Genomic DNA, 57,671 nt, shown 5'->3' with positions numbered 1-57,671 from the left:
CAATGAATTTAATATGTTTTCTTCATTTTGTAATATAACTTTTTTAAGCTTTTTTAATTGAGCGATTCTAAAGCCTATATCTTTTGTTATGTTTTTATTAAAAAATTCTCTTTGGCTTTTTATTATATTTATCATATTAATACCTCTTATCCCTAGTTAAATGTATATATATTATATTAACATATGTATATTTAATCAACTTAATCCTAATTTATACAACAAAGGATAACTAAAATAGATTTAATAATCTATTAGCTATCCTTTTTGTATAAATATATTGGATTATTTAAGATATTATTAGTAATTATAAATTATAAAGTTTTTATTAAGTTTAGTAAATAGTTATTTAATAGATTTTGCAATTTTTATTAAATCATTTCGTGAAATTTCACCCATGCCTGATAGAAAGTAAATAACATTTTTGTATTCCCAATCAATAGATCTATTATCAGATATTACAGCATTTACACCATTGATTTTAATTTTTTCTATTTTACCATCTGTTCCACCTTCGCATTTTGTTTCTTCACAAGCAAAACGTTGTTGCATATAAATAGATTTTCCTTTACTATTAGTAAAACATAAATCAATAGATTTGCTATTATTAACACCTTTAGCATCTTTATAAAACGTTGCTTTATCAAATTTATAATCTTTTGGTAAATAAGAAGGAAGAATAACATTAAAGCAAGTGTATTTATTTAATTTAGTAGGATCTTTAACTATTAACATTGTATCTTTTTCTATTTTTTCTTGTTCAGCTACAGTTATTATTTTATTATTTGAAATACTATCAATTTCTTCACCTTTAGCTGTATATAGTTTACCAGAAAAGTCTTTTGTAAATATTTCTATTGGTTTTCCGTCTTTATCAAAAATTTTACCTTTTAATTCTTTAGGTACAGAAAGTTTTTCTATTTTAGGAGATTCTGTTTGTATAATGCTTACATGCCCTAAAGATATTGTTTTTATTACTTTATCTGCTAAATTACGAGCATGTGCTGGTTGAATTAAAGAAATGCTAATTATACCTATTCCTATAAGAGATGCTATTTTAGCAGTAAATTTCATTTTATTTGATTTTTTCATAATATTTCCACCTCTATATTCATTTATATTTTTTAAAGTTTTATCAAAAACTTTTTCTTTATTACTATTTTTACTAAAATCTTCATTTGCTAAAGTTTTACTAAAATTTAAAAGTTCATTATATTCTTTGGAATTTGATTCAGTAGGTTCTTGTATACCATTAAAATAAGCATCTATATCTATAGAAAATTTATCTTCAATACTTTTTTTATTCATAGTTAATCCTCTCTTTCCATTTCTATTTTTAACTTTTTCATTGTACGATAAAGTATTACCCCTACATTACTTTCAGTAATATCTAATATTTTTGCAATTTCCTTGTTTTTAAGGGTAGCACCAAATTTAAGTGATACAATATTTCTTTCTCTTTCATTTAAAATATTTAATGCTTTTGATAATTTATTATTAGTTTCTGATAGCATTACTACATCTTCTGGATTTTTTTCTTTTGAAATTAAATTTTTAAAACTATCAATAGAAAAAAATTTGTGCTTTTTTGATTTTCTTATATAATCATTTATTACATTTCTAGCTATGGCAAATAACCATACTTCAAAGGGAGATTTGTCTCTAGAATATGTGTTTATTTTAATCATTACTTTTTCAAAAACTTGACTTGTTAAATCTTCAGTTGTATAAGTGCAATTAATTCTATAATATATATAGTTATAAACTCTTTTGTAATAAGTTTTAAAAATATAAGTAAAATCTTTTTCTTTAGTTTCTTTTTTATCTAAGGGGTTAATCAAAGCAAACTGTTCCATATTTTAAATCCTCCTTTCTATAACTTTTTACTTAGCTAAGCAGTTCTATATGTTAATACGTAAAACTTTGTATTTCATTACATGTATTTTAAAATTATTTTTAATATACAAAAAAAGTATCTTCTCTAAATTAGAAGATACTTTTTTATTTAATTAATTACTTCAAACAATGCATATATTCTTCTACGTTCTCTGATTTTATTAAAAATCCTTGTCCCTTAGAACAAAATATTGAAGTAGATGTATAATCTATATCTGAATTTTTATCATAATTTATTTTTTTAATAACTTCTTCTTCATTATGACAAATATCGTATCCATCAAAAATAAAATTAATTTTCCCAGTACCTTTTGTTAACGAAATAAATTCCATGGAATAATTCATAAAAGTAGATACAGGGCCCCTGCCTATTATAATAGCTTTATTACAATTTGTTTGTGGAGGTTCAAAAGAACCATTTAATTTTTGTATATCAGATAAAACTCTTCCCATATAATCTATATCTACTTTTATTTTAAAACGATAATAAGGTTCTAATAATATATTTTTTGTATTTTCTAGTCCTTGTCTTAATGCTCTAAATGTGGCTTCTCTGAAGTCTCCTCCAGTAGTATGTTTATTATGAGCTCTTCCAGTTAACAAAGTAATCTTTAAATCCGTTATAGGTGAGCCTGTTAGTATTCCACGATGTTCTCTTTCATAAATATGTGTGCGAACTAAATTTTGATTGCCTATAGTTAAGTCATCTGTATGACACACATTATCAAATATAATTCCTGTATTTCTTTTTGTTGGTTCTAACTTAATATGTACTTCCGCATAATGACCTAAAGGTTCAAAATGACCATATCCAATGGATTCTGTAGAAATAGTTTCTTTATAAAGAATTTCACAAGGTCCAAAATCTATGGATAAATAAAAACGTTCTTCTACTAATTCTTTTAAAACTTCTAATTGAATAATTCCCATAATATGAACTTGTATTTCTTGAAGATTTTCATCCCAAATTATATTTAAAGCAGGGTCTTCTGCTTCTAATATTTTAAAATAGCTTAAAATATCTTTTGCATTTATACTTTTATCAAATATAACTTTTGATTTTAATGTTGGAACCATTTCATAATTAGATTTTTTTCTTAAAGTTCCAACTCCATCTCCTATAGATGCATTTTTTAATCCTGTTACTGCAAAAATTTCTCCAGCAGAAACTTTGTCTACAGATTTAAATTTAATTCCATTATAAATTCTTATTTCATTAATTTTTTCATAAAAGTTATCTTTATAAGAACATAAACATAAATTTTCTTTAACTTTTAAAGTTCCACTTAATGCTTTTATGTAAGTTATTCTATTTCCTTTTTCATTATGATGAATTTTACATACTTGTCCACTAAATTCTTTTTTGTCATTATAATCTGTATAAGTTAAAATATCTAATTTTTTCAAAAAACTATCTATATTAATATCTTGTAGAGCTGATCCACTAATACATGGGAAAATTTTATTTTCCTTAATCATTTTTTTCATGGAATTTAGCCATAAATCTTTTTCATAGTTTTCGTCTATGTATTTTTCAAAAAGCTCATCATCTTTTTCTGCAATAAACTCAATAAGTTCATCTTTCATATTTTGTCCATCAAAAGATTCTGTAATAAAACAAAGGTCTTTAGTTAAATTTAATCTAATTTCATCTAAAACATTTTCTACATTTGCACCAACTCTATCTATTTTATTAATAAAGAAAAATGTTGGTATGTTGTGCTTTCTAAGTAGATGCCATACTGTTTCTGTATGACCTTGAACCCCTTCAACCCCGCTTATTATAATAATAGCATAATCCATAACTTCAATAGCTCTTTCCATTTCAGAAGAAAAGTCTATATGTCCTGGAGTATCTATTAAATAATAGTTTGAAGAATTATATTCAAAAAATCCTTGATCTGAAAATACTGTAATACCTCTTTCTTTTTCTATACTATGGCTATCTAAAAAAGCACTTTTATGATCTACTCTACCTCTATTTTTAATACTTTTTGTATGATATAATATTTGCTCAGCAAATGTAGTTTTACCAGCATCTACGTGAGCTAATATTCCAATTGTCTTATTCATATAGTCTGCACCTCTGTGAAATAAATTTTTTTCTACTAAAATCTTATCACAAAGTAATTATAGTTGTAATATAAATTTATTTAAGTTGCCATTTACAAAAAATATGCAGTAAGTTTTCATGAATTTCAGCATAGACTTCTCCATTCATTTAATAAGTAGTTCTTCGCCACTTATACCTGGAAGCATTAAATCCAGTAAAATCATATCTAATTCATATTTTTGGATATATAAAAGAGCTTCTGTACCAGAGTAAGCTGCTATAGTTTTATATCCAGAGTTACTTAACATATCACATAATAATTTATTTATATTTGTATCATCTTCAATTACTAATATATCTATAATATTATCCATTAAATTACCTTCTTTGCATTTAATATTATAATTTTATAATACATCATTTTTGTGTTGAAGGTCTAATTAGATTTTAATATAAAAATATATATAGCAGTTCTAGTTTATTTTTATTTATGGTATGGTTCACCGTTTATAATTCTATATCCTCTGTATATTTGTTCAAGAAGTATAACTCTCATTAACTGATGAGGAAAGGTCATTTTAGAAAAGCATAATTTAAAATTTGCTCTAGATAACACATCAGGGGATAATCCTAAGGAACCTCCTATTACAAAAGCTAAATTGCTATTTCCTTTAAGACTAGAATCTTTTATAAAATCAGAAAGTTCTTCTGAAGATAAAGTTTTTCCTTTTAAGTCTAGAGCTATTACAAACATATTATCTTTTATATGTTTTAAAATTTTCATGCCTTCTTTAATTTTTATTTGTTTTTCTTCGTTTAAAGAACATTTATCAGGAGTTTTTTCATCTTGTAGTTCTAATATGGTTAATTTACAATATTTACTTAAACGTTTTGAATATTCAGCTATAGCTTCTTTTAGATATTTTTCTTTTAATTTTCCTACGCAAATTATATGTATATTCATTTCTTTCTCCTTTAAAATACAAAAGCACATTTTATTTAAAATGTGCTTTAATGTAGATTAGTTTTTACCACAACAATTTTTGTATTTTTTACCGCTTCCACAAGGGCAAGGGGCATTTCTACCTGTTTTATTAGTATTTACTACTGTTTTAGATGAAACCCATTCTTTATGAATTTCTTTTCTTTTTTCACTAGAAAAAATTGCATCCCATTGAGGAAGTTTATAAAGATAATCTGCTTTTGAATCCAGCATATTATAGTATAGTTTTTCATAATTTATTTTTAATTCTATGTTAGTAGTTTCTTCTAGTTCTTCTAAGTTTATTTGAGTTTCAAGACTTTCGTTTATTCCATCTAAAAAACCTATAAAAAATACAATAGAGGTATTCAATTGTTCTGATAAATCTTTAATAGAACCTTGTAGCACATTAGTATGATTTGCTAGTATGCTACTATAAATGTTTTTTTCTATAGAGCCATATTTTTTCCAAAAAGCTGCTTGTCCTTTTGTTTTAACATACTCTACCACCATGTCTGTCCAATCTGTATATAAACTCATATTTTATTCTCCTTATAAATTAATATTTTTAATTATAAATCTAAAAGTTCTGAAGGTCCCATTTGCTTTGTGATTTTAAGCACAAATGAAGCATCATCATCGCAATAATTACATTTACCGGAGGATACTTTTTCTATATAAGGAAAAGTATCATGTTCCTTTAAAAAATCATCAAAAGCTTTATTTTTATGCTTTTCACAGCAATATTTGTTATTTAACATTTTCAACATCTTCCTTTCCAATAGGTTTTGACCAATTGAAATTACCTCCTAAAGATTTTATGTTTTTATTTTCTACTAATACGCTAATCTTTTTTATGGATGGAAGCTGAGTTAGAGAATATACAATACTTTTTAAACTTGATTTTTCTTTTTCAGGTGTCATAGAAATTTGAGCTTCTTTACTTAGATTAATATAAGCTATTCCATCTTTAATAGAAAAACTAATAAGACGCGTTTCCTTAGGTAAAATAGGTTTTAGTTTGCTATTAACAGAAGGTCCATTTATAAGTTCTTGAACTATAAGCTCTCCAATTAATTCTTCTTTTTTTATTAATCTTTCTTCTTTAGCTACTTCAGATTTATTACTATCTGTAGATGAATCAAAATATAAGCTTAAATCTATAATATTATCTTGTTCATTTGGTAAAGCTATATTTTTTACCTTTTCTTTATTATTTATGCTAACTTTATCTTTTTTTTCACAACTGGTAAAAGATATAGTAGAAAAAATAATAAAGAAAGCTAATAGCAAGCTAATATTTTTTTTCATATACTCACCTCTAATTTAAAATTTTATATAATTACTAGGAGTAGTTCTTTTAGCCATAGATAATATAATGTCTTTATTTGTAACATCTTTTTCTTTTAGTATATTAATAACTGTCTGGTATGCTAATTTAGGATAGTTATTAGTTTTACTTAAATGTCCTAGCACAATTTTTTTTGGTTTACTACTCAATATATTTAAAATAGCTTTGCCACAATCTTCATTAGATAAATGACCTACATTACTTAAAATTCTTCTTTTTAAATTGTATGGGTAGGGACCAAACTTTAACATTTCTATATCATGATTGCTTTCTAATAATACTACATCTGCATCTTTAGCAACATCTTTTATCTCTTTAGTAAAAAAGCCTAAGTCAGTAGCTATACAAGCTTTTTTATTTTTATGACAAATAGCATAACCTAAAGGAGAAGCTGCATCATGAGGTATTTTATAGTTAATTATATCTACATCTTTGATAGATAGTTCTCTACTATTAATTATTTTTATATTTTTATTTTTAAGTTTTCCTATAGAACTTGACATAGCTTCCCAAGTAGGAATATTTGCATATATGGGTATATCATATTTTCTTGATAATACACCTACTCCTTTTATGTGGTCTGTGTGTTCATGAGTTACAAGTATAGCGTCTATATCTTTACTACATTCTCCAATTTCATTGAGAGCTTTATCTATATTTTTGCCGGATAAACCAGCATCTATAAGCAATTTTGTATTATTTGAAGAAACAAAAATGCTATTTCCAGTACTTCCACTATACAATGAGCAAAAAATCATATAACATTCTCCAATCTTATATACGTACTCTTTTTATATCTGCTCCTAAACATTTAAATTTATTTTCTATATGTGGGTATCCCCTATCAATATGTTCTATACCTAAAATTTCTGTTGTGCCTTCTGCTATTAATCCTGCAATTACCATGGCAGCACCAGCTCTTAAATCAGTAGCTTTTACCACAGCACCTGTAAGTTTGTCTACTCCATCTACAATTGCAGTTCTACCTTCTACTTTTATATGTGCTCCCATTTTTTTTAATTCATCTACATGTTTAAAGCGATTTTCCCATATACTTTCGTTAATTATGCTTCTACCTTTTGATACACATAATGTTGTACTCATAGGTTGTTGTACATCAGTAGGAAAACCAGGATAAGGCAAAGTTTTTACATTTACTGATTTTAATTTTCCGTTAGATTTTACAGTAACAGAATCTCCATTTTCTATTACTGTAGCACCCATTTCTATAAGTTTAGCAGATATAGACTCTAAGTGCTTTGGAATTACATTATTAATAGTAACTTGTCCTCCACAAGCTGCTGTAGCTATCATATATGTACCCGCTTCTATTTGATCTGGTATTACACTGTAAGAGCATCCTTTTAATTCCTTAACACCTTTAACTCTTATTATATCAGTACCAGCACCTTTTATATCTGCACCCATTGAATTTAAGAAATTAGCTACGTCTACTACATGAGGTTCTTTAGCTACATTTTCAAGTACAGTAACACCTTCAGCTAATGTAGCTGCTAACATAACGTTAATAGTAGCACCTACACTAACAACGTCAAAAAATATATTAGTTCCTATTAATTTATTTGCTTTAACAATAACAGCTCCATGCTCAATAGAAACTTCTGCACCTAATGCTTCAAATCCTTTTATATGTTGATCAATAGGTCTAACGCCTATTGGACAACCTCCTGGCAGCTCTACTCTTGCTTTTTTAAATCTACTAAGTAAGGCTCCTATAAAATAATATGATGCTCTCATTTTTCGAACATCATCAGTGTCGGCTACAAAGTTATTCATTGCAGTACTATCAATAGTAATAGAATTTTTTTGTTTTTTAACTCTACATCCCAAACTTTTGAGGATTCTTTCTATACAGTGAACATCCTCTATTTCAGGGATATTTTCTATATTAGAGATACCTTTATTAGCCATAATAGCTGCTGGAAGTATAGCAACAGCTGCATTTTTAGCACCACTTATTTCCACATTACCATGCAAAGGCTTTTTGCCTTTAACTATTAATTTATCCATCCCCGCATCCGTCCTTATCAAAGTTTTTATATTTATTTTAAATTGACATATTTATGTAAAATCATATTTCATGATATTTTTCAATGTAAATTACAAACATTATTATATCATAATTCTTTATTATTTTAACACTAATTTTTTAAATGTTAATGGGTATTGAGTAAATTATTAAAAAACCATCATAAATGTAATATTATAAAATTTTTAACTATATGATATAATTATAAATAAAACATAAAAAGTTGGGGGATTTATATGAAGTATTATTTAGTAGCTTTATTTGATAAAAATTCGTATGCATATATTAAAAATGTTCAAAGGGATTTATGTAAAAAATATAAGTTTTATAAAAATCCTCTTGGGTTTCATGTAACTTTAAGTGTTATTGAAGATCCAGATATTGATAAATTAAGTTTAATAATAAATGATATTATTAAGCCTTATAAAAAATTTAAGGTGGGTATAAATTTAAATTGTTGTTTAAATAATAATCAAAAATATATAGGATTACCTGTAAAAAACAAAGGTTATATAGCTACTATTACAAGAAATATTAATGAAGATTTATTATTAAAAGGATTTAACTTTAAAAATAGTAATATAGATAACTTGTTTATTCCTTTATGTTATTCTGGATACAATAATTCAAAAGGATATAACTTAAAATATAGTGATGAAGAAAATCTTTTTATGGTTAAAGTAGATAGAATTGAATTGTGGAAATCAATTAATAGTAGGAAAGAAATAATGGTAAAGAGATTTACATTAAGAGATTTTTAAAAAAGTAGAGGCTCGTAGAGTCTCTACTTTTAATATTATTAAATATCTAATAGATTCTTTTTATAAGTAGAATATAAATTTCTTAATTCTTTCATTTTTTCATCTAATTCAACTTGAAGTTTTGAAATTTCGCTGTAATCATTTATTTTAGTAGCTTCTTTAATTCTAGTAAATAAACTTTTATTAGTATAAGAGTCTTTCATTAAATAATATCTGATTTCATTTATTTTCATCCAATTAGATACATCTAAATCTAAAGCTCTATCAATAGAATGAAGCATTTTATAATTTCTTATTTCTTTTGTATAGTTATTTAAAACTCTATAGTTTATTTCCATAAGCCATCTTTCAATTGTTGCTAATGTATAGCTGTTTATAATTTTATCAGTAAATATATTATTTTCTTTTAATACGTTTAGTTTGTCTTTATATTTTTCAAAACCTACTAAGTTTTCATATACGGTTGCAGGTGCTTTACCAAAAAATTTTTCCCTTTCTTCATCATTGTAATATTCAAATACATCTTCTTCACTTCTATAAGCTCTGTCCTTTTCTAAATAATCTGTATTTTCACCAGGAGCTTTTGAAAGTTCTTTTAATAAATCATTTTCTGATTTATTATTGCATATAGCATATTTTATACCGTCTAGCATAGTCATACATATAGCAGCTAAAGTTAGATATACATTTGTATGAGGATTGGGGGATCTAAGTTCAAATCTTGTAGATAAAGGGCTAGCTAAGTTACGAATTACACCTAAAAGTACAGTTCTATTTCTAGATGGAATTTCTACAGAATTACCTAAAGATGTTACAATGCATGTTGGAGCTTCAAAACCTGGTTTTAGTCTTTTAAAAGCACCATTTGTTGACGATACAAAAGGATTAATTATTTCATAATTTTTAAGTATACCAATTATAGAAGAATAGCCTATATTGCTAAGATAATGGTGATCTGGGGCAGTAAATAAATTTATTTTTTTGCCATTTTTTAATTTTACAGATATGCTAACATGGATGTGTTCACCACTTCCTGCTACTTCATCTATTGGTTTGGCAGAAAAGGTAACATCTAATCCATTTTTTCTAAAAGTTTCTTTTATAAGAGTTCTTGCTAATAATTCATTATCTCCTGTTTGTACTGCAGTGGAGTATTTCCAATCTATTTCAAGCTGTTCCATTATGTGAGTAAAATTACCAGATTGGTCTAATTTAGCTTTTACTCCTCCTACTTCTTTATGTCCCATTTCTGGTTCTAGACCATAAGAATCCATTATTATAAGACTTTCTTCTAAAGAAGTCCTTACGGCACCTTTAGTTCTTTTCCAATATTGTTCATGTAAAACTTGAGATGTAGATAATTCTTCTGTTTCTGCTTTATCATTAGGTGTTTGAACCCAAAATTCTAATTCTGTAGCAGTGGTAAGTTCTATAGAAACTATATCTTCATATTTAATTCCAAAAAGAGACAAAGAGTTTGGGTAATTTTTAAATAGATTTAAAAGAGAAATTTTGAGATGTTCTACTGCAGATTTTAAAATGTGTCTAGAGTCAACAGCTTTGTTTTCGTGATATAAAAAACAAGGTATTCTAAGAGTACCTACAGGTTTATTAGTTTCTAAGTCTATATGTTCATTATTATAATCTATGTACCAATTTACATCTAAATCTGCTACCATATCTACTTTAGCGTTATTTAATGTGGCTATTCCTGGAAGTACCACAGAAGAACCATCAGTTTGTACTTCTCCTTTTAAAAAAGTGTTTATATCATTAAGGAAAACCTTTACTGGTATTTTTTCGTCTGTGTCATTTCCGGATAAATCTACACCCATAAAAGATACAAACTTTATTTCAGGATGAGATAAAAGAATTTTTCTCAAACTATCTTCAGAATGCATTTCTTTACGAATAATATAAATTAAATCTTTTACCATAGTAACCTCCCTAAGTTTAAATAAAATTATATATCCGTAATTTTATAATTAATATATATTTATGTCAATAGAATAAAGTTAAATTAAATTTATTTAACTTATTACAAAATTAAATTTATGAAGTATAATATTTAATGGGCTTTTAATGGGTAAATAGGATGGTGATATTATGAACAATTGTTATGTATATGATAAACCTATAGGGTTTTTTGATTCAGGAGTAGGGGGATTAAGTGTTTTAAAAGAGTCTATAAAAATATTACCAAATGAGAACTATGTATATTATGGGGATTCAAAGAATGCTCCTTATGGAGTTAAAAGTGCTGAAGAAGTAAAAAAATTGACATTTAAAGCAGTACAGTTTTTAATTGATAAAGGTGTGAAAGCTATAGTTATAGCTTGCAATACTGCTACTAGTGTTGCTATAGTTTCTTTAAGAAATAAATATACCGATATACCAATTGTAGGAATAGAACCTGCTCTAAAGCCAGCTGTAGAAATTAATAGAAAAGGTAAAATAATTATAATGGCTACTCCAATGACTCTTTCAGAAAAGAAATTTAACATATTGATGAACAATTATAAAGATACTAATGATATAGAGTTGTTACCTTGTGCTGGATTAGTAGAACTAATTGAAAGTGGCATTATAGAAGGAGACAAAATAAATTTTTATTTAAAACAAAAGGTAGGCAAATTTATAAATCAGGATATTTCGTCAGTAGTACTTGGATGTACACATTATCCTTTTATAAAAAATGAATTAAAAAATATACTACCAAAGTATGTGCCAATTATTGATGGAGGATATGGAACAGCTAAACAATTAAAAAGAAAACTTGAAGAAAATAAAATTTTAAATAGTTGTAGCACTAAGGGATATATACACATATATAATTCTCTTAAGAAAAATAATATTATAGACTTAAGTTACAAGCTAATTAATTATTAATAAAATAGTAGCAAAAAATTGCTACTATTTTATTAATAATTAGGAATTTATATTGTAAAAATATATTTATTGTATAATTTGTTTTTTATAGAAATTAATATATAATTATATTATAAATAAATTGGGTTAATATAATGTCTTAGAAAATATAATAAATTATTCAATAGGAGGATAAGTTATGAGTAGAGTAGGAGAAAAAATAAAAAATATAAGAATTGAATCAAAAATGACTCAAAAACAATTAGGTAAAAAGTTAGGAGTATCTGAAAAATTTATAAGTGATGTAGAAACTGGGAAAAAAATTATTAATCAAAATTTAATAGATAGAATATCCAAGATTTTTGGCAAAGATTTAAATGATATAGTTATGAATTTTCATGAAGATTTAAGCAGCAAAAATAATTTTAATAAAAATGAATTTATAGAAAAAAATAATTCTAAGAATCAGATTAGTGAAGTATGGAAAGATGCTTTAGGAGATATTATAAAAGGTGTACCTGTTTATAAATATGATTTAAAAAAAGTTTTATATACTAAACCAATGCCTATAATTAACAATAAAATAAATGGATACAATAAAGATAAAGTAATATATATACAAATAGAAGATGATGATATGATTGGATTTAGAATATGTAAAGGAGATATTGCTTTTGCACATTTAACTAATGAAATAAATAATAATTCTATTTACCTTATGGAACAGGATGGAAAAAATATTATAAGACAAGTAAAAAAAATAGATAGTAATAAAGCATTAGTTATTAGTAATAGAGGAAATATATTAACTAAAACAGTTCAAATAAAAGATTTAAAGTTAATTGCTAAATTAGATACATTAGAAATAAATTTATAAAACCTATTAAGTTTAAACTTAATAGGTTTTATAAATTTGTGAAATGGGAAAAGGATTTGCAGTAGTAGCGGAAGAACAACGGTAAGTACTTCTGTTAGTAATTATACTAATGAAATTAAAAATCTTGTAAATAATATAGGTAATTTCAAAAATATTACTGAAAAATTTAAAAATGATTTAAGAAAATATAAAATTTAAAGAACTAGTTTTGGCTAGTTCTTTTTAAATGCCTTCCAAATCAAAATTTGGTATAAAATTTTCACTACATGTTCCATTTTCTTGTATAAATCCATTAGTAACTCCTATGGATATAGCATAATTAATTAAAGAGTTGTAGTGATTTATATTGAGTTTTTTATTTATTTCTTTGTAATATTTAGAATTATATGTAGGAGTATATTGATTCATTATACTTATATATACAGAATTTCCAAATGTTTTATATATGTAATCAATTATTTTTTTAGAATCAAATAAAAGTCCAGGAAGCATAAGGTGTCGTATTATAATACCTTTTTTAATTAAACCATTTTTAAACACAGGATTACCTACTTGGGAAAACATTTCTTTAACAGCACTGCTAGCGTGTTTAAAGTAGTTTTTAGCATTAGAGTACTTTATTGCATATTTATCATCAAAGTATTTTATATCAGGTAAATACACATCTATATAACCTTTTAATAATTTTATTGTTTCTATATTTTCATAAGAATTAGTATTATATATTATGGGTATAGATAAACCTTTGCATTTTGATAATTTTATAGCTTCTATAATTTGTGGGACATAAGGTGTAGGAGAAACTAAATTTATATTGTGAGCTCCTTTATTTTGTTGTTCTATAAATATATCACTTAGGCGATTTATAGAAATTTCCTTACCATAATTTTTTTGACTTATTTCGTGATTTTGGCAAAATACACAATTTAAATTACAATTAGAAAAGAAAATAGTTCCGGAACCATTTTCACCAGAGATACAAGGTTCTTCCCATTTGTGTAAATAGGCTTTTGCCAATCGGATGTTTTTCCCAACATTACAAAATCCCAAAGAATCTTTTAATCTGTTTACTTTACAATTTCTAGGGCAAAGTGTGCATTTATGTAATGGATTCATAATTATAATACACTTCCTTTAAATATTTTATGTTAAATATATATAATTATATAATTTATTAAATAATATTTAAAGAAAATATTATTTTATAAATTATATTTTTGTTTTGTGACAAAATATTATATGTAGTCTAATTTAATAATGAGGAAGGTGTTTATGTTGATAAATAAAAAAAGTAGATTAATATTTTTTAATATATTTATATTTATTATTATTATTTTATTTTCTTCTTGCAAAATTATTAGTTTAAAAGAAAAAAACAATAAAAAATATGATAATCAAAAAAATAATTTTGATATTAAAGCAGCATATGATTCTGTAGATACATATATGAAAGAATTAATAACAGGAGATATTAAAAATATAGAAAAATTTTATTCAAATAAACTATTAAAAAGTATAAAAAATGATGTAAAGAGTGATGTGAAAGTAAATGGATATATTATAGATGAGATAAATGAAGTAGGAAAATCTGGTATTTTTAAAATAAGTGTAACTATGAATAGCATAGATAAACCTTATTCTGTTTTAGATGAAAGAGTTATAAAAGTAATAAAAGAAGATAAAGATTATAAAATAGATGAAATAAAAAGTACAGTAAAACGGGAGGCTTTTATAGTTGAAAACTCCATAAGATTAAGGAATGAAAATAATACAGATACTAATTTAATTTTAGATATCAAAAATATTCCAAACTATATATTTACTAAAAGCAATAAAACAAATATGTATAAAATTCAAGTTCCTAGAGAAGAGTTTGATAATATAAATTTTTCTTATGATGGAAAAAGTTTGGCTATATCAACATATAATAAAGACTCTTTTATAGGAATAGTGAATATTGATGAAAGTTTAAATGTGCAAGGAGAAAAAGAAGATGAAGAAAAAGATAAAAAAGGGGAAGAAGAAAATAACCAGAAAAAAGCAAAAGAAATGCCTGTAGGAAAAGAAATAATACCATTAGATATAATAAGAGATTCTAAAATAGAAAATTTAGTATTTTCCTTGGATAAGAAATTTATTTTAGTTCAATATAAAAGTAATTCAGGAAATAGTTCTATTAGAATTTATAATTCAGATACTGGTGAAATTATACCATTTAAATTTGAAGAAAAGTATTCAATAGATAAATTAAATGTAAAATACAATTATTTTAATAAAAATGAATTAAACTTTATTGTAAGTAGTATAGACAAAAAAGATTCTAATAATAAATTAGTAGGAAAATGGAAACTTGATTTAAAAGATTTTAAATCAAAGAAAAAGTGATTTGTTGACATTATGCAGTAATAACAGTATATTAAAGTTAAATAGTTATAAAATCTCGCAGTATAAAAATGCGAGATTTTTATTATGTTTTTTATACAAGAGGTGATTAAGTTGGAGATGTGGGGAGATAAAAGATATTATAGCTTAAATTATTTTTTAAGAAAAAAATTTGGGACAAAAGTATTTAAAATATCTTTAGATGCTGGGTTTTCTTGTCCTAATAGAGATGGAACTATAAGCAAAGGAGGATGTGTGTTTTGCAGTGAAAGAGGTTCAGGAGATTTTGCTGGTAACAGAGAATTTTCTATTTCAAAACAATTTGATGATATAAAGAGTATTATGAAAAAGAAGTGGAAAAATGGTAAATACATAGCCTATTTTCAAGCATATACAAATACATATGCTCCTATAGAAATATTAAAAAAAAGATATGATGAAGCTATAAATCAAAAAGATGTAGTAGCACTAGCTATAGCTACTCGTCCTGATTGTCTTGATAATGATGTGTTACAATTATTAGAAGAGTATAATAAAAAAATATATGTATGGGTGGAACTTGGACTTCAGAGTAGTAAAGATGAAACTGCTAAAATAATAAATAGAGGATACGATTTAAATGTGTTTGAAGAATCCTTATATAAATTAAGAGAAAGGAATATAGATGTAGTTGTTCATGTTATTTTTGGATTACCAGGAGAAAATAAAAGTGATATGATAAACACTATTAAGTATATATCTAATAAAGATATACAAGGTGTGAAATTTCATTTGCTACATTTAATGAAAAATACTCCTTTAGTTAGTATGTATGAAGAAGGAAATTTAAAATTTTTAACTCAAGATGAATATATAAATATAATATGTGAGGCAATTACACTACTTCCTAGTGATATAGTAATTCATAGATTAACAGGAGATGCACCAAGAGATTTACTAATAGAGCCTAAATGGAGCTTGAAAAAGTGGGAAATTTTAAATTCAATAGATAAGAATTTAAAGGATAATAGTTTATATCAAGGATTAAATTGTAAAAGTAAATAATATATATGGAGGGGTAAAATGAATATAGACATAATAATTTCAGCAGATGATATAAAGCCTGAGAAAATTTTAAATAAAACAATATTAATTATAGACATGTTAAGGGCAACATCTGTTATAGTTACAGCACTATATAATGGTTGTAAAGAAGTAATACCTGTTTTAACTGTAGATGAAGCGTTAAATATAGCAAAAAAAGATAGAGATAAATATGTTTTAGGAGGAGAAAGAAACGCATTGAAAATAGAGGGGTTTGATTTTTCAAATTCTCCTTTAGATTATGATAAAGAATATATAAAAGGAAAAAGTTTAATAATAACAACTACAAATGGTACAAAAGCAATAAAGAGAAGTATAGGTGCAGAGCGTATATTAATAGGAGCTTTAATTAATGCTAAAGCTACTGCTGACAAAATATTAAAATTGAATAATGATTTAGTAATAGTAAATGCAGGAACATATGGACACTTTTCTATGGATGATTTTATTTGTGCTGGGTACATTATAAATTGTATTAGTGAAAATACATCTATAAATCCTACAGATATAGCTAAGACTGCACAATATATTTACAAAAACAATGAGGATATAGTAAGTTTTATAAAACATGCTAGTCACTACAAGAGAATTAAAGAATTAAATCTTAAAGAAGATTTAAAGTACTGTTGTTTAAAAGATATAATAAATATAGTGCCAGAATATAAAGATGATATTATAAGAGTATAGAAGATATTAAATTTACTTTTGTACTTTCAATCCATCCTTTAGTATTTATTTTGTTGTTAGAAGATATAGATACCTCATACCATGTATATTGGCGAATTTTTGCTTCATCATGAATTTTTACATAAGTATTTTTATTAATATAACGTAAAATAGGAGATTTGGTTAATGGAGATAAATATAAGGGACATCTTTCTAACACAATACCTTTATTACATTTAGCTGAAAAGTATTCAATTTTAAATTCATCAGGATAATTAAAACTTGACTTATCAATTATGTTTTTTAAATTTGTATTTTGGCGTTTTAATAATATTAGTTTTTTATGTTGATTAATAAGTTTATTATTAAAATACATAAATAAAATAATACAAGTTATTGCAAATACTAAAAATAGAAAGAAAGCTAACATTGGATTCCTCCTGAAATTTGCTATATATATTATTATATTAAATACCTGTATTTTGGTGACAAAAAATATAATAATTGAAATATATTTTAAAATTATGCTGATTTAAAGTCTAACTATCTATAAATCAGCATAATTTTAAATTGCTTTCATAATATCATTAAATTCAAGTATATATTTATCTGCTACTTTCATTATGCTATTTTTATGAGATTCTGAAAAAATATCATGTACTGCAACTACTTTCATACCAGCGGATTTTGCACTAATTATACCAGATAATATATCTTCAAATACTATGCAATTTTTAGGATTTTCTTTTAATTTTTTTGCAGTTAATAAATATATATCTGGTGAATTTTTATTTTTACTTATTTCATCAGCAGTAGTAATTGCATCGAATAAATTATATATATTATTAGATTTTAAAACTGCATTAGAAAGATTTGAAAAGTTACTAGTTGATAATCCAAGTTTTATTCCTTTAGATTTTAACAAAATTAAAAATTCTTTTGCACCAGGCTTTAATTTTATTTTATTGGAATAATAATTTAAAGCCATAGTGTTCCAATCATTTTTTATAGTGCATATATCATCTTTTATATTAAAGTTTTTTTTAAAATATTGAGCTGATTCATCAAAGGATAGATTTTCTATATTTTTCATTAAGTTTTTAGGCATATTTATATTATGATTTTTTAAATACTGTTTGTCTATTTCATTCCATATCCATAAAGAGTCTATTAGTGTTCCGTCTAAGTCAAATATTGCAGCGTTTATATTACTTAACAACTTTATCACCTCTTTTTAGTAAAAAAAAAGAGTTACTGAAAGTAACTCTTTGGTCGGGGTGACAGGGATTGAACCTGCGACCTCATGGTCCCAAACCACGCGCGCTCCCATCTGCGCCACACCCCGAAGTACAAACTTATTATATATTATATTTTATGAAAAATCAAGTTCTTTCACTTATAAGCGAAAGAACTTGATTTTTTAATTTTTTGATTTATCTCCAACTCCTCTAGTAGGAACTGTAGACATAATAAAACCTATAAATATTGATACCAAAGCAGGAGCTATAATATTAATATAAGATATAAATCTAGTTCTATAGAGTATTAATGCAGTTATTGCTGTAATTCCAATAGAAGTTATAAATATATATATTATAAATTTAGCCATAGAATTAAAAAGTTTTTCATATAATTTATGTCTTGTAGGACCACTTACTATACTTCTAAATATAAAATAAGATGTAAAAATTAAAATAATATTTGCTAAAGATGATATTAAAAAATTTTTCATAATAATTCACACCTCCAATGGATTCACTTTTAGTGTTACCAAATTAGAGGTATTTTACACTAATTTATAAAAAAAGTTTGGTAAAATTAATTTTCTAAAAAAATTTCACCTAGTTTAAATATATCTCCAGCACCAATTGTAAATAATACATCTCCAGAACTTAAGTTTTTACGAAGATAATTCAATATATCTTTGTAATCATGAAATACTTTGCAATTTACTCCATTAGATTTTATTTTATCACAAAGCATATCAGAATTTATAACTCCAGTGTCTTTTTCTCTTGCAGCATATATGTCTGTTAATATAAGATTATCAACATTATAAAAGGCATTAGTAAATTCATCAAATAAAGATAATGTTCTTGAATAAGTATGAGGTTGAAATACACAAAAAATTTTATTATGAGGATAATTTTTTGCAGCATCTAAAGTAGCTTTTATTTCTGTAGGATGATGAGCATAGTCATCTATTACTGTAACTCCATTTTTAACACCTTTTATTTCAAATCTTCTATGAGTACCTTTGAAGTTTTCTAATCCTTCTATTATAAATTTATAATCAATATTTGCACTTAATGCAACACTTATACTAGCAAGAGCATTTAAAATATTGTATTTACCAGGTACTTTTAAGTTTATTTTAAATAGGTTAACATCATTTTTAAATACCTCAAATGAAGCACAGGCTTGTTTATTATAAACAATATTTTTAGCTTGCACAGTACCTTTAGTTATACCATAAGTTATTATATTACAGTTTAAATCAGATATAATACTATTTACTCTTTCATCTTCTAAATTAGCAATTAAAAAACCATTTTTTGGTATGAGTTCTGCAAATTTTTTAAAAGTATTTTGTATATCATTTATGTCTTTATAAAAATCTAAGTGATCTGCGTCAATATTTAGTATTACACCTATAAAAGGATTAAACTTTAAAAAAGAACCTTTATATTCACAAGCTTCGTTTATAAAAAATTCTCCTTTCCCTACACGTATGTTGCCTTTTATGGAGTTTAATTCTCCACCTACCATTATTGTAGGATCTAAATTTGTTTTTAAAAATATTTCTGATACCATAGCTGTGGTAGTAGTTTTTCCATGGGTACCTGATATAGCTATATTATATTTATAGCTTTTCATTATATCACCTAAGAAAGACGCTCTATCCATAGTAGGTATATTTAATTCTTTAGCACGAATTAACTCTGGATTATCTTCCGATATAGCAGCAGTATATATTACTAAGTCTATATTTGGTTTGATATTATTTTTATTTTGACCTATATATATACTAGCTCCGTTTTTTCTAAGTTTACTTAATAAAGGAGAATCCTTCATATCAGAACCAGACACAGAGTAATCATTTTCAATAAGTATTTCCGCAATGCCACTCATACTTATTCCACCTATACCTATTAAATGTATTTTTTTATTTTTATCATTTATAAAGTCAAAAGACATTTAGCTATCCACCCCTTAAAAAGAATAACATTATTTATTAATTATATACAAAAATTATAAAAAAAAACACAGCAATAAATAAAATAATTATATTTATAAAAGACATTTAGTTATTCAACCCCTTAAAAAGAAATAACATTATTTATTAATTATATACAAAAATTATAAAAAAAACACAGCAATAAATAAAATAATTATAAATATAATTGTACAATAAAAAAATTATATTTACATAAAGTATTGATAATATATAAATTTTAGAATAAAATATGAATAATAAGAAGTTTTTTAAAAATATTATTCGTAAAATAGATAGGTGATATAATGGAAAAGTTTACTAGAAATCAAAGGGTTGCAGCTATAACTAAAATGTTAATAGAAAATCCTAATAAAGTAATAAATTTAAATACTTTTACTGAAATTCTTAATGCTGCTAAGTCTACAGTTAGTGAAGATTTAGTAATTGTAAAGGACACATTAAATAGACTTTCTATGGGAAGAATAGATACTATATCTGGAGCTGCAGGAGGAGTAAAGTATGTCTGCGGTATATCAAATGAAGAAAAAATGGATTTTGTAGAAGAACTATGTATTATTTTAAGAAATAAGGATAGAATAATACCAGGAAATTTTTTATATATGACAGATGTAATGAGTAATCCTTATATAATTCGTAAAGCAGGACTTATATTAGCATCTGCTTTTAATGATAAAAAAGTAGATTATGTGGTTACAGTAGAAACTAAAGGAATACCTTTAGCCTATGAAGTAGCTAAAATGTTAGGCGTTCAATTAGTAGTATTTAGAAGGCAAGCAAAATTTACAGAAGGTTCAACAGTAACTATTAATTATGTTTCAGGTTCTAATGGAAGAATACAAAATATGTCAGTATCAAAAAAAGCTATTAAAGAAAATAGTAAATGTATATTTATAGATGACTTTATGAAAGCAGGCGGTACGGCACGAGGTATAATAGATTTATTAAAAGAATTTAATTGTGAACTTTTAGGAATGGGAATATTAATAGATAATGTTGCTATACCTAAAAAATTGGTAAATGATTATGTATCTATAGTAGATTTTAATGGAATATCACCAGAAGGAAATGCTGTGTTAATGCCTTCTAAAAAATTTAAATAAAACTTGTTTAAATTAATTAATTTTTCATTAAATAGAGGAAAAAGGATATTTGATAGAGAATTATATATACATAAGCATCTTGGAGGTGGAAAATTATGCAAATAACTGATGTTAGGATTAGAAAGATATCTACAGAAGGCAAAATGAAGGCTATAGTTTCTGTAACTTTTGATAATGAATTTGTAGTTCATGATATAAAGGTTATAGAGGGTCAAAATGGATTGTTTATAGCTATGCCAAGTAGAAAAACTCCTGATGGAGAATTTAAAGACATTGCTCATCCAATTAATACTGAAACTAGAGAAAAAATTCAAAAGGCTATATTGGATGAGTATGAAAAAGTTAAAGAAGAAGCTTCCAATGAAGTTAAAGAAGAATAATAATAAGAAGGAGTAAACATGCTCCTTTTTATTATGTAGAACTTTTTATATTTATTTCAATACAATATGTAAGGTTGAAAATATTTATCATATAAAATATAATAATAAAATAAGTAAAAAATATATAATTAATAAAATTATATAACCATAAAGAGGTGTTATAATGTATAAGTGTGCCGTAATATTAGCAGCTGGAGAAGGAAAAAGAATGAAATCTAATACACCAAAAGTTTTACATAAAGTATGTGGAAAAGAAATGGTGAATTATGTTATAGATAATATTAAAGAAGCAAATATAGAAGATGTAAATTTAGTTATAGGAAAAGGAGCGAATTTAGTAAAAAATAGTACTGAAGATAGAAAAGTTTCTTATTCTTTTCAAGATAAACAATTAGGAACTGGACATGCTGTTATATGTGCTAAGGATTTTTTAGCTAATAAAAAGGGTTCAGTAGTTATATTTACAGCAGATGCACCATTAATAACAAAGGATTCCATAGAAAATCTTATTAATTTTCATGAAAAAGGAGAATATAAGGCTACTATTCTTACTTCTATTGTAGATAATCCTTCAGGATATGGAAGAATAATTAGAAAAGATAACTCAGAAGTACAAAAGATAGTAGAGCATAAAGATTGTTCAGAAGAAGAATTAAACATTAATGAAATAAATTCAGGAATGTATTGTTTTGATATAGAAAGTTTGATAAGTTCTTTATCAAAAATAAACAATGATAATGCTCAAGAAGAATATTATTTAACAGATGTTATAGAAATTTTAAAAAATGAAAATAAAAAATTAGGTGCAATATCTGTGCCTTTTGAAGAAACTATGGGGGTAAATTCCAGATTGCAATTATCTCAAGCAGAAAAGATTATGAGAAAAAGAATAAATGAGATGCATATGAATAATGGAGTTACCATTATTAATCCAGAGTCTACATATATAGAATGCAGAGTAAAAATAGAGCAAGATACTATTATATATCCAGGCAATGTTATTCAAGGAAATACTTTAATCAAAAAAAATTGTGTTTTATATCCTAATTCTAGAATAAAAGATAGTACAATAGGTGAAAATTCAACTATACAAAGTTCTGTTATTTTAGATAGCCATGTAGGAAATAATACTACAGTAGGGCCTTTTGCTTATATAAGACCTGAAAGCATTATAGGTAATAATGTTAGAATAGGAGATTTTGTTGAAATAAAGAAATCTTCTATAGGAGATGGAACTAAAGTATCGCATTTAACTTATATAGGGGATGCAGAGATAGGTAATGAATGTAACTTTGGATGTGGTACTGTAGTAGTTAATTATGATGGAAAAGTAAAAACAAAGACTATAGTTGGTGATAATTCTTTTATAGGTTGCAATACTAATTTAATTTCACCTGTAAAAGTTAATAATGATACATATATAGCTGCAGGCTCAACTATTACTGATGATGTTCCAAAAGGAGCTTTAGCCATTGCAAGAGCTAAACAAGTAAATAAAGAAGGCTGGGTAGCTAAGAAAGATTTAAAGAAATAATTTTAAGGGAGGATACATAAATGATAACCCATGGCAAAAATATTAAGATATTTACTGGAAACTCACATCCTAAATTAGCAAAAGATATAGCAGATATATTGGGTGCGTCAGTTGGTGATTCAAAAGTTTCAACATTTAGTGATGGAGAAATTTCAGTGGATATAAATGAAACTGTAAGAGGTAGAGATGTGTTTGTTGTACAATCTACTAATGCTCCAGTAAATGATAATTTAATGGAATTACTTATTATGATTGATGCGTTTAAAAGAGCTTCAGCGGGAAGAATAACAGCAGTTATGCCATATTACGGATATGCTAGACAGGATAGAAAAGCTAAAGCTAGAGATCCAATTACAGCTAAACTTGTAGCAGATTTAATAACTGCAGCAGGCGCAGATAGAGTTTTAACAATGGATTTACATGCATCACAAATACAAGGATATTTTGATATTCCTCTAGATCATTTATTAGGAGTTCCTATACTTGCAAAATATTTTGTTCAAAAAGGATTTGCAGAAAGAGAAGATATAGTTATAGTTTCTCCTGATTTAGGAAGTGTTACAAGAGCAAGAAAATTTGCAGATAAACTTCATGCTCCAATAGCAATTATTGACAAAAGAAGACCAAGACCAAATGTTTCAGAAATTATGCATGTAATAGGTGAAATAAAGGATAAAGTAGTTATATTAGTAGATGATATGATAGATACAGCAGGAACAATAACAAATGGAGCAAATTCACTAGTTGAAATGGGAGCTAAAGAAGTATATGCTTGCTGCACTCATGCTGTTTTATCAGGTCCTGCTATAGAAAGAATAGAGAAGTCTGTTATAAAAGAATTAATAATGCTAAATACAATAGACTTACCAAAAAATAAAAACTTAGATAAGTTTAAAGTTTTATCAGTAGCTCCAGTTTTTGCAGAAGCTATAAGAAGAATATATGAAGATATCTCAGTAAGTAAGCTTTTTGAAGATTAAATATAAAAGAGAGACGCAGCTTTTGGCTGCGTTTTTTATATTTATTTAAAAGTAAATAATTTGTAAAAATTAATGTATGCTATTTAATATAGCAATGAATATATGATAAATTTAATTTATAAAAGAAATTATGAAAGGAGTAGTTTATAAAATGGAAGGTGAAATAGCAAAGATATTAATTGTAGATGATGATGAAAATATATGTGAAGTTATAAAGATGTATTTAGAAAATTATGGTTATAATACTGCTGTATGTTATGACGGTAAACAAGCTGAGGAAGTATTTTTGGAATATAAGCCTGATTTAGTGCTATTAGATATAATGCTCCCTCGTATTGATGGGATAGATGTTTTAAAGTGGATAAGAAAGGATTATAATACTCCTATTATTATGCTTACAGCAAAAGGAGAAACTTTTGACAAAGTGCTAGGTTTGGAGTTAGGAGCAGATGATTATATAGTAAAACCATTTGAACCTAAAGAATTATTAGCTAGAATAAAAGCTGTGTTAAGAAGATATAATTTAGATAATGAAAAAGATGAAATTTTAAATTTTGAAGATTTATCAATAGATATTAATTCTTATATAGTTTTATATAGAGAAAAAGAAATAAAAATGCCACCAAAAGAATTTGAGCTTTTATATTATCTTGCTAGTAATAAAAATAGAGTTTTTACAAGAGAACAATTATTATGTGAAGTTTGGGGATATGATTATCCAGGAGATTCTCGTACTGTTGATGTGCATATAAAGCGACTTAGGGAAAAATTACCAGAGGGTACTAATTGGAAAATTGAAACGGTATGGGGGGTAGGATATAAATTTGAGGTGAAGTAGATGATAAAAAAAGGATTATTTTCTAAAATGGTTGCTACATTTACATTGATTATTTCTATAAGTTTTATTATAATAGCTACTTTTTTATCCTACTGGTTTGAAGGATATTATTTTCAACAGAGAAAGGCTCAAATAAATAGCGAGTCAGGAATTATAGGCAAAGCAGCAGTAGAATATTTGGAAGGAGATATATCTTCTTATAGATTAAGAGAGATTTTAACTTATATAGGCAATTATTTAGCTACAGATATATGGTTATTAGACAATTATGGATATGTTTATTCTGTGTCAAATGATAAGCAAAAAAAATTAATAGAAAAACAAGTGTTTACTAATGAGTTAGAGGAATTAAGGAAAGGAAATAGTGTTGAAAAAAGAGGAGCCTATGGAAATATTTTTGTGGTGCCAGTTCATACTTACGGTATGCCCATTTTTTATAATGGTACATTTAAGGGAGCAATTGTAATGCATACATCAATAAACGAAATAAGAGGACCTTTAAAAAAGGTTTATGAAATTATATGGGCTTCTGCTGTATTGGCAATAATAGCATCTTGTTTTGTAATATATTATTTTTCTCAAAGGATAATAATAAGACCTCTTGCACAAATTAATTATGTAGCAGATAAAATATCTAAAGGAGAGGTGGACAAAAGAGTTAATATTAATTCTAAGGATGAAATAGGAGCTTTAGCAGAATCATTTAATTCTATGGCAGATTCTTTAGAAAAGATAGAAAACAATAGAAGAGAGTTTATATCTAATGTTTCTCATGAAATAAGGTCGCCAATAACTTCTATAAAAGGATTTGTTAGTGGAATGTTAGATGGAATAATACCAAAAGAAAAAGAAAGATATTATTTAGGTATAGTATATAAAGAAATACAAAGGTTAACAAGATTAGTAAATGACCTTTTGGATTTATCTGCTATTGAAGCTGGTGAATTTAATTTAAGAATTGAAGAATTAGAATTAAATGAGTTTATTAGATTATCTGTAATAAAATTTGAGACAAAAATAAAAGATAAAAAAATCAATGTTAATGTTTGCCTTGATGATGAAGATTTGTTTGTAGCAGCAGATAGGGATAGACTGGTACAAATAATAACTAATCTTTTAGATAACGCTATAAAATATGTAAATGAAGGAGGAAATGTAAAAATAAATACAACTAAGAGAGGAAAAAAAGCATACGTATCTATATTTAATGATGGTCCATGTATTTCTGAACAAGATTTAAAAAAAATATGGCAGAGATTTTATAAAGAAGATAAAGCAAGGTCATCTAAAGTTAGTACGGGACTGGGACTTCCTATAGTTAGAAGCATACTTACCAAATTAGGAGAAGACATATGGGTTGAAAATGTTAAGAATAAGGGAGTAAAGTTTACTTTTACATTAACATTAATATAAAATAATAATTGAAATATTACACTTTGTTCATTGTTATGTAAAAATTATTAAATATAATAAAAAGAGTAGGAGGTGTTATAATAATTATGGATGATAAAGATAAAAATAATATAAAAGATGTAAAATGGCAAGATGTAAGTGATGGAAAGGGAGAGATAATATTTAAGAGTAGTAGAAGAAAAAGAATAAGAAGTAGTTTTAAAATTTTAGTTATAATTATAATATCTGCAGTAATTGGAGGAATATCAGGAGCGTATATAGTAAATAATAAATACCAATCTATGGATTATAATCAATGGAATCAATTTGATAATAGCAGTGAAAAAAATGTTTCAAATGCACCCAAAAGTTCTATAACTAAAGTTGCAGAAACTGTTGGACCAGCAGTAGTTGGTATTAGTAAAAAAGCTCAAGGTTTTTTTGGAGTAGAGGATGTAGAAAGTGGTTCAGGTATAATATTTGATGTTAATGGATATATAGTTACTAATAATCATGTTATAAAAGGAGCAGATAAGGTTACAGTTAAATTATCAAATGGTAAGATATTGGAAGCTAAAGTTATAGGAACAGATCCTAGATCGGATTTAGCTGTAATAAAGGTAGAAGCTAAAAATTTGCCTGTTGCTAAATTTGGAGATTCTTCTAAAGTAAGGGTAGGAGATAAAGCAGTTGCCATAGGAAATCCTTTGGGAGAAGAATTTGCTGGCTCTGTTACATCAGGAATTATAAGTGCGTTAAATAGAAAAATTCAATATGGAGGGGCAATATATAAAGTACTTCAGACAGATGCGGCAATAAATCCAGGAAATAGTGGAGGAGCTTTATGTAATGAATATGGAGAAGTAATAGGCATTAATAGTTTAAAAATAGGTTCGGAAAAAAATGTAGAAGGAATGGGCTTTGCTATAGCTATCAATGAAGCTAAAAGTATAATAAAATCTCTTATGGAAAAAGGAAAGGTATCAAGACCTTACTTGGGAATATATGGTCAAAGCGTTATATCAGAAAAAAATAATGTTCAGGGTGTATATGTAAATGAAGTAATAGATGGAAGTGGTGCCAAAGCAGCAGGAATTCAAGTAGGGGATGTTGTAATAGAATTAGATAATAAAAAAATAAATAGATTTGAAGATTTAGCGGAAATATTAGATAATCACAAAATTGGTGATGCAATTTCCTGTAAGATATGGAGAAATGGTAAGACATTAAATAAAAATATAATATTATCTGAAATGAAAGATAGTGATAGATAAAGAGACTTATTAAGTTTCTTTATCTATTTGACTTTATAATATTAATATTATATTGTTATGTATTAGTAGAAAATTTATGTTAAACTAATTTAGAATGGAGAATGTATATGCATATAATAGTTGGATTAGGGAATATAGGTGCTAAGTATGAGCATACTAGACATAACGTAGGTTTTGATGTTATAGACTTAATATCAAAAAAATATAATATAGATATTAATAGGGAAAAATTTAAAGGAATGTGTGGTTTTGGAAACATATGTAATGAAAAATGCATGCTTTTAAAACCTAGTACATATATGAATTTAAGTGGTGAAAGTGTAATAGAAGCAGTAAATTTTTATAAAATACCTAATGAAAATATAATTATAATATATGATGATATAAGTTTAGATATAGGAAAAATAAGAATAAAAACAAAAGGCAGCTCTGGTGGACATAATGGAATTAAAAATATAATATGTAATTTAAATTCGGAAGAATTTACAAGAATTAAAATTGGTATAGATTCCCCGAATAAAGAATTAGTATCCTATGTACTTGGAAAATTTAGTAAACAACAAAAGGAAGTTTTAGATAAGGTATTTGAAATAAGCGTAGAAGCTGTTGAAAATATTATAGATAAAGGAGTACAACAAGCTATGAATAAATATAATGGCTTAAAAATACAGTAAGTTTAGAGGTGAAATATTATGAGGTTAGATGGTATTGTAAAGCCACTTAAAGAAAGTACAGTGTTTAAAAGCTTGTTAAATAGCATTAATAAAAATGTACTTCCTGCAGAAGTTTCAGGGTTATCTGAATCAGGAAGGAGTTATTTAATAAATGGATTATATGAAGAAATAAGCAAATCTTTTTTAATACTTACACATAGTGACATGGAAGCTAGAAAATTATATGAAGATTTAAGCTTATATATACAAAATGTATACTACTTGCCTTCAAAGGATATTGTTTTTTATAATATTGATGCTGTATCTGGAGATTTAAGATGGGAAAGATTAAAAGTAATTAGAGAAATAATGAAAAGCAATAAAAAAATAATTATAACTTGTATAGAATCTTTAGCAGCTACATATATACCTTTAAATTTGTATAAACAATATACTTTTAAGTTAAGTGTAGGAGACAATTTAAATTTAGAAGATTTAAGTAAGAATTTAATACAAAGTGGATATCAAAAGGTAAATATAGTTGAAGGAAAGGGAGAATTTTCTATAAGGGGTGGAATAGTAGATATATATTCACCTATTTCCTTAGAGCCTTATAGATTAGAATTATTTGATACAGAAATTGATTCTATAAGAACTTTTAATATAGAATCTCAAAGAAGTATAGATAAAGTAAATTCTTTGGAGATATTTCCAGCAAAAGAAATTATATTAAAAGAAGAAAATATTAAATTGGGAATAAAAAATATTAAAAATGATTTAGAAATTATATTAAAAAATTTTAAAAATCATGATAATGAAAAAGCAAAAATTTTAGAAGTAGTAAATAGAAATATAGAACTTTTACAAGAAACATTAACTTTTGAAACAATTGATAGTTATATTCCGTATTTTTATGAGAATGTTTCTTCTTTTTTAGAATATACAAAAGATTATTTTGTTGTTATAGATGAATTTGAAAGATGTTTAGGAAAATTAGATAGTGTATATTATGAGTTTGAAGAAAACTATAAAAATTTTCTTAAAAGAGGAAATGTTTTGCCAAAGCAAGTGGAATTATTATTTGCAAAAGATAGAGTTTTATTAGATTTAAAAAACACAAAGAATATAATTTTAGAACCTATAAGTAAATCTCATGATGTATTTTTACCTAAATCTTTAGTTAGTTTTTCTCAAACAACATTAAATAAATATAATGGACAATTGAATTTATTAATAAAGGATATAAAGGATAGAAAAGATAAAGGTTATAAAATTATAATACTTTCAGGAACTAAAACTAGAGGTGAAAGATTAGTTAATAATTTAAGAGATGAAGGCATAGAAAATATATATAAAGACGAGGTACTAAATATACTTCCTGGAGAAGTTTGTATATCTTTTGGAAGTCAATTTAAAGGTTTTGATTTTAAAGATATAAAGGTATGTGTTATATCAGATAAAGAGGTATTTGGAGATTCTAGAAAAAAGAGAAAAAATAAAAAATTAAAAAAAGGAATAGCTAAAATAAAAAGTTTTACAGATTTAAAACCAGGGGATTATGTTGTTCATGTAAATCATGGAATAGGTGTATATAAGGGCATAAAACAGTTGGATATAGAAGGAAATAAAAAAGATTATTTAGAATTATTTTATAATTCAGATGATAAATTGTATGTGCCAGTAGAACAATTAGATTTAGTTCAAAAATATATAGGAAGTGAAGGTAAAACTCCTAAAATAAATAAACTTGGAAGTTCAGAATGGGCAAAAACCAAGAGTAAAGTAAAGAAATCAATTGAAGAAATAGCAGAAGATTTAGTTAAATTATATGCTGCAAGAAATACATTAAAAGGTTATAAGTTTTCTAAAGATACTATTTGGCAAAAGCAGTTTGAAGATGAGTTTCCTTATGAAGAGACAGAAGATCAATTAACAGCTATAGAAGACATAAAAAAAGATATGGAATCTGATAAAATTATGGATAGATTGCTGTGCGGGGATGTGGGATATGGAAAAACTGAAGTGGCACTTAGATCAGCTTTTAAAACTGTTATAGAGGGAAAACAAGTAGCATTTTTAGTACCCACTACTATATTGGCACAACAACATTATAATAATTTAGTTAAAAGGTTTTCAGATTTTCCTATAAAAGTAGATATGATAAGCAGATTTAAAACTTTAAAAGAACAAAAAGAAACAATTAAAGCTGTTAAAGAAGGAAATGTAGATATATTAATAGGAACTCACAGAATAATACAAAAGGATATAGAATTTAAAGATTTGGGATTATTAATAATTGACGAAGAACAAAGATTTGGAGTATCTCATAAAGAAAAAATAAAGAAATTTAAAAAGAATGTGGATGTTTTAACATTAACAGCTACGCCTATACCAAGAACTTTGCATATGTCTTTAGTTGGAGTAAGGGATATAAGCGTAATTGAAACACCACCAGAAGAAAGATATCCTATACAAACTTATGTGGTAGAATATAATGACCAGTTAATAAGAGATGCAATACTTAGAGAATTAAATAGAAATGGACAGGTTTATTTTGTATATAATAGAGTAGATAAGATTAAAGAAATGGCAGCCTATATAGCCAAGCTTCTTCCAGAAGGAAAGGTTTGTGTAGCTCATGGTCAAATGAGAGAAAGAGAACTTGAAAATATTATGTTAGATTTTATGAAAAATAAATATAATATATTAGTGTCAACTACAATTATAGAAACAGGTATGGATATACAAAATGTTAATACAATGATAATATATGATGCAGATAAAATGGGATTATCACAGCTTTATCAATTACGTGGAAGAGTTGGAAGAACAAATAGAATAGCTTATTGTTACTTAACTTATAAAAAAAATAAAATACTTACAGAAGTAGCTGAAAAAAGATTAAAAGCTATAAAAGATTTCACAGAACTTGGATCAGGATTTAAAATAGCTCTTAAGGATTTAGAAATTAGAGGAGCAGGAAATATAATGGGAGCTGCACAACATGGTCACATGGCTACAGTAGGATATGACTTATATTGTAAAATGTTAGAAGATACAGTTAAATTAATAAAAGGAGATATTGATAAGGAGCCTATAGAAACTACTATAGAATTAAAAGTAGATGCCTATGTACCAAATTATTATATAAATGATGAAATACAGAAAATAGAGATTTATAAAAAGATAGCAGCTATAAATTCCTATGAAGATATGTTGGATATACAGGAAGAGTTAGAAGATAGATTTTCTGATATTCCAGAACCAATAAATAACTTGATAAATATAGCATATATAAAAAGTGTTGCTAGAAATTTAGGTATAGAAAATATAAAAGATAAAAAAGGTGAAATTATAATACAATTTGAAAGCAAGAATAGATTAAATGAAAATGTAATCAAGAGTTTATTGGATAAATATAGAAAAAATATATTATTTAGGTTTTCAGAAAAGCCATCTATAGTATTTAAATTAAATACTATAAAAAAGGAAAATATAATAATTAATTTAAAAGAATTAATAGAATATATTAATAAAATGTATACAGAAAATTAATTTTAAGAAAGTAGTTTTTTATGGTAAAATTAGTTTGGTTAGCAAATTTAATAACAAATTTAAGAGTGGAGGAGTAAGTTGTGAACAATAGAAAAATTAAAAGGTTAATTAGCGGATTGTTAATTAGTGGATTTGTATTTTTTGCATTTGGATGTGATATGATAGAAAAAACTCCAGAAGCAATTGCTAAAAGTACAGTTGCTAAGGTAAATAGTGAGAAAATAACAAGAGGTGACCTAGATAATGACCCTCAAATGAAACAAATAGTTGCTCAATTAAAACAGCAATATGGAGAAAACTATGAAAAATCTGATGAAGGAAAAGAAATTCTTAAAGAACAAAAAAAGAATTTGTTAGAAGGAATGGTAAATGAAAAACTTGTTTTGCAAAAGGCAAAAGAATTAAAAGTAATACCTACTGTTGATGAAATAAATAAAGAAGTAGACAAGGAAATTACATATAAAAAAAAGCAATTTGCAGAAGGCAATGATAAAAAATTCAATGAAATTTTAAGCAAAAGTGGAATTACAGAAAAGAAGTTAAAAGAAGATTTGAGAAAAATTATTGAAAAGAGTTTACCTATAAAAAATGTAATTGAGCATGTTACAAAAAACGTAAAGATAGATGATAAAAAAGCTTTAACTTATTATAATTCTCATCAATTAGAGTTTACTGAAAAACCTAATAAAATTCATACAGCACACATATTAGTTAAGACAGAAGATGAAGCTAAAAAAGTTAAAGAAAGATTAAATAAGGGAGAAGATTTTGCTAAAGTAGCAAAGGAAGTATCTCAAGATCCTGGTTCCAAAGACAAAGGTGGAGATTTAGGTTTTGTAGAAGTTGCAAATTCAGGATTTGATGCTAAATTTATGGCTGGTGCTATGGCACTAAAAGAAGGTGAAATTTCAGCACCAGTTCAAACTAGTTTTGGATTTCACATAATAAAATGTATAAAAAAAGAAGAATATCCTGTAAAAAAATTTGATTTGGTTAAAAAAGATATAATAAGTAAATTAGAAGAAGAAGAAAAAAGAAAAGTATTTATGAATAAATTAGAGGAATGGAAAAAAGCATCAAAAATAGAAACTAAAAAATATGAAAAAAATTTAATATAATTTATAAGTATAATAAGAGCTATGTGGAAAATCCCATAGCTCTTATTACTTTAGTTAAATATCCATTTTTAAAATTTAAATAGCAATTGTGTATAAAATTTCATAATTGGAAAGATAATAATACTACAAAGTGTATTGTATTAAATTTTAATTAGAGGAGGTAAGAACTAATGAAAGCAACAGGTATTGTGCGAAGGATAGACGATTTAGGAAGAGTTGTAATACCTAAAGAAATTAGAAGAACGTTAAGGATAAGAGAAGGAGATCCTTTAGAAATATTTACTGATAGAGAAGGTGGAGTAATATTAAAGAAGTATTCACCAATTGGAGAACTAGGGGATTTTTCTAAAGGATATGCTGAATCTTTACAAAAGACTATAGGAAATTTAGTAATGATTTGTGACAAAGATACTATAATATCTTTAAGTGGAGGTAATAAAAAGGAATATTTAGATAAAAAGATAAGTAGAGAATTAGAAAAGTTAATAAATGATAGAAAAACTATAATATTAAAATCTACAGAGATTATACCAATATATGATGATGAAGAAATAGAAGATAAGTATTTTTCACAAGTTATATCTCCAATAATAGCAGAAGGAGATGCAATAGGAGCAGTTATGATAGCAGCTATAGAGCAAGAAAAAGAATTTGGCGAAATAGAAAGTAAACTTTTAGAAACAGCTTCCCTATTTTTAGGTAAGCAAATGGAACAATAAAATAAATTTATATAATGGCAGAAAAATTAGTTCTGCCATTTGTTTTTAATGAAAATATATTAAATCTAGTAATAATACCTCTAAAGCTAAAATAATAATATTTTAAAGTAGGTTTTGGAGGTGTGATATGAAAAAACAATCTTTAGTAAAAGGAACATTTGTTTTGGGATTATCAGGAATTATAGCAAAGTTTTTAGGGTTATTCTTTAGATGGCCTATACAAATGTTAATAGGAGATGAAGGTTTTGGATATTATCAAATGTCATATCCTTTATACATGTTTTTTATAGCTATTTCTTCAGGTGTTCCAGTAGCAATTTCAAAAATGGTTTCAGAAAAAAGTGCTACCAAAGATGTAGAGGGAATTATAGAAATATTAAGAAAAGCCTTATTACTTATGATTTTCATGGGTTTTGGCTTTACAATAATATTAATATGTTTTTCAAAAAAAATTATATTATTTTTAAAATGGGATACTAAATCTTATTATTCTTTAATTAGTATATCAATAGCACCTATATTTATTTCTATTATGAGTGCTTTTAGAGGATTTTTTCAAGGACTACAAAATATGAATCCTACAGCTATATCTCAAATTTTAGAGCAAATAGGAAGAGTAATAGTAGGCGTTGGCTTTGCTTATATACTTTTGCCCAAAGGTATAGAATATTCAGCTGCTGGAGCGGCATTAGGAGCTGTTGCAGGAGGTATATTGGGCAGTATATATTTGTTTAATAAATATATGTCTATAAGAAAAGATATAAAAATAGTTAATGTAAAAAATGATACTTATATCATGGAAAAACTTTTACATATAGCTATTCCCATATCTTTAGGAGCTACAGTAGGAACTGTAATGAGTCTTATAGATTCAGCATTGGTTCCTCAAAAACTATTACAAGCTGGCTTTGCATCAAAGGAAGCTACTATTTTATATGGTCAATTAACAGGAAAGGCATTTACACTAGTGAATGTACCTCTTACATTGTCTATGTCCCTATGTGCTTCTTTAATGCCTATAATTGCGGAAGCATATGTATTAAATAGAAATATAGAAGTATTAAATAAAGTAGATATGGCTTTAAGATTTTCTATGGTAATAGCACTGCCGTCTTTTGCTGGATTATACTATATGGCACTACCTATTTTAAATTTGATTTTTCCAGGACAAGTACAAGGGTATACTATATTAAAATACTTATCCATAGCAATTCCTTTTATAATATTATCCCAAACTTCAACGGCTATACTTCAAGGTATAGGACAGTATGTAAGACCAGTTATAAATTTGGCAATAGGTTGCATTGGTAAAATAGTATTAACTATGATATTAGTTTCAATTCCTTATATTAATATATATGGCGCAGTAATTGGGACAATAGTAGGTTATCTTATTTCAGCTATTTTAAACATTAGATTAGTGAAAAAAAAGCTAGATATTAAAATTAATTATTACGATATCATGATAAAGCCTGCATTTGCCTCTGTTTTAATGATAATAGCTGTTGTATTTATTTATATGTATGTTTATAATTATACAATAAGTAGTAGAATAGCATGTTTGGTTAGTATATTTTCGGGAATATTAGCATATGGGGTATTAATAATTTTGTTTGGGGTGTTTAATTATAGGTATTTAAAAAGTAGATTTTTTAACAGAAGGTAAAAGGAGAGAGTATTTATGATAAAAATAGTGGGATTAGGTCCTGGTTCAAAAAATTCAATAACAATAGGTGTTTTAGAAAGCCTTAAAAAAGCAGATAAAATATATTTAAGAACAAATAAACATCCTAATGTAGAATATTTAAAAAGTATAGGGTTAGAATTTGAAACTTTTGATTATATGTATGATAATTTTAATAATTTTGATGAAGTATATAAATCAATAGCAATTGAATTGATAAATAAATATAAAAAATACGGAAATATAATATATGCTGTACCAGGACATCCTTTAGTAGCAGAAAAATCTGTAAATATTTTAATTGAACTTTGCAAAAAAGAAGATATAGATATTGATATATTACCTGCTGTAAGTTTTATAGAATCAATTATAGAAAGATTAAAAATAGATCCTATAAATGGATTAAAGATAATAGATGCATTTGATATTAAAAATCAAGTTTTAGATAAAAGAGTTGGAATTATTGTAACTCAATTATATAATAAGCTTATAGCCTCTGAGGTTAAATTAGATTTAATGAATTATTATGGCGATGATGAAGAAATCTATTTTGTTAGAGCTGCAGGAGTAGAAGGGTTAGAGAGCATAAGAAAAATACCTTTATATGAGTTGGATAGACAAGAAGACATAGATTATTTAACATCAATTTATATACCTAAAAACAATAATTTAAAAGATTTTAATGATTTAATTAAAATAATGAGTACACTTAGAGGAGAAAATGGATGTCCATGGGATAGAGAACAAACTCACAAGTCTTTAAAACAATATCTTATAGAAGAGAGTTATGAAGTATTGGATTCTATAGATGAAGAAGATGATGAAGCTTTAGTAGAAGAGTTAGGAGATGTCTTGCTTCAAGTGGTGTTCCATTCTCAAATAGGTAAAGAAAATGGATTTTTTAATATAAATGATGTTGTAAAATCTATTTGTGATAAGATGATTGAAAGACATCCTCATGTTTTTGGAAATGTAAATGCAGATACTACAGATAAGGTATTGTATAATTGGGATAAAATAAAGAAAAAACAATATGGGTTTAATACTTATACAGATGAGTTAAATCATATAGCAAAAAGTTTTCCAGCACTAATTAGAGCATATAAAGTTCAAAAAAAAGCTGCAAAAGTAGGCTTTGATTGGGATGATGTAATATTTGCTTTAGATAAAGTATTGGAAGAATTATATGAGGTTAAAAATGTATATAAAGAAAAAAATAGGGCAAAAATATTAGAAGAAGTTGGAGATTTATTATTTTCTTGTGTAAATGTTGCAAGATTTCTTGACATTAATCCAGAATTAGCTTTAAATTATACTATAGACAAATTTATAAATAGATTTGAATATATAGAAAAATCAGCATTGAGTAAAGGAGTAAGCATAGAAGATATGACATTAGAAGAAATGGATAATTTATGGGAAAAATCTAAAACAATAAAATAAATTTTATTATTTCTACATAAGTTATATTTAAAAAGAAGGATTTTTAAAATTAGTGAAGAATATGCTATCTATGCATACTCAATATTTAAGGAGGTAAACTAAAGTGAACAAATCAGAATTAATTACAAGTATTTCAGAAAAAAGTGGATTGACAAAAAAAGATGCTGAAGTAGCTTTAAAAGCATTTATAGAAACCGTGGAGGAAACTTTAGAAAATGGAGATAAAGTTCAGTTAATAGGATTTGGAACATTTGAAACTAGAAAGAGAGCAGCTAGAATGGGTAGAAATCCAAGAACTAAAGAAGAAATAGAGATACCAGAATCAACTGTTCCAGTATTTAAGCCTGGAAAAGAATTCAAGGATAGAGTTAATAAATAACAATTTATTAAAAAACCCGGTTAAATTCTGGGTTTTTTATTTTATAATATTATAATTTAGGGGAGAAAATATATGAGGTTAGATAAATTTCTAAAAGTTTCTAGAATAATAAAAAGAAGAACTGTAGCTAAAGAAGCCTGTGATACAGGAAGAGTATTAGTAAATAGTAAAATAGCTAAGGCAGGGGTGGAAGTAAAAGAAGGAGATATTATAGAGATAAAATATGCTAACAAATCTATTAAAGCAGAAATAATTAATATTTCTGAGCATGTAAAGAAAGAAGAAGCTCAAAATATGTACAAAATAATAGAATAAATTATGTGGTATTAATATAATTTTTAAATAAAAGCATGGTGACAAATATATAATAATAAAATTATCTATTTGTCGTTATACTTTTATTTAACTTTATAAATGTAATATATATTTATCTCCATTCATATATTTAATATAGTAAAATGGAGGTGTCTATATGGAAAAAAAAGAAGCTAAAATAGAAAATAAAAAAAGCAATTTGAATCTTCAAGATAGAAAAAGGTTATCCATAAGTGGAGTTATAGAAGTTATTAGCTTTAATGAAGAACAAATAGTATTAAATACTAATTTAGGAAGTCTAGTTATAATGGGGGAAGATTTAAAAATGAATAAATTAGATGTGCAAAATGGAGATGTAATGATAAGTGGCATGATTAATTCTTGTGTTTATACTAGTGTAGATAGTAAGAAGGAAAGAGAAAGCATATTATCTAAATTATTTAAGTAAGGAGAAGACTATGGTAATATCTATTAGTCAACAATTAAAATTAGTTATATTTAGCATTATTGCAGGTCAAATAACAGGCATGTTATTTGATTTATATAGATTAATTAGAGGATTTAAAGTGGATAATAAACTGGTAACTTTCATAGAAGATACTTTGTTTTGGATATTTAGTGCTATATTAGTATTTGTATTTCTGCTTTTTACTAACTATGCATACATAGGGCTTTATGTTTATTTTTGTATAGCTATAGGTATAATTATATATTTGAAATTTATAAGTAAAACTTTTTTAAGAATACAATATAAATTTTTAAAAAATCTCATGAAATTTTTTAGAATACTTGTTAATATATTATTATATCCTTTAGAATCTTTAATTTATAAAATAAGAAATAAAAAGAATTTATAAAAATAGCTTGAAGAAAAGTGAAAATCAAATTAAAATATATATATATATTATTTGAAAGGATAATAATTTAATGAAAAAAAAAATAAAAATTAAAAGTATTTTAATTATTGTTATTCTATTTTATATAGTATATATATTTATAAATCAGCAAATAACTATGAAAAAATTAAAAGGTCAAATTAACAATAGTAAAATAGAATTAACTAAAGTTAAAGAAAAAAATCAAAAGTTACAGGATGAAGTTAAAATGTCTAAAACTAGCAAGTATATAGAAAAGCTAGCTAGAGAGAGACTAGGGCTTGTTAAACAAGGAGAGACTCCTGTAATAAGTAACACAAAATAAAAAAAATAATATAATAAAAAATAAATGTCTATTATTAAATTTAAATATATTTTTTTATTAAGGAGGAGTCTTTTTAATATGACTTTAAAACCAGGAAGTATACTAGAGGGTAAAGTGATTAATATTACTAATTTTGGTGCTTTTGTAGAGGTAGAGGGAAGAACAGGTTTAGTTCACATATCTGAAATTTCAGATGATTATGTAAAAAACATAAGAGATTATTTAAAGGAAAAAGATAAGGTCAAAGTTAAGGTTATATCTATAGACGATAAAGGAAAGATAAGTTTATCTATTAAACAAGCTATTTCAAAGAAAAAGTCATGTAGACCTGTAGAAATTGATTGGTCTAAGCAAAATAATAAGAAGTCTGTAGGAAGCTTTGAAGATAGATTAACAAATTTTTTAAAAGAAAGTGAAGAGAGATTTCAAGATATTAAAAAGCACCAAGAAGGTAGAGGACATGGATATAAGAAAAATTAATCATGAATGGAAATAAAGGGGCTCTAAGAGTCTCTTTTATTTTTTCTAAAAAAATCATTGACAATATGTAATACATAATATATAATAATCTATGTCGCAAGAATTTAATTTATATTATTTGCTGGAGTGGCGGAACAGGCAGACGCACAGGACTTAAAATCCTGCGAGCCTTAAAAGCTCGTACCGGTTCGATTCCGGTCTTCAGCACCAAAAATGTCGCGGAGTGGAGCAGTTGGTAGCTCGTCGGGCTCATAACCCGAAGGTCGTAGGTTCAAGTCCTACCTCCGCAACCAAAACATGGCGGAATAGCTCAGCTGGCTAGAGCATTCGGTTCATACCCGAAGTGTCGTAGGTTCAAGTCCTATTTCCGCTACTTCTTAATTGTTATAAAAATTATTATATTATTTGCTGGAGTGGCGGAACAGGCAGACGCACAGGACTTAAAATCCTGCGAGCCTTAAAAGCTCGTACCGGTTCGATTCCGGTCTTCAGCACCAAAAAATGTCGCGGAGTGGAGCAGTTGGTAGCTCGTCGGGCTCATAACCCGAAGGTCGTAGGTTCAAGTCCTACCTCCGCAACCAAAACATGGCGGAATAGCTCAGCTGGCTAGAGCATTCGGTTCATACCCGAAGTGTCGTAGGTTCAAGTCCTATTTCCGCTACCAAAGAGACTCATAGTAAATCTATGAGTCTTTTATTATTATAATTTAGAAATTATTTTAAAAATCATAGAAATAAATGTCCGAAAAAATATTTTTTGTCAACTTCACTTTATGACAATTATTTCCAAAACCCTTTGCTATAATAAAGAAAGTAATTAAAAAGGGTGGGATGTATGTATGCAATATGGAATAGAACTTTTTCCGTATCAAAGAGTAAAAAAAATTAATAATGAGATTAGAAGAAAAGCTCCTTTTAAACTTAAGGTGTTTTTAAGACCTATGTTTTATTTTTTATCTGCTTTTTTAGTAAGTAGAGTTATTTTAATTAATCTTATGGCACCTTTTGGACTTGCTTTTTTAGTGTCTATGTTATTACAAAAAAATAATAAGTATGTTTTAATAGTATCTTTAGGAACTTTTTTAGGTTATATTTCTATTCATAATAATATTAAGAATTTAGGAGCATATTTAATTATAATAGCTACTCTTTTTTTAGTTAATAACTTAATAAATAATATGAAAAAAAGTTTAATTATATTACTTTTATTATCTATAGTTTTTATAGAATTTTCTTTGTATAAATTATTTATAGTTAATTTGTCTGCTCCTGTAAGCATTATTACTTCTTTTTTTGAAACAGTTTGTATATTTCCAGTTTACTATATAATTGACTATTCTATTAAATGTTTTAAAGAGATTAATACTAGACATTTATATAATAGTGAAGAAACAATGAGTATGTGTGTAACTATGTCTCTTATAATAGCAGGTACTTGGGGAAGTAATATATTTAATTTATCTATTAGAAATATAATAGCATTAACATTTGTACTTATTGTAGGTTATATAAAAGGTAGTGCATCTGGAGCAGCTTGTGGAGTGTCTATGGGTATAGTTATAGGTATGTGTTCTAACAATATGATGGAGTTTATTGGAGTTTATGGATTATGTGGTCTAGTGTCAGGAATGTTCAATGAGTTAGGTAAATGGATGAGTATGATATCCTATTTAGTAGCTTTTTCTGTACTTAAAATGTATTCTGGTACAGTAAATACTTTTCAATTTATGGAGGCATCTATAGCTTCTTGTATATTTATATTAATACCATTAAAAGTATATAATAAAATAGCTATAGATTTAGATTGGCATAAAAAAGAAGAAAAATTAAAGGAAGACTATGTTAATAAAATAAAAGATATATTTATAAATAAGCTAAATAATTTTTCACAAATGTTATTTAATATATCATATACATTAGCGAATCTATCTGATAATGATAAATTAGCTATGAAAAGTAAAAGTAGTGCTTTAGTAGAAAATTTAGCAGATAGAGTATGTAGCAATTGTAATATGAACTCTATATGCTGGAAAAGAGAAACTTTTTATACTTATAACGCTTTTGCGGAGTTAATACAAAATTATCAAAACAAGAGAAGTATAATTCCTTATGAAATAGATAGAAAATGTATAAAACGTTCTGTACTTATAAAAAATACAGAATCTATAGTAAATAATTATATTATAAATGAAATATGGAGAGCTCAATTAAGTGAAGGAAGAGAAACATTAGCTAAGCAAATAAATAATATGGGAGGATCAGTAGAAGAAATTATAGATGGGTTTAAATCTGGAATAAAGTTTAATACAAATATGGAAAGTAATATAAGAAGAATATTAAATAAAAATAATATAAAATATAGAGAAGTTTATTGTTTTAATGATAACAATAATAGATTATTAATTAATATTTCTCTTAATGTTTGTGGTGGAAATAAATTATGTATAAAAAGTATATTGCCTTTAATAAATCAGGTTTCTGAAAAGGAAATGTGTATAGGAGATGATAGTTGTAATATAAATGTAAAAAACAAAAGCTGCAATATAGTTTTTCAAGAAGCACCTAAATATCATATTGTCTCAGCTGTTGGCAGAGCATGTAAAGATGGAGAGAAAAATAATGGAGATAGTTATAGCTTTGAAAAGCTAAAGGATGGTACATACATGACTATAATAAGTGATGGTATGGGTTCAGGCTCTAGAGCTGAAGAGGAAAGTGGTGCAGTAATAGAACTTATAGAAAAGTTTATAAAAGCAGGTTTTAGTAAAATAACTGCTATAAATAGCATTAATTCTATAATGACAATTAAATTTTCAGAAGATGAAAAGTTTTCTACAGTAGATTTAAACAGTATTAATTTATATACTGGAGAAGCAGATTTTATGAAGGTTGGTGCAGTAGCTAGTTTTATTAAAAGAGGAAAAAATATAGAAGTAATAAAATCTAAAACTCTTCCTATTGGGGTTTTAGATAAAGTAGATATAGATATTACTGAGAAAAACATACAAAATGGTGATATAATAGTTATGTTAAGTGATGGAGTATTAGATTATGATGCAGAAAATGCAGGAAAAGTAGATTGGGTTATACAGCATCTAAAACAAATAGAGTCTAATGAACCTAAAGAGATAAGTGATTCTATAATTGCCAAAGCAAAAGAACTATGCAAGGGAAAAGTTAAAGATGATATGACGGTAATTGTATCTAAAGTATATTCTTTAAGATAAAATTAATAAGGAAGAGTGAAATAAATTCATTCTTCCTTATTTTAAGATTTATTTTTAACAATATTATCTATTTTTATTATGTTTATGTTATAATATATACCATAAAATTTGGCTTAAGGAAGTGTTAGGCTTTGATAGAAGAAGTTTTAGAAACTATGAATAAATATGATATGATAAAGAAAGGAGATAAGGTTATAGTAGGAGTATCTGGTGGACCAGATTCTATGTGTCTTCTTCATTTGTTATATAGTTTAAAAAAAGATTTTAATATAAGTATTGTAGTAGCTCATTTAAATCACTGTTTAAGAGGAAAAGATGCAGATGAAGATGAAATATATGTTAGAAGATTTTGTGAAAATTTAAATATTGAATTTTATAATAAAAAAGTAGATGTAAATAAAATATCTCAAGAAAAGGGCATATCTTGTGAAACTGCAGGAAGAGAAGCTAGGTATAATTTTTTTGAAAAATTAAAACAAGAAATTAAGGCACAAAAAATAGCATTAGCACATAATGCTAATGACAGAGCTGAAACGATTATTATGAGAATAATGAGAGGTACAGGGTTAGAAGGACTTATTGGAATAAAGCCTGTTAGAGATAGTATAATAAGACCTTTGATAAATATAGATAGAAAACATATAGAAAGTTATTGCAGTAAAAACAATATAAAACCAAGAATAGATAAAACAAATTTTGAAAGTATTTATGCAAGAAATAAAGTTCGATTAGAGCTAATACCTTATATTGAAGAGAATTTTAATAAAGATATAATACAAACTATAAATAGGCTTTCAGATATAGTAGAAATAGATAATAGTTATTTAAATGAAATTTCTCAAAAAATGTATAAAAAATATTGTTATATTAAATTAAATAATATTATAATATCTAAAGAAGCTTTTTTAGAAAATAGAGCAATTTTAAGTAGAATAATAAGAATAGCTCTTGGTAAATTAAAAGGAAATTTATATAATGTTCAAAAATCTCATATAGATGATGTAGTAGAACTTCAAAAGGGCGATACAGGAAAAAAAATAATATTACCTAATGAAGTTGTTATACAAAATAATTATGGTAATATATATATGTGTGAAAAAAAAATCAAAATAGAAAAAATAAATAATGAATTTAAATTAAATATAGGAATAAATAATGTAATTTCTATGAATATTAATGTTAAATTAAATTTAATTAATAATGGAGAAAATTTAGATTTAAATAAAAAGTATGTAAAATATTTTGATTATGATAAAATTAAAGAGGATATAACTATAAGATATAGACAAAATGGAGATTTATTTGTACCTTTTGGAATGAAAGGAAATAAAAAGCTTAAGGATTTATTTATTGATTTAAAAATACCTAGATACAAAAGAGATAAAATACCTATAATATGTTTTGATGGTAATATTGGCTGGGTAGTTGGAGTTAGAATAGGTGATTTGTATAAAGTTTGCAAAGATACTAAAAAAATTTTAGAAATAAAAATCGAAAGAGAGGAATAGATGTATGTACAATATAAAAGAAGATATAAAAGAAATATTACTTACAGAAGAACAAATAAGAAATAAAGTTAAAGAAATAGGAGCTAAGGTAAGTGAGGATTATGCAGGTAAAGATTTAATTTTATTGGGTATTTTAAAAGGATCTGTACCCTTTATGGCAGATTTATTAAAAGAGATAGTAATTCCTTGCTCAATGGATTTTATGGATGTTTCTAGTTATGGTAATTCTACTAAAAGCTCAGGAGTTGTTAGAATTCTTAAAGATTTAGATCTTGAAGTAGAAGGCAAAGATATATTAATAGTAGAAGATATAATTGATTCAGGAATAACTTTAGAATACCTATTAAAATACTTAGAAGGTAAAAAACCTAAAAGTATAGAAATAGCATGCATGCTTACTAAACCTGAAAGAAGAAAAGTAGAAATAGATGTAAAGTATATTGGTTTTAAAGTTAAAGATTATTTTTTGGTAGGGTATGGATTAGACTATGCAGAAAAGTATAGAAATTTACCATTTGTAGGTATTCTTAAAGAAGAAATATATAAATAAATGAATTGATTTTTAAGTTGTAAATATATTTTTGTTATGATACAATTTTACAATATAAAGTGGAAAGAGAGGGGGGCCTATAATGAAGAAAGCTTCTAGTGCAACGGCCTGGGTTATAGTATTTGTTTTAGTAATTTTTGCAGCTTTAATGCTTGTGAGAACAAATGATAACGCTACTAGTATTAATTTTAATGACTTTCAAAGGTATTGGATAAATAATGAAATTAAAGACTTTCAAGTAAAAGAAGATAAAATGACAGTAGTAGGTACTTTAAAGGATGGTACACAATATGAAACAGTTGTTCCATTAGAAAGATTAATTCAATTCATTAATGTACATGATAAAAATGGAGAAATAAAAGAAAGCTATGTATTACCTGCTAAAATACCAATGTGGTTAAGTTATATGCCTAGCATTTTACTTATTTTTATGCTTATAGCATTTTGGTTTATGTTTATACAGCAGTCCCAAGGTGGGGGAGGTAATAGAAATGTTATGAATTTTGGTAAAAGTAGAGCTAAAATGGCCACCCCTGATAAAAGAAAAGTTACATTTAAAGATGTAGCAGGTGCAGAAGAGGAGAAAGCAGAATTAGCAGAAATAGTAGATTTTCTAAAGCAACCTAAAAAATATATAGAAATGGGAGCAAGAATTCCTAAAGGAGTATTATTAGTGGGACCTCCTGGAACAGGTAAAACTTTGTTAGCAAAAGCTATATCTGGAGAAGCTGGAGTGCCGTTTTTTAGTATATCTGGTTCTGACTTTGTAGAAATGTTTGTAGGTGTTGGTGCTTCTAGAGTAAGAGATTTATTTGAACAGGCAAAGAAAAATTCTCCATGTATTGTATTTATAGATGAAATAGATGCTGTAGGACGTCAAAGAGGTGCTGGATTAGGTGGAGGTCATGATGAAAGGGAACAAACTCTAAATCAGTTATTGGTAGAGATGGATGGATTTGGAGTGAATGAAGGTATAATAGTAATATCAGCTACTAATAGACCTGATATATTAGATCCTGCTCTTTTAAGACCAGGAAGATTTGATAGGCAGATACTTGTAGGGGCTCCAGATGTAAAAGGAAGAGAAGAAATACTTCAAGTACATTCAAAAAACAAAATTTTAGCAGATGAAGTAAAATTAGAAGTTTTAGCTAAAAGAACTCCTGGATTTACTGGAGCTGATTTAGAAAATTTAATGAATGAAGCAGCTCTTTTAGCTGTTAGAAATAGAAAAAAAGAAATTGGAATGGAAGAACTTGAAGAAGCGGTTACTAGAGTTATAGCTGGACCAGAGAAGAAGAGTAGAGTAATTAGTGAAGAAGATAAAAAAATAACAGCCTATCATGAAGCAGGGCATGCAGTAGTAATGAGGTTATTACCTAATGCAGATCCAGTACATGAAATAAGTATAATACCTAGAGGAATGGCAGGAGGATATACAATGCATCTTCCTGAAAAAGATAGATCTTATATGTCAAGATCAAAATTAGAGGATGAAATGGTAGGGCTTTTAGGCGGAAGAGTATCAGAAAAGTTATTTATAGGAGATATAAGTACAGGAGCTAAAAACGATATAGAAAGGGTTACAACTATAGCTAGAAAAATGGTAATGGATTTTGGAATGAGTGATGAAATAGGTCCAATAGCCTTTGGGTCAGGTCATGATGAAGTATTTTTAGGAAGAGACTTTGGCAAAAGTAAGAATTTTAGTGAACAAGTAGCAGCTAAAATTGATATGGAAATAAGAAAATTAATAGATGAAGCTTATATTAAAGCAGAAAAGTTATTAACTGAAAATAGTGATAAACTACATGCAGTAGCTAAAGCATTATTAGAAAAAGAAAAGCTTTTAGGAGAAGAATTTGAAGAAATATTTAACAGGGGATAATTACATCCTCTGTTTTTTTATTTAATATTATTAATTTAAATGATATAATAAATATGCATATTGTTTACAGAATTATTTAAACATATTATTAAGGAGGTAATATTTTGGAATTGAATTTAAAAGAAGGAATAAATAGTACTATGGAAATTACTGTTAAAGAAGATGATACAGCTATAAAACATGGTTCAGGTAGTTTAGAAGTTTATGCAACTCCAGCAATGATAGGATTAATGGAAAATACAGCTAAAAGCTCTGTGGAGTTACATTTGCCTTCAGGATATACTACAGTAGGAATATCGGTAGATGTAAAACATATTAAATCTACTCCTGTAGGTATGAAAGTAAGATGTGAAGCTGTATTAACAAAAGTTGATAATAAAAAATTATTTTTTAGTGTAAAAGCTTTTGATGAAAAAGGAAAAATAGGAGAAGGTAATCATATAAGATATATAGTAAATGCTGAAGAATTTATGAAAAAAACTAGGGAGTAAAATAGTAATATTAATTATTTTATAAAAGGGGTTGTAGTTTAGTGAAAACTGATATTGAAATTGCACAAAGTGCTAATATGAAAAATATAACTGAAGTAGCTAAAAAATTAAATTTATCAGAGGATGATATTGAATTATATGGAAAATATAAATGTAAAATATCTTTAGATGTTTTTAAAAAAAATCAAAAGAATGGAAATTTAATTTTAGTTACAGCTATAAATCCTACGCCAGCTGGTGAAGGAAAATCTACAGTAACTATAGGATTAGGAGATGCTTTAAGAAGACTTGATAAACAGTCTATTATTGCTTTAAGAGAGCCTTCTCTTGGTCCAGTTTTTGGTATAAAAGGTGGGGCTGCTGGAGGAGGATATGCTCAAGTTGTTCCTATGGAAGATATAAATCTTCATTTTACAGGTGATATGCATGCTATAACAGCAGCAAATAATTTATTAGCTGCTGCTATAGATAATCATATACATCAAGGTAATAAATTAAGAATTGATTCTAGAAGAATTATATTTAAAAGAGTAATGGATATGAATGATAGAGCTTTAAGAAATATAGTAGTAGGAATGGGCGGAAAAGTTAATGGATTCTTAAGAGAAGATGGATTTATGATTACTGTGGCATCAGAAATTATGGCAATTTTATGCTTAGCAGATAGCTTAATGGATTTAAAAAAACGAATGGGAAATATATTAATAGGGTATAATTTAGATGGAGCCCCTGTTTATTGTAAAGATTTAAAAGTAGAAGGAGCTATGTCTCTTCTTATGAAAGATGCTATAAAACCTAATTTAGTCCAGACTTTAGAAAATACACCAGCTATAATTCATGGAGGTCCTTTTGCAAATATAGCTCATGGATGTAATAGTTTAATAGCTACTAAAATGAGTTTAAAGCTTGCTGATTATGTAGTGACAGAAGCAGGATTTGGTGCAGATTTAGGTGCAGAAAAGTTTTTGGATATAAAATGTAGATTTGGAAATTTAAAACCAGATTGTGTAGTAGTAGTAGCAACTATAAGAGCATTAAAACATCATGGTGGTATAGAAAAAACTGATTTAAATAAATCAAATGTAGAAGCATTATCTAAAGGAATTGAAAACCTAGAAAAACACATAGAAAACATAAAGAAATATAATGTTCCTGTAGTAGTAGCTATAAATAAATTTATAACAGATAGCCATGAAGAAATTAAATACATAAAAGATTTTTGTAGCAATATAGGTGTTAAAGTTGCACTTACAGAAGTTTGGGAAAAAGGGGGAGAAGGCGGAATAGAACTAGCAAATTCAGTTGTAGAGACATTAGAAAATAAAAAAAGTAACTTCAAACCATTGTATGATGAAAAACTAACTATAAAAGAAAAAATGAATATAATAGCTAGAGAAATCTATGGTGCTGATGGTGTTTCTTATACTGCATCTGCAGAAAAACAAATTAATGAAATTAATAGGTTATCTCTTGATAAAATGCCTATTTGTGTAGCTAAGACTCAATATTCTCTTTCAGATGACCCATCTTTATTAGCAAAACCAAAAGGCTTTAATATAACTGTAAAGGAAGTTAGAGTTTCAAGTGGAGCTGGATTTATAGTGGTATTAACTGGTAATATAATGACTATGCCAGGATTACCTAAGGTTCCTGCTGCAGAAAATATGGATATATTAGATGATGGAACTATAGTTGGATTATTTTAATATGCCTTGACAAATAAAGTTTAACTGTTAAAATTAAATTGTTAAATTACTAACATGAAGAAACAACATTAAAGGCAGCTTTAGCTGCCTTTAATTATAATTAATATAAAAAAATATCTTTCTTTAATTTTATAAAGGTGGTGCTAATATATGATTTTAGTTTTAGATGTTGGAAATACAAATATAGTATTAGGAGTTTACGATAATAAAGAGCTTATAGCTAATTGGCGATTATCTACATATTCTAAAAAAACTGCTGATGAGTATGGAATTGAAGTTATACAGCTATTTTTACAAAACAAATTAGATCCATCAGATGTAGAAGGTGTAATAATATCATCTGTAGTACCTAATATAATGTACTCATTAGAACATATGGTAAAAAAATATTTTGAAGTAGAGCCTATTATTGTAGGACCAGGAGTAAAAACAGGCATAAATATTAAATATGACAACCCTAAAGAAGTTGGAGCAGATAGAATAGTTAATGCTGTTGCTGTTCATGAAATATATAAGAGAGCATCTATAATAATAGATTTTGGAACTGCTACTACGTTTTGTGCTTTAACATTTAATGGAGATTATTTGGGAGGAACCATATCTCCAGGAATAAAGATATCTTCAGAAGCTTTATTTGAAAGAGCAGCTAAACTTCCAAGAGTAGAACTTACAAAGCCACAAACACTTATATGTAAAACTACTGTGTCCAGTATGCAATCGGGAATAATATATGGATATGCAGGCCTAGTTAATTATATTGTTAATAAAATGAAAAAAGAAATGATGGATTTAGGAGAAAAAGAACCTTTTGTAGTTGCTACAGGAGGACTTGCAAAATTAATTGCTGAAGAAGCTAAATCAATAGATAAAATAGATTCGGATTTAACTTTAGAAGGATTAAGAATTATATATGAAAAAAATAAGGAGCAAGGATTTTAATGAATATAGGGAATTTACATTTTTATAATCCTTTATTTTTAGCACCAATGGCAGGAGTTACAGATGTAGCTTTTAGAGGAATATGCAAAAAAATGGGTTGTGATTTAGTGTATACAGAAATGATTAGTTCCAGAGCACTTTATTATGATAATGAAAAAACAAAGCAGATGCTAAAATTTTCAGAAGAAGAAGTTCCCTTGGCAGTACAGATTTTTGGAAACGACCCTTATATAATGGCTAAAATTTGTGAAAATTTTAACTATAATGACCAAATATGTATAATTGATATAAATATGGGATGTCCAGCACCTAAGATAGTAAAAAATGGAGATGGCTCTGCTTTAATGAATGATTATAAATTAGCTGAGAAAATAGTAAAAGAAATAAAAAAAGAATCTATAAAACCAGTCACTGTAAAAATAAGAAAAGGATTTGATGAAACTAATATAAATGCAGTAGATTTTGCAAAGGTATTAGAAGAAGCAGGCGCAGATGCAATAACTATACATGGCAGAACTAGAGAACAAATGTATGAAGGTAAAGCAGATTGGCATATTATAAAAAAGGTAAAAGAAAATGTAAGTATTCCTGTTATAGGTAATGGAGATGTGTTTACAGCAGAAGATGCTGTTGAAATAAAAAAAATTGCAAATTGTGATGGAATAATGATAGGAAGGGGTTCTATGGGTAATCCATGGATATTCAAACAGATAAAGCAAAAGTGCAAAGCACAAAACATATATTATCCTTCTCCAGAGGAAAAAATAAATGTATGTATTAAACATTATAAAAGAGCAATATTTTACTTTGGGGAGCAAAGAGCTGTTAGGGAAATGAGAAAACATATTGGATGGTATATAAAAGGATTAAAAGATTGTAAAAATATAAAAGATAAAATTAATTGTGAAAAAGAAAGCAAAAAAGTTATTTGTATATTAGAGACTTATAAAGAACAATTTAATAATTAAAGTAGAATTTATATTGAAAGTGAAACATATAAATTTTAGTGTAATCAATAAAAAGGATAAATTAATATGCTTCCTATAATTTATATTACTACTAATAAAAATAAAAGTATTTATAAAAGTAATAATATTTTTACAAAAATAAAAGATAGATTTAGTATTAATTTAGAAGAGGAAATATTTATTGAAAAGTTTAATTTAAATATATTTAATATATGTATACCTCAAAACATAAATAAGCAAAGTTATTTAAGAAATATAAGTATAGCTAAAAACTTTGTTAAAAACAAGAAAGCTATTTTGGCACCTAAGATATATAGAAAATTTGATTATAATTTATTTAATGATTTTCAAAAAAGATTATTTGCTTTTAGTGTAGTTAAGAGTTTACAGTTAATATTAAGATTAAAGAATAAAAGTATAAGAAATAGTTATATTACAGTTTACGATTCTAGCGATAATGTAAATAAATGCATTATACAGGAACTTTGTAAGCATTGTAAATGTATTATTTTATTGTCTAAAAAATTAAATAATATGTTTCAATTAAGAGAGGATATAATAAAAAAGTATGGAGTGGCATGTATTATAACATCAAATAAGGAGTATGCTTTTAATAATTGTGATTTTATTATTGCCTCAAGAGATGTGAGTTTTTTATATAAAGACATACCTATTTGGCATATTAATAATTTACATATTTCCAATAATTTTAATAGAATATATATAGATGATGTGACATATTCTTGGAATATAGATAATAATATTTTTTCAATAGAGCTACTAGGGGCTATATTATCTCAATTTAATAATAATGAGAATATAGAAAATTGTTTAAAGGAAAATAAAATATGTTTAAATGAAATTAAATTTAATAATAAGATATTGAATTTTTAATAACTGATGAATACTTCATTAATTTGACATTAATTTAAGCCTGTTTTATAATTACTTAAATAACTAAGTAGAGCATAAATATTTACATTAAAGTTATATTTAAAGGGGAGAAGAAGATGAGCCAATCAAAAAAATATGTGATGACTTATGAGGGATTAAAAAAAATAGAAGGTGAATTAGAGTATCTTAAAACTGTTAAGAGGAAAGAAATTACTGAGAAGATAAAAGTGGCGCTTTCTTTTGGGGATTTAAGTGAAAATTCAGAGTATGATGAAGCTAAAAATGAACAAGCCTTTATTGAAGGAAGAATAATGCAAATTACTAATATGCTTAAAAATGCTACTATTATAGATGAAAGTGAAATATCTAAAGATATAGTTAATGTAGGTTCTATAGTTAAGGTAAAAGATTACGAATTTGATGAAGAAGTAGAATTTACAATAGTTAGTTCTGCTGAGGCAGATCCTATGGAAAATAAAATATCTAATGAATCTCCTGTAGGAAAAGCTTTAATGGGTAAAAAAGTAGGAGAAAGTATAGAAGTTCAAGTTCCTGATGGAGTTAATAAGTATGATATATTAGAAATAAGAAGATAAAATTTTGGAGGGATAGCTATGTCAAAAGAAGAAAAGCAATTAACAAAGGAAGAAATTAAGAGAATGAAAATGGAAGCAAAAGAAGCTGAAGCTTTAAATGATCTTTTAAAGGAGAGAAGAGATAAATTAGCTAATCTTCAAGCTGAAGGAAAAGATCCTTTTGATGTTTATAAAGTAGAAAGAACTCATACATCAAAACAAATTAAAGATAATTATGAAGAATTAGAAGACAAAGAGGTAACAGTAGCAGGAAGACTTATGTCAAAGAGAGTTCATGGAAAAGCAGGTTTTTCAGATATACATGATAGATATGGAAAAATACAATTATATATAAAAATAAATGATGTTGGAGAAGAAAAATTAAAAGAGTATAAAACTTTTGATATAGGAGATTTTGTAGCTATTACAGGAAGTGTATTTAAAACCAAAACAGGTGAAGTAACTATACATATTAAAGATTTTAAACTTTTAACTAAATCTTTAAAACCTCTTCCAGAAAAATTCCATGGATTAAAAGACCCAGATTTAAGATATAGACAAAGATATGTAGATCTTATAATAAATCCTGAAGTTAGAGAAACATTTATGAATAGAACAGCTATAATAAAAGCAATAAGAGAATTTTTAGACAATAAAGATTTTATAGAGGTGGAAACACCTATACTTTCACCAATTGCTGGAGGTGCAGCTGCCAAGCCATTTATAACTCATCATAATGCATTAGATATAGATATGTATCTTAGAATAGCTACAGAACTTTATTTAAAAAGGCTTATAGTTGGTGGATTCGAAAAAGTTTACGAAATTGGAAAAAACTTCAGAAATGAAGGAATAGATATAAGACATAATCCTGAATTTACAGCAATAGAATTATATGAAGCATATGCAGATTATAATGACATGATGGAAATAACAGAAAATATGGTAGCATATGTATGTGAAAAAGTTTTAGGTACTACTAAAGTTGTATATCAAGGAGAAGAAATAGATTTTACACCTCCTTGGAGAAGAATAACAATGGTGGATATTGTTAAAGAATGTGCTGGAGTAGACTTTAATAAAATTGAGACAGATGAAGAAGCTAGAGAAATTGCTAAGGATAAGAATTTAGAATTAAAGAAAAAATTGGAGGATTGTACTAAAGGTGATATTTTAAATGCTATGTTTGAAGAATTTGGTGAAGAAACTTTAATACAACCTACATTTATATATGATTACCCAGTAGAAGTATCACCATTAACTAAAAAGAAAAGAGGAAATGAAGAATTTACAGAAAGATTTGAAGGATTTGTGTTTGGAAGAGAAATTTGTAATGCTTATTCTGAATTAAATGATCCTATAGTTCAAAAGGAGAGATTTATTCAACAATTAAGAGAGAGAGAATTAGGTGATGATGAAGCATATATGATGGATGATGATTTTATAAATGCATTAGAAATAGGAATGCCTCCAACAGGTGGACTTGGAATAGGTATAGATAGATTAATTATGTTCTTAACTGATTCAGCTTCTATAAGAGATGTTATATTGTTCCCAACTATGAAACCTATAAATCAATAATTATTATAATAAAAGGTAAAAGTAATATTACTTTTACCTTTTTAAAATTTATTTTATTAAAATAAAAAAACTATTGCTTTTTTTAAAAAGTTTGTTATAATATATATGTAAGTTGTTCCGCGATAGCTCAACGGTGGAGCATTCGGCTGTTAACCGAAGGGTTGAAGGTTCGAATCCTTTTCGCGGAGCCATTTTTTTTACTTAAAAGTATTGACAATTAAAATTATTCTGATAAAATAGTATTTAAATTTAATATTACACAATGATAAAGAGGAGTAGTATTAAAGTTTTTTAAGAGAAACCATGTTTGGTGCAAATGGTTAAAGCTTTAGTATGAATGGCGCTTTTGAGTGTTATTTGAGAAAGTAGGGCTAATGCCAAAAAGGGTGGAACCGCGGAATTTTTCGTCCCTTTGTGGTATGGGCTTTTTTTTTATATAAAAATTCAAATAGGAGGTATATAATATGGTGGAAAAAACAATGGATAAAATAGTGGCACTTGCTAAAAATAGAGGTTTTGTATTTCCAGGTTCAGAGATATATGGAGGATTATCTAACACTTGGGATTATGGTCCTGTTGGAGTTGAGTTAAAGAACAATGTAAAAAAAGCTTGGTGGAGAAAATTCATACAAGAAAGTAAGCACAACGTAGGAATAGATGCAGCTATTTTAATGAATAGAGAAGTCTGGGTAGCTTCTGGACATTTAGGAAATTTTTCAGATCCATTAATGGATTGTAAAGAATGTAAAGCAAGATTTAGAGCAGATAAATTAGTAGAAGAACATATGACAGCTCAAGGAGTAGAAAAAGCTAGTGCTGATGGATGGAGCAATGAAAAACTAAAACAATATATAGATGATAATAATATTGACTGCCCTCAATGTGGAAAACACAATTTTACAAATATAAGACAATTTAATTTAATGTTTAAAACTTTCCAAGGAGTAACAGAAGATGCTCAATCTGAAATATATTTAAGACCTGAAACAGCTCAAGGCATATTTGTTAATTTTAAGAATGTTCAAAGAACTTCAAGAAAGAAAATACCTTTTGGTATAGGTCAAATAGGAAAATCTTTTAGAAATGAAATAACTCCAGGAAACTTTACTTTTAGAACTAGGGAATTTGAGCAAATGGAATTAGAATTTTTCTGTAAACCGGGAACAGATTTAGAATGGTTTAAGTATTGGAAAAAGTTTTGTTGGGATTTCTTAATTAAACTTGGTTTAGATGAAAATAACGTTAGATTTAGAGATCATGAAAAAGAAGAATTATCACATTACAGTGCTTGCACTTCTGACATAGAATATTTATATCCATTTGGTTGGGGAGAACTATGGGGAATTGCTGACAGAACTGATTATGATTTAAAACAACACTCAGAACATTCAGGAAAAGATTTAAATTATTTAGATCCTACTACTAATGAAAAATATATACCATTTTGTATAGAACCTTCTGTTGGAGCAGATAGATTAACATTAGCATTTTTAGTAGATGCCTATGATGAAGAAGAATTAGAAGATGGAGATAAGAGAACAGTATTACATTTTCATCCAGCAATAGCTCCAATTAAAGTTGCAATACTACCTTTAACTAAAAAGTTATCTGATAAAGCATTGGAAGTATATGATAATCTTAGAAAAGAATTTAGGGTAGAATATGATGAAGCAGGAAGTATAGGTAAAAGATATAGAAGACAAGATGAAATAGGAACACCATATTGTATTACTGTAGATTTTGATACATTAGAAGATAATACTGTTACTATAAGAAATAGAGATACTATGGAACAAGTTAGAATGAATATGGATGAAATAAAAGAGTTTTTAGAGGAAAAAATGAAATTTTAGTAAAAGTTTTAAAAACGGCTTTGTTTAAATTTAAACAAAGCCGTTTTCTACTATAAATATTTAAGGTATAAAAAAATGCCGAATGACAATTCATTCGGCAAAAATAGGGTTTAATCATGGGGATATGTTATATGTTCAATTAAAACTTGGGGAATTATAATAATGTTTCCTTACGGCACAAACACAGTATATCATAATTAGGCATAAATTTTCAATAGGATACAATAAAGTCTATAAATTAAATATATTCGGACAATTTCGACTTATTTAAGGTTGATTAACAAGTTAAATGTAATATTTAAGTAAAAGTGATATAATTGTAGAGTATATTTATTTAACTTTAATAATTAACTTTTGGGGGTTTTAAAAGTGAAAAAAGATTTTACAGTTTTTAAAGGATTTATAAAAGGGAAAAATGTTGCTGTTGTAGGCATAGGAATAAGCAATAGACCATTAATAGATTTTTTATTAAAATTAGGTGCTAAGGTTAGTGCTTTTGATAAAAAAACTGAAAAACAATTAGGTGATACAAAAGGAGAATTTTTAAATAAGGGAGTTAAATTGTATTTGGGACCAAACTATCTTGAAAATTTAAAGGGATTTGATGTTATATTTAAAACCCCTTCTATGAGGATAGACAGCCCAGAATTAGTAAAAGCAAGAGATGAAGGAAGTTATATTACATCTGAAATGAAGGAATTTATAAAATATTGTCCAGCAACAGTGTTTGGTGTTACTGGAAGTGATGGAAAAACTACTACTACTACTTTAATTTATAATATGTTAAAGGAAGAAGGATATAAAACATGGGTAGGAGGTAATATAGGCACACCTTTATTTTCTCAAATAGAAAATATAAATAAAGAAGATAAAGTTGTATTAGAATTATCTAGTTTTCAATTAATGACTATGGATGTATCACCAGAAATAGCTTTAGTAACTAATTTAACGCCTAACCATTTAGATATTCATAAAGATATGGAAGAGTATATTGAAGCAAAAAAGAATATATTTAAGTATCAAGGTAAAAAAGATTTAGTAGTATTAAATCATGATAATGAAATAACAAATAATATGAAAAAAGAAACAAATAGTAATTTAATCATGTTTAGTATTAAGGAGAAAATAGATAATGGAGCGTATTTTTTAAATAATAAATTGTATCTTCTAAATAAAGAGATATGCGATAAAAAAGATGTTAAATTAAAAGGAATGCATAATGTGGAAAATTTATTAGCAGCTTTTTGTGCTGTAAGTAAATATGTAAGCATAGAAAACATGAAAAGGGTTGCTACTAATTTTCAAGGTGTGGAACATAGATGTGAATTCATAAGAAAATTAAATGGGGTTGAATATTATAACGATTCTATAGCATCTAGTCCTACAAGAACATTAGCAGGTCTTAATTCTTTTGAAAAACCAGTTATATTAATAGCAGGAGGATATGATAAAAATATACCTTTTGAACCTCTTGCAGAAAAAGGATATGATAAAATAAAAACTTTAATACTTATTGGTAAAACTAAATATAAAATAAAAGAAGCTTTTGATAAAGTATTAAAATTGAAAAATCACCAGATACAAATAATAATATGTAATACTTTTGAAGAGGCAGTTTACAAATCAAAAGAAATATCTAAAGAAGGAGATATAGTTACATTATCTCCGGCTTGTGCTAGCTTTGATTTATTTACTAATTTTGAAGTCAGGGGAAATAAATTTAAAGAGTTAGTTAATAGTCTATAATAGTATAAGCAAAAGAAAAGCTGTTGATAAATTAACAGCTTTTCTTATAAAGTTTTAAATTAGGCATATGCAAATTCTTAAAAACGTTACCTTGTGTATCTTATTATAAATTACATAGAATATATTAGATAAAAAAAGAAATATAGAACTAAATTGAAATAAATCCATATGTTAAGATTGTAATATGTATAAATTGTGATAGAATAACACATGTCGTCGCAAAACGATAAACAAATTATGAGTTAAATAACTGATTAAAAAAATAATAAAATATGTTGACAAAGTTATTTAACCGTGGTATTATTTAATAGCTGTCGAGGGCAGCAAGTTGGTCTTTGAAAATTAAACAGATAAATGAAACCAGCACAGAAATAAATGAGCAAGATAAACTTTTAAATTAAGAGTTTGATCCTGGCTCAGGACGAACGCTGGCGGCGTGCCTAACACATGCAAGTCGAGCGATGAAACTTCCTTCGGGAAGTGAATTAGCGGCGGACG

54 protein-coding genes, 8 tRNA genes, 1 rRNA gene, 1 pseudogene and 1 other annotated feature (1 of these 65 running past the window's edge) are annotated in these 57,671 nt (G+C 26.3%); of the genes and pseudogenes, 46 read left to right on the top strand and 18 right to left on the bottom strand.

Annotated features, from left to right (window positions below; translation table 11 throughout):
- From CLOACE_RS04715 to CLOACE_RS04665, 11 genes and pseudogenes are all read right to left on the bottom strand, one after another.
- On the bottom strand, positions 1-135 hold the start of the coding sequence (locus CLOACE_RS04715; protein ID WP_101495387.1) for an aldehyde dehydrogenase. 1,233 nt of this gene lie to the left of the window's left edge; 135 of the gene's 1,368 nt are visible here — the first part of the coding sequence; its start codon is at positions 133-135; the stop codon falls past the left edge of the window.
- Between the two features lie 207 nt (positions 136-342).
- Positions 343-1,305 carry a DUF4367 domain-containing protein gene (locus CLOACE_RS04710; RefSeq protein ID WP_070109891.1) on the bottom strand — a complete coding sequence of 321 codons (963 nt, stop codon included), beginning with the start codon at positions 1,303-1,305 and terminating at the stop codon, positions 343-345.
- A gap of 2 nt (positions 1,306-1,307) precedes the next feature.
- Complete coding sequence (locus CLOACE_RS04705) at positions 1,308-1,853, bottom strand: ECF subfamily RNA polymerase sigma factor, BldN family (protein WP_070109890.1); 546 nt, start codon at positions 1,851-1,853, stop codon at positions 1,308-1,310.
- A 157-nt stretch (positions 1,854-2,010) separates the two neighbouring features.
- Positions 2,011-3,966 (bottom strand): GTP-binding protein, encoded by a 1,956-nt coding sequence (locus tag CLOACE_RS04700; RefSeq protein ID WP_070109889.1) that lies wholly within the window; start codon positions 3,964-3,966, stop codon positions 2,011-2,013.
- Between the two features lie 153 nt (positions 3,967-4,119).
- Positions 4,120-4,320 (bottom strand): annotated as a pseudogene (locus CLOACE_RS04695) (response regulator); the annotation flags it as partial.
- Positions 4,321-4,430: 110 nt separating this feature from the next.
- Entirely contained in the window at positions 4,431-4,910 is a 480-nt protein-coding gene (gene rlmH, locus CLOACE_RS04690) for a 23S rRNA (pseudouridine(1915)-N(3))-methyltransferase RlmH (RefSeq protein WP_070109887.1), read from the bottom strand.
- 57 nt (positions 4,911-4,967) lie between these two features.
- Positions 4,968-5,468 carry an SEC-C metal-binding domain-containing protein gene (locus CLOACE_RS04685; protein WP_070109886.1) on the bottom strand — a complete coding sequence of 167 codons (501 nt, stop codon included), beginning with the start codon at positions 5,466-5,468 and terminating at the stop codon, positions 4,968-4,970.
- A gap of 32 nt (positions 5,469-5,500) precedes the next feature.
- Positions 5,501-5,689 carry a CxxH/CxxC protein gene (locus CLOACE_RS04680; protein ID WP_070109885.1) on the bottom strand — a complete coding sequence of 63 codons (189 nt, stop codon included), beginning with the start codon at positions 5,687-5,689 and terminating at the stop codon, positions 5,501-5,503.
- Positions 5,679-6,239, bottom strand: coding sequence for a GerMN domain-containing protein (locus CLOACE_RS04675; RefSeq protein ID WP_070109884.1), 561 nt, complete (start codon positions 6,237-6,239; stop codon positions 5,679-5,681). The genes CLOACE_RS04680 and CLOACE_RS04675 overlap by 11 nt, the downstream gene beginning before the upstream one ends.
- Before the next feature lie 15 nt (positions 6,240-6,254).
- Entirely contained in the window at positions 6,255-7,037 is a 783-nt protein-coding gene (locus tag CLOACE_RS04670; protein ID WP_070109883.1) for an MBL fold metallo-hydrolase, read from the bottom strand.
- Between the two features lie 16 nt (positions 7,038-7,053).
- On the bottom strand, positions 7,054-8,310 hold the full coding sequence (locus tag CLOACE_RS04665; RefSeq protein ID WP_070109882.1) for a UDP-N-acetylglucosamine 1-carboxyvinyltransferase: 1,257 nt from the start codon (positions 8,308-8,310) through the stop codon (positions 7,054-7,056).
- A 255-nt stretch (positions 8,311-8,565) separates the two neighbouring features.
- Here CLOACE_RS04665 and CLOACE_RS04660 point away from each other — a divergent pair, with 255 nt between their 5' ends.
- Complete coding sequence (locus CLOACE_RS04660) at positions 8,566-9,090, top strand: hypothetical protein (RefSeq protein WP_070109881.1); 525 nt, start codon at positions 8,566-8,568, stop codon at positions 9,088-9,090.
- Positions 9,091-9,128: 38 nt separating this feature from the next.
- Here CLOACE_RS04660 and CLOACE_RS04655 read toward each other — a convergent pair whose 3' ends face one another.
- Positions 9,129-11,027 (bottom strand): type I glutamate--ammonia ligase, encoded by a 1,899-nt coding sequence (locus tag CLOACE_RS04655; RefSeq protein WP_070109880.1) that lies wholly within the window; start codon positions 11,025-11,027, stop codon positions 9,129-9,131.
- A gap of 169 nt (positions 11,028-11,196) precedes the next feature.
- Between CLOACE_RS04655 and murI the strand changes: the two genes are divergently transcribed.
- A complete protein-coding gene (gene murI / locus CLOACE_RS04650) occupies positions 11,197-11,979 on the top strand; it encodes a glutamate racemase (RefSeq protein WP_070109879.1) in 783 nt (260 codons plus the stop codon).
- A 178-nt stretch (positions 11,980-12,157) separates the two neighbouring features.
- Positions 12,158-12,835, top strand: coding sequence for a helix-turn-helix domain-containing protein (locus CLOACE_RS04645; RefSeq protein ID WP_070109878.1), 678 nt, complete (start codon positions 12,158-12,160; stop codon positions 12,833-12,835).
- A 222-nt stretch (positions 12,836-13,057) separates the two neighbouring features.
- Here the strand turns inward: CLOACE_RS04645 and CLOACE_RS04640 are convergent, their stop codons facing one another.
- Entirely contained in the window at positions 13,058-13,951 is an 894-nt protein-coding gene (locus CLOACE_RS04640; RefSeq protein WP_070109877.1) for a radical SAM protein, read from the bottom strand.
- 156 nt (positions 13,952-14,107) lie between these two features.
- Between CLOACE_RS04640 and CLOACE_RS04635 the strand changes: the two genes are divergently transcribed.
- The 3 genes from CLOACE_RS04635 to CLOACE_RS04625 all read left to right on the top strand — a co-directional run bounded on the left by CLOACE_RS04635 (position 14,108) and on the right by CLOACE_RS04625 (position 16,987).
- Positions 14,108-15,220 (top strand): hypothetical protein, encoded by a 1,113-nt coding sequence (locus tag CLOACE_RS04635; protein ID WP_084027546.1) that lies wholly within the window; start codon positions 14,108-14,110, stop codon positions 15,218-15,220.
- Between the two features lie 117 nt (positions 15,221-15,337).
- Positions 15,338-16,261, top strand: a complete 924-nt coding sequence (gene mnmL / locus CLOACE_RS04630) for a tRNA modification radical SAM protein MnmL/YtqA (RefSeq protein WP_070109876.1) — start codon at positions 15,338-15,340, stop codon at positions 16,259-16,261.
- Positions 16,262-16,279: 18 nt separating this feature from the next.
- Positions 16,280-16,987, top strand: a complete 708-nt coding sequence (locus CLOACE_RS04625) for a 2-phosphosulfolactate phosphatase family protein (RefSeq protein WP_070109875.1) — start codon at positions 16,280-16,282, stop codon at positions 16,985-16,987.
- On the opposite strand, the gene CLOACE_RS04620 is transcribed toward CLOACE_RS04625, so the two are convergent.
- The 5 genes from CLOACE_RS04620 to murC form a co-directional block, all read right to left on the bottom strand.
- Positions 16,974-17,396 (bottom strand): GW dipeptide domain-containing protein, encoded by a 423-nt coding sequence (locus CLOACE_RS04620; RefSeq protein ID WP_070109874.1) that lies wholly within the window; start codon positions 17,394-17,396, stop codon positions 16,974-16,976. The genes CLOACE_RS04625 and CLOACE_RS04620 overlap by 14 nt on opposite strands.
- A 135-nt stretch (positions 17,397-17,531) precedes the next feature.
- Positions 17,532-18,194: an HAD family hydrolase gene (locus tag CLOACE_RS04615; protein WP_341465048.1), complete on the bottom strand. Its 663-nt coding sequence runs from the start codon at positions 18,192-18,194 to the stop codon at positions 17,532-17,534.
- A 41-nt stretch (positions 18,195-18,235) separates the two neighbouring features.
- A tRNA-Pro gene (locus CLOACE_RS04610) sits at positions 18,236-18,311 on the bottom strand.
- A 75-nt stretch (positions 18,312-18,386) separates the two neighbouring features.
- On the bottom strand, positions 18,387-18,698 hold the full coding sequence (locus CLOACE_RS04605) for a hypothetical protein (protein ID WP_070109872.1): 312 nt from the start codon (positions 18,696-18,698) through the stop codon (positions 18,387-18,389).
- 86 nt (positions 18,699-18,784) lie between these two features.
- On the bottom strand, positions 18,785-20,164 hold the full coding sequence (gene murC, locus CLOACE_RS04600; protein WP_070109871.1) for a UDP-N-acetylmuramate--L-alanine ligase: 1,380 nt from the start codon (positions 20,162-20,164) through the stop codon (positions 18,785-18,787).
- A 324-nt stretch (positions 20,165-20,488) separates the two neighbouring features.
- Here murC and purR point away from each other — a divergent pair, with 324 nt between their 5' ends.
- The 40 genes from purR to CLOACE_RS04400 all read left to right on the top strand — a co-directional run.
- Positions 20,489-21,304: a pur operon repressor gene (gene purR / locus CLOACE_RS04595; RefSeq protein ID WP_070109870.1), complete on the top strand. Its 816-nt coding sequence runs from the start codon at positions 20,489-20,491 to the stop codon at positions 21,302-21,304.
- A gap of 95 nt (positions 21,305-21,399) precedes the next feature.
- Positions 21,400-21,684, top strand: a complete 285-nt coding sequence (gene spoVG, locus CLOACE_RS04590; RefSeq protein ID WP_070109869.1) for a septation regulator SpoVG — start codon at positions 21,400-21,402, stop codon at positions 21,682-21,684.
- A gap of 163 nt (positions 21,685-21,847) precedes the next feature.
- Entirely contained in the window at positions 21,848-23,218 is a 1,371-nt protein-coding gene (gene glmU, locus CLOACE_RS04585) for a bifunctional UDP-N-acetylglucosamine diphosphorylase/glucosamine-1-phosphate N-acetyltransferase GlmU (RefSeq protein WP_070109868.1), read from the top strand.
- 20 nt (positions 23,219-23,238) lie between these two features.
- Positions 23,239-24,198 carry a ribose-phosphate pyrophosphokinase gene (locus CLOACE_RS04580; protein WP_070109867.1) on the top strand — a complete coding sequence of 320 codons (960 nt, stop codon included), beginning with the start codon at positions 23,239-23,241 and terminating at the stop codon, positions 24,196-24,198.
- Between the two features lie 151 nt (positions 24,199-24,349).
- Positions 24,350-25,036, top strand: a complete 687-nt coding sequence (locus CLOACE_RS04575; RefSeq protein WP_070109866.1) for a response regulator transcription factor — start codon at positions 24,350-24,352, stop codon at positions 25,034-25,036.
- A 3-nt stretch (positions 25,037-25,039) separates the two neighbouring features.
- On the top strand, positions 25,040-26,449 hold the full coding sequence (locus CLOACE_RS04570) for a sensor histidine kinase (protein WP_070109911.1): 1,410 nt from the start codon (positions 25,040-25,042) through the stop codon (positions 26,447-26,449).
- Between the two features lie 86 nt (positions 26,450-26,535).
- On the top strand, positions 26,536-27,702 hold the full coding sequence (locus CLOACE_RS04565; protein WP_070109865.1) for a S1C family serine protease: 1,167 nt from the start codon (positions 26,536-26,538) through the stop codon (positions 27,700-27,702).
- A 107-nt stretch (positions 27,703-27,809) separates the two neighbouring features.
- Positions 27,810-28,376 carry an aminoacyl-tRNA hydrolase gene (gene pth / locus CLOACE_RS04560; RefSeq protein ID WP_070109864.1) on the top strand — a complete coding sequence of 189 codons (567 nt, stop codon included), beginning with the start codon at positions 27,810-27,812 and terminating at the stop codon, positions 28,374-28,376.
- An 18-nt stretch (positions 28,377-28,394) separates the two neighbouring features.
- Positions 28,395-31,910 (top strand): transcription-repair coupling factor, encoded by a 3,516-nt coding sequence (mfd, locus tag CLOACE_RS04555; RefSeq protein WP_070109863.1) that lies wholly within the window; start codon positions 28,395-28,397, stop codon positions 31,908-31,910.
- Positions 31,911-31,990: 80 nt separating this feature from the next.
- Entirely contained in the window at positions 31,991-33,028 is a 1,038-nt protein-coding gene (locus CLOACE_RS04550; protein WP_070109862.1) for a peptidylprolyl isomerase, read from the top strand.
- Between the two features lie 170 nt (positions 33,029-33,198).
- Complete coding sequence (gene spoVT / locus CLOACE_RS04545) at positions 33,199-33,747, top strand: stage V sporulation protein T (protein WP_070109861.1); 549 nt, start codon at positions 33,199-33,201, stop codon at positions 33,745-33,747.
- 127 nt (positions 33,748-33,874) lie between these two features.
- Positions 33,875-35,413, top strand: a complete 1,539-nt coding sequence (locus CLOACE_RS04540; RefSeq protein ID WP_070109860.1) for a putative polysaccharide biosynthesis protein — start codon at positions 33,875-33,877, stop codon at positions 35,411-35,413.
- Between the two features lie 15 nt (positions 35,414-35,428).
- The gene (yabN, locus tag CLOACE_RS04535) at positions 35,429-36,874 is read left to right on the top strand and encodes a bifunctional methyltransferase/pyrophosphohydrolase YabN (RefSeq protein ID WP_070109859.1); all 1,446 of its coding nucleotides are present in this window, start codon (positions 35,429-35,431) and stop codon (positions 36,872-36,874) included.
- Between the two features lie 103 nt (positions 36,875-36,977).
- On the top strand, positions 36,978-37,253 hold the full coding sequence (locus tag CLOACE_RS04530) for an HU family DNA-binding protein (protein WP_070109858.1): 276 nt from the start codon (positions 36,978-36,980) through the stop codon (positions 37,251-37,253).
- 72 nt (positions 37,254-37,325) lie between these two features.
- A complete protein-coding gene (locus tag CLOACE_RS04525) occupies positions 37,326-37,568 on the top strand; it encodes an RNA-binding S4 domain-containing protein (protein ID WP_070109857.1) in 243 nt (80 codons plus the stop codon).
- A gap of 157 nt (positions 37,569-37,725) precedes the next feature.
- Positions 37,726-38,016, top strand: a complete 291-nt coding sequence (yabP, locus tag CLOACE_RS04520; RefSeq protein WP_070109856.1) for a sporulation protein YabP — start codon at positions 37,726-37,728, stop codon at positions 38,014-38,016.
- Positions 38,017-38,026: 10 nt separating this feature from the next.
- Entirely contained in the window at positions 38,027-38,425 is a 399-nt protein-coding gene (gene yabQ, locus CLOACE_RS04515) for a spore cortex biosynthesis protein YabQ (RefSeq protein ID WP_070109855.1), read from the top strand.
- 70 nt (positions 38,426-38,495) lie between these two features.
- Complete coding sequence (locus tag CLOACE_RS04510; RefSeq protein WP_070109854.1) at positions 38,496-38,768, top strand: FtsB family cell division protein; 273 nt, start codon at positions 38,496-38,498, stop codon at positions 38,766-38,768.
- Between the two features lie 78 nt (positions 38,769-38,846).
- Positions 38,847-39,248: a S1 domain-containing RNA-binding protein gene (locus CLOACE_RS04505; protein ID WP_070109853.1), complete on the top strand. Its 402-nt coding sequence runs from the start codon at positions 38,847-38,849 to the stop codon at positions 39,246-39,248.
- A gap of 120 nt (positions 39,249-39,368) precedes the next feature.
- A tRNA-Leu gene (locus CLOACE_RS04500) sits at positions 39,369-39,458 on the top strand.
- Between the two features lie 7 nt (positions 39,459-39,465).
- Positions 39,466-39,541 (top strand) — tRNA-Met (locus tag CLOACE_RS04495).
- A 6-nt stretch (positions 39,542-39,547) separates the two neighbouring features.
- Positions 39,548-39,621, top strand: a tRNA-Met gene (locus CLOACE_RS04490).
- A 34-nt stretch (positions 39,622-39,655) separates the two neighbouring features.
- Positions 39,656-39,745, top strand: a tRNA-Leu gene (locus tag CLOACE_RS04485).
- Between the two features lie 8 nt (positions 39,746-39,753).
- Positions 39,754-39,829: transfer RNA gene (locus CLOACE_RS04480), tRNA-Met, on the top strand.
- Positions 39,830-39,835: 6 nt separating this feature from the next.
- A tRNA-Met gene (locus CLOACE_RS04475) sits at positions 39,836-39,912 on the top strand.
- A gap of 174 nt (positions 39,913-40,086) precedes the next feature.
- The gene (spoIIE, locus tag CLOACE_RS04470; protein WP_070109852.1) at positions 40,087-42,474 is read left to right on the top strand and encodes a stage II sporulation protein E; all 2,388 of its coding nucleotides are present in this window, start codon (positions 40,087-40,089) and stop codon (positions 42,472-42,474) included.
- A gap of 131 nt (positions 42,475-42,605) precedes the next feature.
- A complete protein-coding gene (tilS, locus tag CLOACE_RS04465; RefSeq protein ID WP_070109851.1) occupies positions 42,606-43,982 on the top strand; it encodes a tRNA lysidine(34) synthetase TilS in 1,377 nt (458 codons plus the stop codon).
- Positions 43,983-43,986: 4 nt separating this feature from the next.
- Entirely contained in the window at positions 43,987-44,532 is a 546-nt protein-coding gene (gene hpt / locus CLOACE_RS04460) for a hypoxanthine phosphoribosyltransferase (RefSeq protein ID WP_070109850.1), read from the top strand.
- Positions 44,533-44,614: 82 nt separating this feature from the next.
- Positions 44,615-46,420 carry an ATP-dependent zinc metalloprotease FtsH gene (gene ftsH, locus CLOACE_RS04455; protein WP_070109849.1) on the top strand — a complete coding sequence of 602 codons (1,806 nt, stop codon included), beginning with the start codon at positions 44,615-44,617 and terminating at the stop codon, positions 46,418-46,420.
- A 104-nt stretch (positions 46,421-46,524) separates the two neighbouring features.
- On the top strand, positions 46,525-46,911 hold the full coding sequence (locus tag CLOACE_RS04450; RefSeq protein ID WP_070109848.1) for a thioesterase family protein: 387 nt from the start codon (positions 46,525-46,527) through the stop codon (positions 46,909-46,911).
- A gap of 41 nt (positions 46,912-46,952) precedes the next feature.
- Positions 46,953-48,617 carry a formate--tetrahydrofolate ligase gene (locus tag CLOACE_RS04445; protein ID WP_070109847.1) on the top strand — a complete coding sequence of 555 codons (1,665 nt, stop codon included), beginning with the start codon at positions 46,953-46,955 and terminating at the stop codon, positions 48,615-48,617.
- 150 nt (positions 48,618-48,767) lie between these two features.
- Complete coding sequence (locus tag CLOACE_RS04440; protein ID WP_070109846.1) at positions 48,768-49,556, top strand: type III pantothenate kinase; 789 nt, start codon at positions 48,768-48,770, stop codon at positions 49,554-49,556.
- Positions 49,556-50,524 carry a tRNA dihydrouridine synthase DusB gene (dusB, locus tag CLOACE_RS04435; protein WP_070109845.1) on the top strand — a complete coding sequence of 323 codons (969 nt, stop codon included), beginning with the start codon at positions 49,556-49,558 and terminating at the stop codon, positions 50,522-50,524. The genes CLOACE_RS04440 and dusB overlap by 1 nt, the downstream gene beginning before the upstream one ends.
- Before the next feature lie 66 nt (positions 50,525-50,590).
- The gene (locus tag CLOACE_RS04430) at positions 50,591-51,418 is read left to right on the top strand and encodes a hypothetical protein (RefSeq protein ID WP_070109844.1); all 828 of its coding nucleotides are present in this window, start codon (positions 50,591-50,593) and stop codon (positions 51,416-51,418) included.
- 116 nt (positions 51,419-51,534) lie between these two features.
- The gene (greA, locus tag CLOACE_RS04425; protein ID WP_070109843.1) at positions 51,535-52,014 is read left to right on the top strand and encodes a transcription elongation factor GreA; all 480 of its coding nucleotides are present in this window, start codon (positions 51,535-51,537) and stop codon (positions 52,012-52,014) included.
- Positions 52,015-52,032: 18 nt separating this feature from the next.
- Positions 52,033-53,574 (top strand): lysine--tRNA ligase, encoded by a 1,542-nt coding sequence (gene lysS / locus CLOACE_RS04420; protein WP_070109842.1) that lies wholly within the window; start codon positions 52,033-52,035, stop codon positions 53,572-53,574.
- Positions 53,575-53,690: 116 nt separating this feature from the next.
- Positions 53,691-53,765 (top strand) — tRNA-Asn (locus CLOACE_RS04415).
- Between the two features lie 62 nt (positions 53,766-53,827).
- Positions 53,828-53,989: a binding site (T-box leader), on the top strand.
- 49 nt (positions 53,990-54,038) lie between these two features.
- Complete coding sequence (locus tag CLOACE_RS04410) at positions 54,039-55,427, top strand: glycine--tRNA ligase (RefSeq protein WP_070109841.1); 1,389 nt, start codon at positions 54,039-54,041, stop codon at positions 55,425-55,427.
- A gap of 369 nt (positions 55,428-55,796) precedes the next feature.
- Positions 55,797-57,173 (top strand): UDP-N-acetylmuramoyl-L-alanine--D-glutamate ligase, encoded by a 1,377-nt coding sequence (gene murD, locus CLOACE_RS04405; RefSeq protein WP_070109840.1) that lies wholly within the window; start codon positions 55,797-55,799, stop codon positions 57,171-57,173.
- Positions 57,174-57,566: 393 nt separating this feature from the next.
- Positions 57,567-57,671: ribosomal RNA gene (locus CLOACE_RS04400) — 16S ribosomal RNA — on the top strand; the annotation flags it as partial.

The organism is Clostridium acetireducens DSM 10703, assembly GCF_001758365.1.
GTDB lineage: Bacteria > Bacillota > Clostridia > Clostridiales > Clostridiaceae > Clostridium_C > Clostridium_C acetireducens.
This window is presented reverse-complemented; position numbering and strand designations above follow the sequence as displayed.

Excerpts from the sequence above, each read along its gene's own strand:
- CLOACE_RS04710 (WP_070109891.1), bottom strand. The coding sequence starts at position 1,305 with ATGAATAAAAAAAGTATTGAAGATAAATTTTCTATAGATATAGATGCT.
- CLOACE_RS04705 (WP_070109890.1), bottom strand. The coding sequence starts at position 1,853 with ATGGAACAGTTTGCTTTGATTAACCCCTTAGATAAAAAAGAAACTAAA.
- CLOACE_RS04700 (WP_070109889.1), bottom strand. The coding sequence starts at position 3,966 with ATGAATAAGACAATTGGAATATTAGCTCACGTAGATGCTGGTAAAACT.
- rlmH (WP_070109887.1), bottom strand. The coding sequence starts at position 4,910 with ATGAATATACATATAATTTGCGTAGGAAAATTAAAAGAAAAATATCTA.
- CLOACE_RS04685 (WP_070109886.1), bottom strand. The coding sequence starts at position 5,468 with ATGAGTTTATATACAGATTGGACAGACATGGTGGTAGAGTATGTTAAA.
- CLOACE_RS04680 (WP_070109885.1), bottom strand. The coding sequence starts at position 5,689 with ATGTTAAATAACAAATATTGCTGTGAAAAGCATAAAAATAAAGCTTTT.
- CLOACE_RS04675 (WP_070109884.1), bottom strand. The coding sequence starts at position 6,239 with ATGAAAAAAAATATTAGCTTGCTATTAGCTTTCTTTATTATTTTTTCT.
- CLOACE_RS04670 (WP_070109883.1), bottom strand. The coding sequence starts at position 7,037 with ATGATTTTTTGCTCATTGTATAGTGGAAGTACTGGAAATAGCATTTTT.
- CLOACE_RS04665 (WP_070109882.1), bottom strand. The coding sequence starts at position 8,310 with ATGGATAAATTAATAGTTAAAGGCAAAAAGCCTTTGCATGGTAATGTG.
- CLOACE_RS04660 (WP_070109881.1), top strand. The coding sequence starts at position 8,566 with ATGAAGTATTATTTAGTAGCTTTATTTGATAAAAATTCGTATGCATAT.
- CLOACE_RS04655 (WP_070109880.1), bottom strand. The coding sequence starts at position 11,027 with ATGGTAAAAGATTTAATTTATATTATTCGTAAAGAAATGCATTCTGAA.
- murI (WP_070109879.1), top strand. The coding sequence starts at position 11,197 with ATGAACAATTGTTATGTATATGATAAACCTATAGGGTTTTTTGATTCA.
- CLOACE_RS04645 (WP_070109878.1), top strand. The coding sequence starts at position 12,158 with ATGAGTAGAGTAGGAGAAAAAATAAAAAATATAAGAATTGAATCAAAA.
- CLOACE_RS04640 (WP_070109877.1), bottom strand. The coding sequence starts at position 13,951 with ATGAATCCATTACATAAATGCACACTTTGCCCTAGAAATTGTAAAGTA.
- CLOACE_RS04635 (WP_084027546.1), top strand. The coding sequence starts at position 14,108 with ATGTTGATAAATAAAAAAAGTAGATTAATATTTTTTAATATATTTATA.
- mnmL (WP_070109876.1), top strand. The coding sequence starts at position 15,338 with ATGTGGGGAGATAAAAGATATTATAGCTTAAATTATTTTTTAAGAAAA.
- CLOACE_RS04625 (WP_070109875.1), top strand. The coding sequence starts at position 16,280 with ATGAATATAGACATAATAATTTCAGCAGATGATATAAAGCCTGAGAAA.
- CLOACE_RS04620 (WP_070109874.1), bottom strand. The coding sequence starts at position 17,396 with ATGTTAGCTTTCTTTCTATTTTTAGTATTTGCAATAACTTGTATTATT.
- CLOACE_RS04605 (WP_070109872.1), bottom strand. The coding sequence starts at position 18,698 with ATGAAAAATTTTTTAATATCATCTTTAGCAAATATTATTTTAATTTTT.
- murC (WP_070109871.1), bottom strand. The coding sequence starts at position 20,164 with ATGTCTTTTGACTTTATAAATGATAAAAATAAAAAAATACATTTAATA.
- purR (WP_070109870.1), top strand. The coding sequence starts at position 20,489 with ATGGAAAAGTTTACTAGAAATCAAAGGGTTGCAGCTATAACTAAAATG.
- spoVG (WP_070109869.1), top strand. The coding sequence starts at position 21,400 with ATGCAAATAACTGATGTTAGGATTAGAAAGATATCTACAGAAGGCAAA.
- glmU (WP_070109868.1), top strand. The coding sequence starts at position 21,848 with ATGTATAAGTGTGCCGTAATATTAGCAGCTGGAGAAGGAAAAAGAATG.
- CLOACE_RS04580 (WP_070109867.1), top strand. The coding sequence starts at position 23,239 with ATGATAACCCATGGCAAAAATATTAAGATATTTACTGGAAACTCACAT.
- CLOACE_RS04575 (WP_070109866.1), top strand. The coding sequence starts at position 24,350 with ATGGAAGGTGAAATAGCAAAGATATTAATTGTAGATGATGATGAAAAT.
- CLOACE_RS04565 (WP_070109865.1), top strand. The coding sequence starts at position 26,536 with ATGGATGATAAAGATAAAAATAATATAAAAGATGTAAAATGGCAAGAT.
- pth (WP_070109864.1), top strand. The coding sequence starts at position 27,810 with ATGCATATAATAGTTGGATTAGGGAATATAGGTGCTAAGTATGAGCAT.
- mfd (WP_070109863.1), top strand. The coding sequence starts at position 28,395 with ATGAGGTTAGATGGTATTGTAAAGCCACTTAAAGAAAGTACAGTGTTT.
- spoVT (WP_070109861.1), top strand. The coding sequence starts at position 33,199 with ATGAAAGCAACAGGTATTGTGCGAAGGATAGACGATTTAGGAAGAGTT.
- CLOACE_RS04540 (WP_070109860.1), top strand. The coding sequence starts at position 33,875 with ATGAAAAAACAATCTTTAGTAAAAGGAACATTTGTTTTGGGATTATCA.
- yabN (WP_070109859.1), top strand. The coding sequence starts at position 35,429 with ATGATAAAAATAGTGGGATTAGGTCCTGGTTCAAAAAATTCAATAACA.
- CLOACE_RS04525 (WP_070109857.1), top strand. The coding sequence starts at position 37,326 with ATGAGGTTAGATAAATTTCTAAAAGTTTCTAGAATAATAAAAAGAAGA.
- yabP (WP_070109856.1), top strand. The coding sequence starts at position 37,726 with ATGGAAAAAAAAGAAGCTAAAATAGAAAATAAAAAAAGCAATTTGAAT.
- yabQ (WP_070109855.1), top strand. The coding sequence starts at position 38,027 with ATGGTAATATCTATTAGTCAACAATTAAAATTAGTTATATTTAGCATT.
- CLOACE_RS04510 (WP_070109854.1), top strand. The coding sequence starts at position 38,496 with ATGAAAAAAAAAATAAAAATTAAAAGTATTTTAATTATTGTTATTCTA.
- CLOACE_RS04505 (WP_070109853.1), top strand. The coding sequence starts at position 38,847 with ATGACTTTAAAACCAGGAAGTATACTAGAGGGTAAAGTGATTAATATT.
- spoIIE (WP_070109852.1), top strand. The coding sequence starts at position 40,087 with ATGCAATATGGAATAGAACTTTTTCCGTATCAAAGAGTAAAAAAAATT.
- hpt (WP_070109850.1), top strand. The coding sequence starts at position 43,987 with ATGTACAATATAAAAGAAGATATAAAAGAAATATTACTTACAGAAGAA.
- ftsH (WP_070109849.1), top strand. The coding sequence starts at position 44,615 with ATGAAGAAAGCTTCTAGTGCAACGGCCTGGGTTATAGTATTTGTTTTA.
- CLOACE_RS04440 (WP_070109846.1), top strand. The coding sequence starts at position 48,768 with ATGATTTTAGTTTTAGATGTTGGAAATACAAATATAGTATTAGGAGTT.
- dusB (WP_070109845.1), top strand. The coding sequence starts at position 49,556 with ATGAATATAGGGAATTTACATTTTTATAATCCTTTATTTTTAGCACCA.
- CLOACE_RS04430 (WP_070109844.1), top strand. The coding sequence starts at position 50,591 with ATGCTTCCTATAATTTATATTACTACTAATAAAAATAAAAGTATTTAT.
- greA (WP_070109843.1), top strand. The coding sequence starts at position 51,535 with ATGAGCCAATCAAAAAAATATGTGATGACTTATGAGGGATTAAAAAAA.
- lysS (WP_070109842.1), top strand. The coding sequence starts at position 52,033 with ATGTCAAAAGAAGAAAAGCAATTAACAAAGGAAGAAATTAAGAGAATG.
- CLOACE_RS04410 (WP_070109841.1), top strand. The coding sequence starts at position 54,039 with ATGGTGGAAAAAACAATGGATAAAATAGTGGCACTTGCTAAAAATAGA.